This is a genomic window from Pseudoalteromonas sp. P1-30 (assembly GCF_001400005.1).
GTDB lineage: Bacteria > Pseudomonadota > Gammaproteobacteria > Enterobacterales > Alteromonadaceae > Pseudoalteromonas > Pseudoalteromonas atlantica.
The window spans coordinates 865,073-922,743 of the sequence record NZ_LKBC01000002.1; the positions used below are offsets into that span (position 1 = coordinate 865,073).

Annotated in this window: 47 protein-coding genes (2 of these 47 running past the window's edge); 12 read left to right on the forward strand and 35 right to left on the reverse strand. The window is 40.3% G+C overall.

What is annotated here, in order from left to right; translation table 11 throughout:
• The 4 genes from AN395_RS07340 to AN395_RS07355 all read right to left on the reverse strand — a co-directional run.
• A protein-coding gene (locus tag AN395_RS07340) for an ATP-binding protein (protein ID WP_054982551.1) crosses the window boundary here: on the reverse strand, window positions 1–1,042 show its start. It extends 2,015 nt beyond the left edge of the window; only the first 1,042 of its 3,057 coding nucleotides appear in the window; the start codon lies at window positions 1,040–1,042; the stop codon falls past the left edge of the window.
• Window positions 1,043–1,334: 292 nt separating this feature from the next.
• The gene (locus AN395_RS07345) at window positions 1,335–2,543 is read right to left on the reverse strand and encodes an ABC transporter permease (protein ID WP_054982552.1); all 1,209 of its coding nucleotides are present in this window, start codon (window positions 2,541–2,543) and stop codon (window positions 1,335–1,337) included.
• Window positions 2,536–3,324: an ABC transporter ATP-binding protein gene (locus AN395_RS07350; RefSeq protein WP_024033559.1), complete on the reverse strand. Its 789-nt coding sequence runs from the start codon at window positions 3,322–3,324 to the stop codon at window positions 2,536–2,538. The genes AN395_RS07345 and AN395_RS07350 overlap by 8 nt, the downstream gene beginning before the upstream one ends.
• On the reverse strand, window positions 3,321–4,133 hold the full coding sequence (locus tag AN395_RS07355; RefSeq protein WP_054982553.1) for a DUF3025 domain-containing protein: 813 nt from the start codon (window positions 4,131–4,133) through the stop codon (window positions 3,321–3,323). The genes AN395_RS07350 and AN395_RS07355 overlap by 4 nt, the downstream gene beginning before the upstream one ends.
• Window positions 4,134–4,246: 113 nt before the next feature.
• Between AN395_RS07355 and AN395_RS07360 the strand changes: the two genes are divergently transcribed.
• Window positions 4,247–5,872, forward strand: a complete 1,626-nt coding sequence (locus tag AN395_RS07360; RefSeq protein WP_054982554.1) for a M28 family metallopeptidase — start codon at window positions 4,247–4,249, stop codon at window positions 5,870–5,872.
• A 140-nt stretch (window positions 5,873–6,012) separates the two neighbouring features.
• The gene (locus tag AN395_RS07365; protein WP_054982555.1) at window positions 6,013–7,182 is read left to right on the forward strand and encodes a putative manganese transporter; all 1,170 of its coding nucleotides are present in this window, start codon (window positions 6,013–6,015) and stop codon (window positions 7,180–7,182) included.
• A gap of 69 nt (window positions 7,183–7,251) precedes the next feature.
• Here AN395_RS07365 and AN395_RS07370 read toward each other — a convergent pair whose 3' ends face one another.
• From AN395_RS07370 to seqA, 7 genes are all read right to left on the reverse strand, one after another.
• The gene (locus tag AN395_RS07370; RefSeq protein ID WP_054982556.1) at window positions 7,252–7,617 is read right to left on the reverse strand and encodes a DUF805 domain-containing protein; all 366 of its coding nucleotides are present in this window, start codon (window positions 7,615–7,617) and stop codon (window positions 7,252–7,254) included.
• A 140-nt stretch (window positions 7,618–7,757) separates the two neighbouring features.
• The gene (locus AN395_RS07375; RefSeq protein WP_054982557.1) at window positions 7,758–9,356 is read right to left on the reverse strand and encodes a dihydrolipoyllysine-residue acetyltransferase; all 1,599 of its coding nucleotides are present in this window, start codon (window positions 9,354–9,356) and stop codon (window positions 7,758–7,760) included.
• Between the two features lie 8 nt (window positions 9,357–9,364).
• Window positions 9,365–10,342, reverse strand: coding sequence for an alpha-ketoacid dehydrogenase subunit beta (locus AN395_RS07380; RefSeq protein ID WP_024033553.1), 978 nt, complete (start codon window positions 10,340–10,342; stop codon window positions 9,365–9,367).
• A complete protein-coding gene (locus AN395_RS07385) occupies window positions 10,342–11,556 on the reverse strand; it encodes a thiamine pyrophosphate-dependent dehydrogenase E1 component subunit alpha (protein ID WP_054982558.1) in 1,215 nt (404 codons plus the stop codon). The genes AN395_RS07380 and AN395_RS07385 overlap by 1 nt, the downstream gene beginning before the upstream one ends.
• A gap of 265 nt (window positions 11,557–11,821) precedes the next feature.
• Window positions 11,822–12,874 carry a succinylglutamate desuccinylase gene (gene astE, locus AN395_RS07390; protein ID WP_054982559.1) on the reverse strand — a complete coding sequence of 351 codons (1,053 nt, stop codon included), beginning with the start codon at window positions 12,872–12,874 and terminating at the stop codon, window positions 11,822–11,824.
• A 79-nt stretch (window positions 12,875–12,953) separates the two neighbouring features.
• The gene (gene pgm / locus AN395_RS07395; RefSeq protein WP_004586669.1) at window positions 12,954–14,591 is read right to left on the reverse strand and encodes a phosphoglucomutase (alpha-D-glucose-1,6-bisphosphate-dependent); all 1,638 of its coding nucleotides are present in this window, start codon (window positions 14,589–14,591) and stop codon (window positions 12,954–12,956) included.
• A gap of 10 nt (window positions 14,592–14,601) precedes the next feature.
• Window positions 14,602–15,177, reverse strand: a complete 576-nt coding sequence (gene seqA, locus AN395_RS07400; protein WP_024033550.1) for a replication initiation negative regulator SeqA — start codon at window positions 15,175–15,177, stop codon at window positions 14,602–14,604.
• Between the two features lie 344 nt (window positions 15,178–15,521).
• Here seqA and AN395_RS07405 point away from each other — a divergent pair, with 344 nt between their 5' ends.
• From AN395_RS07405 to fur, 5 genes are all read left to right on the forward strand, one after another.
• The gene (locus AN395_RS07405) at window positions 15,522–16,289 is read left to right on the forward strand and encodes an alpha/beta fold hydrolase (protein WP_054982560.1); all 768 of its coding nucleotides are present in this window, start codon (window positions 15,522–15,524) and stop codon (window positions 16,287–16,289) included.
• A 95-nt stretch (window positions 16,290–16,384) separates the two neighbouring features.
• Window positions 16,385–16,606, forward strand: coding sequence for a DUF2788 domain-containing protein (locus AN395_RS07410; RefSeq protein WP_004586672.1), 222 nt, complete (start codon window positions 16,385–16,387; stop codon window positions 16,604–16,606).
• A gap of 2 nt (window positions 16,607–16,608) precedes the next feature.
• The gene (ybfE, locus tag AN395_RS07415; protein WP_004586673.1) at window positions 16,609–16,887 is read left to right on the forward strand and encodes a LexA regulated protein; all 279 of its coding nucleotides are present in this window, start codon (window positions 16,609–16,611) and stop codon (window positions 16,885–16,887) included.
• Window positions 16,888–16,901: 14 nt separating this feature from the next.
• Window positions 16,902–17,429 carry a flavodoxin FldA gene (gene fldA, locus AN395_RS07420; protein WP_004586674.1) on the forward strand — a complete coding sequence of 176 codons (528 nt, stop codon included), beginning with the start codon at window positions 16,902–16,904 and terminating at the stop codon, window positions 17,427–17,429.
• 187 nt (window positions 17,430–17,616) lie between these two features.
• A complete protein-coding gene (gene fur / locus AN395_RS07425; protein WP_004586675.1) occupies window positions 17,617–18,060 on the forward strand; it encodes a ferric iron uptake transcriptional regulator in 444 nt (147 codons plus the stop codon).
• 125 nt (window positions 18,061–18,185) lie between these two features.
• Here fur and glnS read toward each other — a convergent pair whose 3' ends face one another.
• The gene (gene glnS / locus AN395_RS07430) at window positions 18,186–19,850 is read right to left on the reverse strand and encodes a glutamine--tRNA ligase (protein WP_054982561.1); all 1,665 of its coding nucleotides are present in this window, start codon (window positions 19,848–19,850) and stop codon (window positions 18,186–18,188) included.
• Between the two features lie 208 nt (window positions 19,851–20,058).
• Between glnS and AN395_RS07435 the strand changes: the two genes are divergently transcribed.
• Window positions 20,059–21,129 carry a DUF3083 family protein gene (locus tag AN395_RS07435; protein ID WP_054982562.1) on the forward strand — a complete coding sequence of 357 codons (1,071 nt, stop codon included), beginning with the start codon at window positions 20,059–20,061 and terminating at the stop codon, window positions 21,127–21,129.
• 62 nt (window positions 21,130–21,191) lie between these two features.
• Here the strand turns inward: AN395_RS07435 and sucD are convergent, their stop codons facing one another.
• The 8 genes from sucD to sdhC form a co-directional block, all read right to left on the reverse strand.
• A complete protein-coding gene (sucD, locus tag AN395_RS07440; RefSeq protein WP_004586678.1) occupies window positions 21,192–22,064 on the reverse strand; it encodes a succinate--CoA ligase subunit alpha in 873 nt (290 codons plus the stop codon).
• Window positions 22,064–23,230 carry an ADP-forming succinate--CoA ligase subunit beta gene (gene sucC, locus AN395_RS07445; RefSeq protein WP_004586679.1) on the reverse strand — a complete coding sequence of 389 codons (1,167 nt, stop codon included), beginning with the start codon at window positions 23,228–23,230 and terminating at the stop codon, window positions 22,064–22,066. Before sucC ends, sucD begins: the two co-directional genes overlap by 1 nt.
• 177 nt (window positions 23,231–23,407) lie before the next feature.
• Window positions 23,408–24,931, reverse strand: a complete 1,524-nt coding sequence (odhB, locus tag AN395_RS07450; RefSeq protein WP_054982563.1) for a 2-oxoglutarate dehydrogenase complex dihydrolipoyllysine-residue succinyltransferase — start codon at window positions 24,929–24,931, stop codon at window positions 23,408–23,410.
• Between the two features lie 3 nt (window positions 24,932–24,934).
• Window positions 24,935–27,754, reverse strand: a complete 2,820-nt coding sequence (locus AN395_RS07455) for a 2-oxoglutarate dehydrogenase E1 component (RefSeq protein WP_004586681.1) — start codon at window positions 27,752–27,754, stop codon at window positions 24,935–24,937.
• Between the two features lie 89 nt (window positions 27,755–27,843).
• Window positions 27,844–28,560 carry a succinate dehydrogenase iron-sulfur subunit gene (locus AN395_RS07460; RefSeq protein WP_004586682.1) on the reverse strand — a complete coding sequence of 239 codons (717 nt, stop codon included), beginning with the start codon at window positions 28,558–28,560 and terminating at the stop codon, window positions 27,844–27,846.
• Window positions 28,561–28,570: 10 nt separating this feature from the next.
• On the reverse strand, window positions 28,571–30,343 hold the full coding sequence (gene sdhA / locus AN395_RS07465) for a succinate dehydrogenase flavoprotein subunit (protein WP_004586683.1): 1,773 nt from the start codon (window positions 30,341–30,343) through the stop codon (window positions 28,571–28,573).
• Window positions 30,344–30,691 carry a succinate dehydrogenase, hydrophobic membrane anchor protein gene (gene sdhD / locus AN395_RS07470; protein ID WP_004586684.1) on the reverse strand — a complete coding sequence of 116 codons (348 nt, stop codon included), beginning with the start codon at window positions 30,689–30,691 and terminating at the stop codon, window positions 30,344–30,346. It lies immediately after the preceding gene.
• Entirely contained in the window at window positions 30,682–31,059 is a 378-nt protein-coding gene (gene sdhC / locus AN395_RS07475; protein ID WP_084554498.1) for a succinate dehydrogenase, cytochrome b556 subunit, read from the reverse strand. The genes sdhD and sdhC overlap by 10 nt, the downstream gene beginning before the upstream one ends.
• A gap of 416 nt (window positions 31,060–31,475) precedes the next feature.
• Between sdhC and AN395_RS07480 the strand changes: the two genes are divergently transcribed.
• The 3 genes from AN395_RS07480 to AN395_RS07490 all read left to right on the forward strand — a co-directional run bounded on the left by AN395_RS07480 (window position 31,476) and on the right by AN395_RS07490 (window position 34,529).
• On the forward strand, window positions 31,476–32,762 hold the full coding sequence (locus AN395_RS07480; RefSeq protein WP_004586686.1) for a citrate synthase: 1,287 nt from the start codon (window positions 31,476–31,478) through the stop codon (window positions 32,760–32,762).
• Between the two features lie 110 nt (window positions 32,763–32,872).
• Window positions 32,873–34,099 (forward strand): aminotransferase class V-fold PLP-dependent enzyme, encoded by a 1,227-nt coding sequence (locus tag AN395_RS07485; protein WP_054982564.1) that lies wholly within the window; start codon window positions 32,873–32,875, stop codon window positions 34,097–34,099.
• A gap of 13 nt (window positions 34,100–34,112) precedes the next feature.
• Complete coding sequence (locus AN395_RS07490) at window positions 34,113–34,529, forward strand: SufE family protein (protein ID WP_004586688.1); 417 nt, start codon at window positions 34,113–34,115, stop codon at window positions 34,527–34,529.
• A 1-nt stretch (window position 34,530) separates the two neighbouring features.
• Here AN395_RS07490 and tcdA read toward each other — a convergent pair whose 3' ends face one another.
• The 7 genes from tcdA to AN395_RS07525 are packed head-to-tail and all read right to left on the reverse strand — an operon-like array spanning window position 34,531 to window position 41,992.
• A complete protein-coding gene (tcdA, locus tag AN395_RS07495; RefSeq protein WP_054982565.1) occupies window positions 34,531–35,334 on the reverse strand; it encodes a tRNA cyclic N6-threonylcarbamoyladenosine(37) synthase TcdA in 804 nt (267 codons plus the stop codon).
• Complete coding sequence (locus tag AN395_RS07500; protein ID WP_054982566.1) at window positions 35,335–36,006, reverse strand: TIGR01621 family pseudouridine synthase; 672 nt, start codon at window positions 36,004–36,006, stop codon at window positions 35,335–35,337.
• Window positions 36,007–36,008: 2 nt separating this feature from the next.
• Window positions 36,009–36,770, reverse strand: a complete 762-nt coding sequence (gene kdsB, locus AN395_RS07505; protein ID WP_054982567.1) for a 3-deoxy-manno-octulosonate cytidylyltransferase — start codon at window positions 36,768–36,770, stop codon at window positions 36,009–36,011.
• Window positions 36,758–36,955 carry a Trm112 family protein gene (locus AN395_RS07510; RefSeq protein ID WP_004586692.1) on the reverse strand — a complete coding sequence of 66 codons (198 nt, stop codon included), beginning with the start codon at window positions 36,953–36,955 and terminating at the stop codon, window positions 36,758–36,760. Before AN395_RS07510 ends, kdsB begins: the two co-directional genes overlap by 13 nt.
• Window positions 36,945–37,925 carry a tetraacyldisaccharide 4'-kinase gene (gene lpxK / locus AN395_RS07515; RefSeq protein ID WP_054982568.1) on the reverse strand — a complete coding sequence of 327 codons (981 nt, stop codon included), beginning with the start codon at window positions 37,923–37,925 and terminating at the stop codon, window positions 36,945–36,947. Before lpxK ends, AN395_RS07510 begins: the two co-directional genes overlap by 11 nt.
• Window positions 37,922–39,667, reverse strand: a complete 1,746-nt coding sequence (gene msbA / locus AN395_RS07520) for a lipid A export permease/ATP-binding protein MsbA (protein WP_004586694.1) — start codon at window positions 39,665–39,667, stop codon at window positions 37,922–37,924. Before msbA ends, lpxK begins: the two co-directional genes overlap by 4 nt.
• Window positions 39,668–39,727: 60 nt before the next feature.
• Window positions 39,728–41,992, reverse strand: a complete 2,265-nt coding sequence (locus AN395_RS07525; protein WP_054982569.1) for a DNA internalization-related competence protein ComEC/Rec2 — start codon at window positions 41,990–41,992, stop codon at window positions 39,728–39,730.
• On the opposite strand from AN395_RS07525, the gene AN395_RS07530 reads away from it, so the two are divergent.
• Window positions 41,972–42,484 (forward strand): DUF2062 domain-containing protein, encoded by a 513-nt coding sequence (locus AN395_RS07530; protein WP_054982683.1) that lies wholly within the window; start codon window positions 41,972–41,974, stop codon window positions 42,482–42,484. The genes AN395_RS07525 and AN395_RS07530 overlap by 21 nt on opposite strands.
• A 134-nt stretch (window positions 42,485–42,618) precedes the next feature.
• Here AN395_RS07530 and AN395_RS07535 read toward each other — a convergent pair whose 3' ends face one another.
• The 8 genes from AN395_RS07535 to AN395_RS07570 all read right to left on the reverse strand — a co-directional run.
• Window positions 42,619–44,355 carry a DUF3466 family protein gene (locus AN395_RS07535; RefSeq protein ID WP_004586697.1) on the reverse strand — a complete coding sequence of 579 codons (1,737 nt, stop codon included), beginning with the start codon at window positions 44,353–44,355 and terminating at the stop codon, window positions 42,619–42,621.
• Between the two features lie 11 nt (window positions 44,356–44,366).
• Window positions 44,367–46,277 carry an ABC transporter ATP-binding protein gene (locus AN395_RS07540; protein ID WP_029772627.1) on the reverse strand — a complete coding sequence of 637 codons (1,911 nt, stop codon included), beginning with the start codon at window positions 46,275–46,277 and terminating at the stop codon, window positions 44,367–44,369.
• A 16-nt stretch (window positions 46,278–46,293) separates the two neighbouring features.
• Complete coding sequence (locus tag AN395_RS07545; RefSeq protein ID WP_054982570.1) at window positions 46,294–46,527, reverse strand: glutaredoxin family protein; 234 nt, start codon at window positions 46,525–46,527, stop codon at window positions 46,294–46,296.
• A complete protein-coding gene (rlmKL, locus tag AN395_RS07550; RefSeq protein ID WP_054982571.1) occupies window positions 46,520–48,637 on the reverse strand; it encodes a bifunctional 23S rRNA (guanine(2069)-N(7))-methyltransferase RlmK/23S rRNA (guanine(2445)-N(2))-methyltransferase RlmL in 2,118 nt (705 codons plus the stop codon). The genes AN395_RS07545 and rlmKL overlap by 8 nt, the downstream gene beginning before the upstream one ends.
• An 89-nt stretch (window positions 48,638–48,726) precedes the next feature.
• Window positions 48,727–49,257 carry a cell division protein ZapC gene (locus AN395_RS07555; RefSeq protein WP_024033533.1) on the reverse strand — a complete coding sequence of 177 codons (531 nt, stop codon included), beginning with the start codon at window positions 49,255–49,257 and terminating at the stop codon, window positions 48,727–48,729.
• A gap of 130 nt (window positions 49,258–49,387) precedes the next feature.
• The gene (gene pyrD, locus AN395_RS07560) at window positions 49,388–50,398 is read right to left on the reverse strand and encodes a quinone-dependent dihydroorotate dehydrogenase (protein ID WP_054982572.1); all 1,011 of its coding nucleotides are present in this window, start codon (window positions 50,396–50,398) and stop codon (window positions 49,388–49,390) included.
• Between the two features lie 117 nt (window positions 50,399–50,515).
• Entirely contained in the window at window positions 50,516–55,357 is a 4,842-nt protein-coding gene (locus AN395_RS07565; protein ID WP_054982573.1) for an NAD-glutamate dehydrogenase, read from the reverse strand.
• A 213-nt stretch (window positions 55,358–55,570) separates the two neighbouring features.
• A protein-coding gene (locus tag AN395_RS07570; protein ID WP_054982574.1) for an RND family transporter crosses the window boundary here: on the reverse strand, window positions 55,571–57,671 show its 3' portion. 221 nt of this gene lie beyond the right edge of the window; only the last 2,101 of its 2,322 coding nucleotides appear in the window; the start codon falls outside the window, past its right edge — the gene reads right to left on this strand; its stop codon occupies window positions 55,571–55,573.

Sequence of the window (57,671 nt, forward strand, 5' to 3'; positions counted from 1 at the left end):
ACAGCGTAATAATTATAAATATGGTAAAAAATGTGGCGGTAATGGCAATAAAACTTTCGCGCCTTTTTGCAACGCGTTCCAACAAGGTTTCAGAATCAATAGAAACGGCCATCTCTAACGGCAGCATGGCAATATCGCCTTCAAAACTTACTCGTTTATTTAAAAAGTACTGTTTTGGCGCATCACCTATTAACAATGTTTCGTGAGAGTTCATGTTTTGTGTGGGGCTAAATTCATCGCTCCAGGTTTTGGCTTGGTTAAATTCAAAGCCAAACCGTAAATCTGGGTTTGGGTGGTATAAAAATTCGCTTTCATTATTAAGCAAATAAATATTAATCCCAGGTGGAAGTTCAAACGTTAAACTTTCAAATAACTTATCTGCGGAGTAGTTTGTCACTAAAATTGCAAACACTTGCTTTAAATGATCAAAAACAGGCTTAGCTACGCGGTATGTACTCACAAAGGGTTTTTGTATTTCACCGTTTTCGCGGTTGTAGTTAATAGGCGATATATACACGCTTTTTTCATCAAGCATGCTGGCTTTGAGTACGTAGTCTCGCCCGCCTTTTTTTTGCAGTTGTGCGCCCTCTAGCCTAATTATGTCACCTAAAAAGCGGTCTACACGTACTATCTCTTGGCCATTTTCAGCAAGCATAATGTAACGTGCTTGCAAAATAGAATCGTCGGTTTGCATAAACCCGCTAAAAATATCAGCAAGGCGGTCTTGCCATACAGCAATTGGGGTTTGTAATAGAGGGTCAATTAATTGGTTGTCGGTCGCTCTAGATATACCTTGAATAGGTGGAGTGGCGTTTAAAAAGCGAATAGCGGTAATACTGTCGTTTAAATGATTTTTTAAAGACGCGGCTTTTGTTTCAAGCTCACGATTGAGTTCACTACGAGCATCGTTATATATCTCTGCGCGTACTTTTTTTTCAAACACATACACCGAAGGCAATGCAATAACTAAAAAAACAATAATGGCAACCAGTAATAATTTATTACCTTTAGCTGCTGTTATAAATACATTCCTTTTTAGCATTGAACCCTCACTCCTCACTATTTTCTAGGTTAGATTATAGAGGATTATTTGATAAAAAATAGAAGTAAAAATAATTAGTTACTTAAAAAAGTGTAATTAAAGTTTGAACAAATACTCTAAACCAATCACTTAGTATTACTATTAAAAAGCAGTGTTAATTTAAGATGAATACCATTCTAAAAAACATACAAATCAATATAGACAGCAAATAAAAAAAATATAAGCGATAACAGTTAATGGGTAGTAAAGTTAACGAGCAAGGCAATACCCTGCCCGTTTATAAAACCTTAAACTATCTAAACAATACGTCTTCGCGGTGAAACCACTTAACACAAAAGGCAAGTAACGCCCCAGCTATAATAGCTGTTGCTAAAAATATTAAGCCTACAAGGGTGTAATCTACCGTGCCTTTAACAATTTCTTTAATTGCGAGCGCTACATTAGTAACAGGAATAAAAGCAGTTTTAGCTGTTAGCTCTACATTAGGCATAATGGATACAATGATGGGAAAAAACACCCCCATACTCAATGGTGCCATGTAGTTTTGGGCTTCTTTAAATGTACGAGCATAAATAGATATTGCTAACGCCAATGCTGAGAATATCGCGGCAATAGGTAGTAACAATACAAAAATCATTAATAAATCACTTACCGCTAATGTGCTAAATGCTGTTTTAATTACTTCTAGGTCTGCAAATGCAAGGGCTACGGCTATCCACCCGCCCATACTGAGTACAGTTATAGTTGTTGATGCAATTGAGGTTGTCAGTAAGGTTATAAATTTGCCTAGTACCAGCTCGGTACGCGTAATAGGTGTAAGCAATAAGGTTTCTAATGTACCGCGCTCTTTTTCACCTGCACCTAAATCTATTGCTGGGTACGTAGCGCCCATAAGAACTATAGGAATCAGTAGGTAGGGCAAAAAGCCACCTAGTTTTTCACCTAAGTTTTCACGTTTATCGGCGGTATCTACCTTTACTACTTCAATAGGGGTTAAAAGTGCTAAATGAGCTTCTTTTTCAATACCAAAACTTATTAATTTTTCTGTTTGTAATGCATCGCTATACTCTTTGGCGAGCTCTTTTACACGCTGAAATAAAAAGTTGATAGATTTAGCATCATTAAATACCACTTCCCACTTACTTTGCTGGGCATCATTTAAGGCTTGTTTAGCGTTAGTGGGTAAATATATACCCATGTCTATATCACCTGCGATTACCCCTTCTTTTAGCTCTTCAATGCTATTAAAGGTTTTAGCACCTTTATAAAGTTCAAAGCTTTTATGATAAAACACTTTTTCGGTAAACTCTGGCGCGTAGTCGCCATTAATAATGGCGTAGGTATGTACCTTTTGTTCAGCATCGAGTGCCGCTTGAGAGCTAATAAACGCCATAACGGCAAATAATAAGGGAAACACCGCAACGGGTAGAGCGACTACAAACAACAAGGTTTTTTTATCGCGTAGGAGTTCTGTTAATTCCTTTTTAAAAACTTCAAACATCGTGTTTCTCCGTTAATATGTTCATAAACGCTTGGTTTAGCTCTTCACTATTACCTGCCTGTTTGAATTCAGCAAGCGTGCCATCAAAGCAGCTTACGCCTTCATTAATTACCGCAACACGGTCACATAAAAGGGCTACTTCATCTAAATGGTGCGTAGAAAAAATAACAGGCGTGCCTTGCGCCTTTAAGCCTTTTATAAAGTTTATAACTGTTTGTGTGGTCATGATATCAAGGCCTGTGGTTGGCTCATCGAGTACCACCACTTCTGGGTGATGTACCACAGCACGGGCAATATTGGCTTTTTGCTTCATGCCGGTAGATAGGTTTTCTGCACGTTTATCAATAAATTTATGCATGTCGAGCAAAGTAAAAAGTTCTTCACAACGAGCCGCTATTTGCTCTTTGTTCATTCCATGAAGCTTTGCAAAGTATTCAATATTTTCTTTAACGGTCAGACGACCATACAAACCAGTTGAACCGGATAAAAAACCAATAGACTTGCGCCCTACTAACGGCTTTTTAATTATGTCGTTGCCGGCAATAGTTATTGTGCCTTCATCGGGCTTAAGTGCCGTTGAGAGCATACGCAATGTAGTAGTTTTACCTGCGCCATTAGGGCCAAGTAACCCTAACACTTCGCCTTTTGCACATTGAAAGCTGACATCTCTTACAGAATGAAAAAAATCTTTATCTTCACGCGGGTCTATATCATCAACTTTATTTTTTTTATGATCCTTGGTTAACTTAAACTTTTTTTTAAGCCCTGCGACTTCTATCATTTTCGTATCCTTCGTTTAGCTCTAAAGTAATCGGTATTATCATAGAACGATTCATTCTCATTTGCGTCATGCCATCCTGGTACACCTAATAATGGCAATGGAGAAAGCTGTTTGTTATCGGCTAAGCAATGCTCTATTTTTATCTTCTCATAAAGTACTTGGTCTAGGTACTGATATTGAGTAACTAAATCTTTACAAAATATTTCATCCGGTACATTTACAAATAACGCTTTACCCGTTAAACCAATATAGGGTTTTGTAAGCATTTCATAATTAGCGTGGCCAAACATAAAAGGTTGTATTGTTTTGCCCCACTCTTCTCGGTGAGTTATAAATGCCGTTTTCCATTGGTGGTCTGTTAAAAGCGTTTGCCACTTAGTATCACTAATGGCAAGCACCACGCCGCACTCGTCAAATAATGTGAGTGCATTACGATGTTTAGTACGTTGCTTTAAGCCATGTTGCGCTATTTCTTGTACGTGGCGCTGATTAATAAGCGCCTTGGTTTTTGGAAACAAACACCAAATAAAGCCACCAAATAAGTCGTGCCAATTTTTACTACGTGTAGGCACTACGCCAGTTTCAAAAATGACTTGCTCATAATAGCGCTCGCCAAAATCAACGTTTGCATCGTCTTCAAACGTTATTGGCAGGTTATTAGCATTAATGGCATTCAAATACACAGTGAACCAATCGGGGGTTGGCCAATCAGTTTGTTTATCAATATTAAACAGTGTTCGTAAGTGCTCAAACGCACCGCTTTTCAAACTACTAACTTGCCATTGCTCGGGCGGAGTAAAGCGCTTCATTTATACCTTTAACAATTTATGCTGTTAATTTGCGGGCAGTTTACCGCAAAAACTGGTTCTAATTAATAGAAGTTAATATACTAATCACATCTTAGAACAAGAATAGAGCTACTATGAAACGATATTTCTCTCTCACACTGATTGCTGGCGCTGTGTTAGCTGGCTGTGCAACAACAAGTATTACACCTACCGATGTAACAAATGGTTACAACAGTATTAAAGCAGATGAACTTGCAGCGCACATTAAAGTGCTTGCCTCTGATGAATTTGGCGGTAGAGCGCCTTCATCTGAAGGTGAAAAACTAACCCTAGATTACTTAACTACTCAATTTAAAGCATTAGGGTTTGAACCTGGTAATGGTGATAGCTTTTTACAAGAAGTGCCGCTTGTTTCATTAGAAGCTGATTCAAATATGGTATTAAGTATTGGTGGTAAAGATTATCAATACAAAAAAGATATGGTTATGGGCAGTAGCCGCATTAGCGCACAAGAAGGGATTGAAAATTCAGAGCTTGTCTTCGTAGGTTACGGTGTAAATGCCCCTGAATATAACTGGAACGATTACGAAGGCCTAGACGTAAAAGGCAAAACTGTTGTAATGCTTGTTAACGATCCGGGGTTTGCTACAAAAGATCCTGCGTTATTTACCGGCGATGCAATGACCTACTACGGCCGTTGGACTTATAAATATGAAGAAGCGAGTCGTCAAGGTGCAGCCGGTGCTATTATCATTCACGAAACCGCCCCTGCGTCATACCCGTGGTCAGTTGTTGAAAACTCATGGAGCGGTGAGCAGTTTGGTTTTCAAAAAGAGAACAACAATATGGACCGCGTTGCGGTTGAAGGCTGGGTGACCACTGATGTAGCAAAAGAGTTATTTGCTAAAGCGGGTTTGGATTTTGAGACTGCAAAAGCCAATGCAGCTAAAGGTTCGTATAACGTTGACATGGGCGATTTAACTGCATCGGTTAATGTTAAAAATACAATTAAAAAATCGGTGTCGTATAACTTTATTGCCACGTTGCCGGGTAGCGAAAAAGCGGATGAACATGTTATTTATTCAGCGCATTGGGATCACCTAGGTACAGATACAACCCGTAAGGGCGACCAAATTTATAATGGGGCACACGATAACGCCACAGGCACTGCGGGGCTAATTGAGGTTGCAGAGGCATTTACTAAGCTGCCAAAGCACCCTACTCGCTCAATGACATTTTTAGCTGTTACGGCTGAAGAGCAAGGCTTACTTGGGTCTAAATACTACGCTGCTAACCCAGTTATTGCTGCCGATAAAACAGTCGCCAATATAAACATGGATAGCCTAAACTTATTAGGTAAAGTAAAAGACATGAACGTAGTAGGTTTAGGTAAGTCGCAAATGGACGACCTACTAGCCAAAGCAGCAAAAGAGCAAGGTAGAACAATAGCGGGCGACCCTAAACCATCTTCAGGTGGTTATTACCGCTCTGATCATTTTGCATTTGCAAACATGGGTATTCCGGCTATGTATGCAGGCGGCGGTACTGTTGCCGCTGATGAGGATACAGCAAATTATCGTAAACGTATGAGCTTAGTGCTACGTGGTTGCTACCATCAACCCTGTGACAGATACCGCGATGAGTGGGATTTATCGGGTGCGGTGCAAGACTTACAATTGTTTTATAAAGTAGGCTTTGATATTTCTGAGCAAGCACAATGGCCTGCATGGTACGAAAACTCAGAGTTTCAACGCAAATAATGTATTTTGCCTGAGCGTAGGTTATTTACCATCGAAAAACTCAAACTGAGCTATCGATTTAAATAGATGCAAATGATATTGATTATCATTTGCAAAATGTATACATTGTGTCCTAGTTAAAATAAAACTGGGGCACACTTATGATTTTACTCTCTCAAATAGGATTTATTACGCCAGCTTCCAAACGGTTTGTTAGCCAAAATAAACGCTTACTCCTACCACTTTTTTTATTGGTATGTTTAGCTGTTCCTAGTCTTCGCGAAATAACCATTACTGCTCTCAGTGATGCGTTTTTCCAGGTTAGTGTATTTGTAGCGGCTACGTTACTTATTTACTACTACGCAATAGAACATATCCCTCAATTAGAAATGAGCTACTTAAGCGCTAAATCTAAGTCGCTTGAAGTACTGTTTGCATCCGTTCTTGGCGCTTTACCCGGCTGTGGTGGTGCAATTATTGTGGTTACTCAATACACTAAAGGCCAAGCAAGCTTTGGGGCTATTGTTGCTGTACTTACCGCCACGATGGGAGATGCTGCTTTTTTACTGCTTGCTACGCGCCCTACTGAAGGCTTAACAATAATGGCTATAGGTTTAGTGGTAGGCACGCTGTGTGGATTAATAGTTAATGCAATTCACAAACCTGATTTTTTACGTCCCAGCGCACAAGAGCAAAAACACCAAGTAAAAGTTTTGCCCACTAAAATAATAAAAATTAGCAAACCTGTGTGGATGTTTGCCATTATTCCAAGTTTAATCATTGCGTTTTTAATTGCATTTAATGTGGACTTTAACCAATTTGGTCAATATACCAGCACCGGTATTAGCTTATTTGGTGCAGCAATGGCACTGTTTACGGTTATTATCTGGGCCTACTCTTCTAAAGGCGAAAGCTATAAAGAAGTAACCTCTGAAGACGATGAATGTAATCCGCCTTCAAAGCTTATAAAAGTATTACAAGATACCCATTTTGTTACTGCATGGGTGGTGGCATCGTTCATGCTGTTTGAAATATTAGTCAGTGTGGTAGGCCTTGATTTAAAAACCTGGTTTATGCACTACGCCTATTTAGCACCGTTAATTGCAGTCGTCATTGGTTTTTTACCTGGCTGTGGGCCACAAATAATTGTAACCACGCTTTATATACAGGGCATTATTCCTTTTAGTGCATTAGCTGCTAATGCGATTTCAAATGATGGCGATGCGTTGTTTCCTGCCATTGCAATGGCGCCAAAAGCGGCTGTAATTGCTACCTTGTATACCTCTATACCTGCTTTAGTTGTGGGTTACGGGCTTTACTTTTTAAGTTAACAGTTTAAAAAATCATAAGTACAAAAAAGCTCAGCAATTGCTGAGCTTTTTTTAATGTTAGCGTATTATTTATACAGAAACAGGTTCAGCCGCTAACTCTTTTGGATTTGGGCCATAATCGTTCTCACCTTCATGTGAGTCTTGCGCAAGGAATACAATTATAACAATCCAACCAATGATTGGCACTAACCAAAGTAGCTGCCACCAGCCAGAACGGCCAGTATCGTGTAAACGGCGTGCGCCAGCGCTCAATTGAGGAATTAACAGTGCCAAGCTATAGATAGTACCAATTACAGCTACACCCATAAGCTCATCAACAACACCTAGTACTATGCTGATTAATAAATTTATTAAGTAAAACATCCAAAATGCTTTACGGCGATTACGTCCTGAAAAATCTGCGTAGCTACGCAGCGCGTTCATATAATGCTCCATTACAATTCCTTAGTGTTAGTTTTTATATTCCCTAGCGGGTTAATTTTATTACCTTTTAGTAACATTTGTATCTTAATTAAAAACACCGCGCTTTAAAACAAAAAACCAGCAAATTGCTGGCTTTTTTATAAGTTTAATTTTTAAATCATAGCCATCATCATTGCCGATGGGTTTTCTAAATATGATTTCCACAAGTTATTAAAGCGCGCAATTGTACCGCCATCAATAACACGGTGATCGCCAGACCAACTCACTTGCATAATAGCTTTACTCACAACTTGCCCGCTTTCATCAAAGCGCGGTAAGTGTTGTAACTTCCCTAATGCTACAATAGCAACTTCTGGCTTATTAATAATCGGGGTCGCAATAGTGCCGCCAATTGCCCCAATATTTGAAATGCTAATGGTGCCCCCTTTTAAGTCATCTGGCGCTACTCGTCCCTCGCGTGCTGCATCAGTTAGGCTTGTTAAACTGCTTGCAACTTCAACAATACTCTTAGATTGGCACGATTTAATATTAGGCACTAGCAAACCCACTTTTGAATCCACTGCTACCCCAATATTATGATCGTCAAAGTAGGTAAGCTCAGTGCAATCATCATTTACTTTAGAATTAAGCACTGGGTACTCTTTCATCGCAAGCGATAACGCTTTGATAAAAAATGGCATCATAGTGAGCTTTACACCTTGCGCTTTATACTGCTCTTTTAAACTCGCTCGCAGGGCAATTAATTGCGTTAAGTCTATCTCGTCACTAAAGGTAAAGTGAGGGATTGTAGAGACCGAGGCCATCATTTGCTTTGCCATAGCCGCTTTAATGCCTTTAATTGGCTCTGCTCGCATACCACCGTTTTGTGTTTGTGGCGATTGTGGCTCTTTATTTTGAGTAACGCTGTTTTTAGTAGTAGCACTACTAAGTGGTGATGTATCTATTGTGTTAGGTACCTCACCTTTAATAAATTCTTCTATGTCTTGTTTATAAATGCGGCCATTTTTACCGCTGCCCGGTACGCACGTTAAATCAACATCAAGCTCTCGCGCTTTGCGCCTTACAGCTGGAGAGGCAACCGCTTTTTTATTAACAACTTTATTTGCTGTTGTTTGCTGCGTTGCTACAGATTTATCTGCCGCTTTACTTTGTGCTTTTACAACGGCGTCGTTTACATCTACATTGGGTTTAGCTGTACTGCCGGCTATGCTCATTTGAAATAACGGGCTATGTACCTGAGCAATTTCACCTTTTTGATAGTAAAGCTTTTGCACTGTACCTGTGTATTTAGCCGGAATTTGTACCAGTGCTTTGTCGGTCATTACATCACACACAGCCTGATCTTCTTGTATTTCATCGCCTTCGGCCACTAGCCAATCAACTATCTCACACTCAACAATCCCCTCACCAATATCTGGAAGAATAAAATCTTCTAAATGCTCTGACGATGCGTTGTCGCTTTGTGTATTTTGCACTTGCTCTGTGTGTGTTTCATCGCTTTGGTTTTGCTCATCGGCTACATTCATAGCAAACAAGGGGGCATGAACCTGCGCAATCTCCCCTTTTTGATAATACAATTTAGTGATTACGCCATCGTGCACAGCCGGAATTTGCACCAGGGCTTTATCGGTCATCACGTCACAAATGGGTTGATCTTCTTTTACTGTGTCACCCTCTTGTATTAGCCATTCAACCACTTCGCACTCAACAATGCCTTCACCAATATCGGGTAATATAAAATCTTTAGCCATGGTATCCCCTAAAAATCCATTGATTGTTTAATTGCGGCCATTACTTTTAGCGCATCAGGCACATATTCTTTTTCAAGTGCTAATGGGTAAGGTGTATCTAACCCACATACTCGCATAATAGGTGACTCAAGGTGTAAAAAGCACTCTTGCTGAATAGTCGCCGCAATTTCGGCACCAAAGCCATTGGTAATAGGCGCTTCGTGGCTTATCACTAAACGTCCTGTTTTAGTAACCGACTTAGCAATTGTCTCAACATCCCAAGGTAATATGCTTCTAAGGTCAATCACCTCACAACTAATGCCTTGTTCATTGGCTTGTTTTGCTGCGTTTTCAACAATTTCCATTTGCGCGCCCCACGCAAGTACAGTGATATCTGTACCTTCTTGTACTACTTCGGCTTTACCCAGCTCAATGCTGTAATCATCCTCTGGTACTTCGCCGGTAGAAGCGCGGTATAAACGTTTAGGCTCGAAGAAAATAACGGGGTTATCGTCTTTAATACTTGCTCTTAGTAACCCTTTTGCTTGGTAAGGGTTACGCGGTACCACTATTTTTAGCCCTGGCGTATGGGCAAAATATGCCTCTGGCGATTGTGAGTGATATAAGCCCCCCGCAATACCGCCACCATACGGTGTGCGAATCGTTAAATTGCCCACGTTAAATTCATTACCACTGCGGTATCTAAACTTGGCAGACTCATTAACTATTTGGTCAAATGCCGGAAAAATATAATCAGCAAATTGTATTTCAGCAAGTGCAGGCGCGCCAAACGCGGCTAAGCCATTGGCAAAACCTAAAATACCTTGCTCTGTAAGCGGTGTGTTAAATACGCGGTGTTTACCGTACTTCTCTTGCAAACCTGAGGTCGCTCTAAAAACACCACCAAAATAGCCAACATCTTCACCAAAAATACACGCCTGAGGGTGCTCATTCATGGTGATATCGAGCGCAGAATTAATTGCGTGTAGCATGTTCATTTTAGCCATTACTTAATTCTCCCTGCTGTGATTGGGTACGCATCTGGGTGCTGCTTTATATGTGCTTTTAAATCGTTATATTGGCGCTCAAGTGAAGGAATTGGCGTATCGTAAACATCTGATATGAGCTCTTCAAGCGCTGGCTTTTGCACTTTTTCAGCACGTTTAAGGGCGGCTAAAATATCTTCACGAATAGTGTCTTTCGCTTTAGCATCGTCCTCTTCGTTTAACCACTCTTGTTTGATCAACCATTTTTTAAATTTATCAATTGGGCAAATTTTATGCGTGGCCTCTTCATCTTTTGAGCGATAACCACTTGGATCATCTGAGGTTGAGTGAGCGCCTAATCTGTACGCTATTGACTCAATTAATACCGGCTCGCCCTGCGTTGCTGCAATTTCGCGGGCCTTTTGTGTTGCTGCAAACACGGCTAATGCATCTGAGCCATCAACACGTATGGTTTTAATGCCATACCCTACGCCTCGCGACGCTATACCATCGCCTTTAAATTGCTCATCTGCAGGTGTTGATATTGCATACCCGTTATTACGTGCAAAAAATATAACAGGGGCTTTGTGTACCGCAGCCATATTTAAACCCGCATGAAAGTCACCTTCAGATGCCGCGCCTTCACCAAAGTAACAAATCGTCACATTATCTATGGTGCTTGCAAGCTCGCCAGTTTTTGCGTCAATGTGTTTGACTTTTTGCCCGTAGGCATACCCTGTAGCTTGAGGAATTTGCGTACCGAGGGGCGATGATATGGTCATATAATTTAATTCTTTTGAACCATAATGAATCGGCATTTGGCGGCCTTTTCCTAAATCTAACTCATTAGAAAACATTTGATTCATAAATTGGTCAAGCGTAAATCCGCGGTAATGCAAAGCGGCTTGCTCGCGGTATTGCGCCATAATCATATCATCTTGATCAAGTGCAGCAGCAGAAGCAGTAACAGCGGCTTCTTCACCTAAACATTGCATATAAAAGCTTACGCGGCCTTGGCGCTGCGCGCCTTGCATCCGCTCATCGAGTAGGCGAATAAAACGCATTGTTTCGTATAGTTTAATCGCTGTGAGTTTAGAAATAGTCGGTGCGGTAGCACTAGGATGAATGTCGCCGTCCTCAGTTAAAATACTAAGGGTTGGAATAGTTAGCGCATGACCGTCTATAAACTCGAGGTCGTGGTTAATATTCAGCGATACGTTATTTGGATTACTCATAACCTACCTTCTCTTGTTGTCTGTGATACAGCGCCCCTTTTAAGTTTTTATTATGGGTGAGGCTTGCGAATAAACTTTGCAGCATCTGCGCTGTATTTAATTAAAGCTGCCACCACCTTACGTTAACGTAAGATGTTATTCAACAAGTGTAAGACGAAACAAAAGTAAAATACGATTAAAAAGATGGAAAGTTAACTGTACGCATTTATTAAACTAATAAAAACATACAGTTAAATATTCAAGGCGAGTGGTCTGATGAGTTTTATTAGACGAAATTACTATCTACTTGCATAGGAATAACGGTAAGCAGTGCCCTTTGCCCAAGCGCAACGTGCGCATTTGGAAAAATAATAGCTTCCCCTTCCACATCGGCATAATAAGGGGTATCGCCGTCTGTTGCTAGCAACTCACCTTTAGCAAACCCTGTGAAATTTTCTGCATCATCAGAAAACGGAAAGCTAAAGTCCTGCTGCGTTCTATTAATTGTGCGATGCACGGCAAACAGCTCAAAATCACTTGCATTAAATTGAGGGTATTGGACTTCTTTTTGGCTAATTAATGCAGTTAGCGTTTGCTTGGTTTTTGCAAAGCGAGCCATGTCGTTTTCACCAAACGGTTTAACTTGACCCAGTTCAACGGTAAATGAATCAGCGCCATGAACAAACGAAGAATAGTAACTGAATGTGGTTGCCGGTGATTTCATCATTAATACGGTATTTACACCGCAGCTAAGTAAAAATTGTAACTGCGATTTTTTCCATGGTTTACCATGAAGATAAGGATACACAGCGAATTTTTCATTTTTTGAGCCACGTATAGCAGTATGTAAATCATAATGATAACGTGCACTGCCTTGCTCGCCCCGTGCAAAAAAGTCAGTTACATACTCTTCTAGTTTTGCTGCGCGTTTGCGCTCATCATTCATTGGCACACCCTCAACAGTGTGGTGGCCATTAAACAAACGGTTTAGGTTTTCTTCTACAAAGCGCAGGCCAATATTTATTGATTTTGGATTACCAAATATAAAGAGCACACGCTGATTTAATGCAAGCTCACCTTTTATTATGGTTTTTATTAGCTCGTCACATATTTCTATAGGTGCGGTTTCGTTACCGTGTACAGCGCTTGAAAGCACAACATCTTTTGTTGTTGTACCCTGAGGTTGAAATTCAATAACGCCTGTATCGTGAACGGTTACGCGCGTGCCATTTTCTAAAGCAAATTCACTTGCCTCTAAATGCCATTCATTGTCGCGACTGAGTGTTAAAAAATCGCCGCTATTTATTAGTTCATTTAAATAATCTGGTTTGGCTAACATGATAAGCCCTTTTATAGTGTGAGAGATACAAACAAAAACGGCTGAATAAATCAGCCGTTTCTAAATACTGTAAACCGTGTTAGCTGATCACAGAATCAACTAATTGCTTCGCTTCTTTTTCTAGTAGTGCTAAATGTTCTTCACCTTTGAAAGACTCAAGATAAATTTTATAAATATCTTCAGTACCAGAAGGACGTGCTGCAAACCAGCCGTTTTCAGTCACTACTTTTAAGCCGCCAATGGCCGCATCATTGCCAGGAGCATGAGTCAGTTTTTGTAAAATAGGTTCACCAGCTAATGTATCGGCTTTAACATCGCTTGCACTAAGTGCTTTTAAACGTGATTTTTGCGCACTGCTAGCAGGGGCATCTAAACGCTTATATAGTGGAGAGCCAAATTCTTGCTCTAGCTCTTTATAAAGCGCTGATGGTGTTTTACCTGTTACTGCGAGTATTTCAGCTGCAAGTAACCCCATAATAAAGCCGTCTTTGTCGGTACACCATACGCTGCCATCAAATCGTAAAAACGCAGCACCAGCACTTTCTTCGCCACCAAAGGCAAGCTTGCCTTTGTTTAAGCCATCGACAAACCATTTAAAGCCAACCGGCACTTCTTTAACTTTACGCTCATTACGAGCTACTACACGGTCAATCATTGAGCTAGAAACCAGCGTTTTGCCAATTTCTACACTGCTGTCCCAGTCGCGGTGTTTTAATAAATAATCAATCGCTACCGCTAAAAAGTGATTAGGATTCATTAATCCATCTGGGGTAACTATACCGTGGCGGTCGTAATCGGGGTCGTTGCCAATAGCAATATCAAAGTCGTCTTTTAATTTAATTAAATTAGCCATTGAGTAAGGTGATGAGCAATCCATACGGATTTTGCCATCTTTATCAAGTGGCATAAATGCAAAACGCGGATCAACACTGTCGTTTACTACGGTTAAATCTAAATTATATTTTTGCGCTATTAATGGCCAAAAGTTAATACCAGAGCCACCTAGCGGGTCAATACCTACTTTAATACCCGCATCGCTAACGGCTTTTAAATTAACGATATTTTCTAAGTCGTTAATGTATGGCGTCATTAGGTCTTCGTATTTAATAAACCCTGAACGCGATGCTTTAGCAAATGGAAACAGCTCAACTTCTACTAAATCTTCTAATAGTAATTGATTTGCTCTGTCTTCAATCCATTTAGTTACGTCGGTGTCTGCTGGGCCACCGTTAGGTGGATTGTATTTAAAGCCACCGTCTTCTGGCGGGTTATGTGAAGGCGTTACCACAATACCGTCGGCTAATTCGTTAGGATTTAATTTGTTATGGCACACAATAGCATGGCTAATGACAGGGGTTGGCGTGTAATCGTGATTTTGCTGGGTAATTACTTGCACCTCATTAGCCACTAATACTTCTATGGCAGAGTTAAAAGCAGCTTCACTTAATGCATGCGTATCTTTACCTAAAAAAAGCGGACCAAAAATGTCGTTTTGCTTTCTGTAGTCACAAATAGCTTGTGTAATGGCTAAAATATGAGATTCGTTAAACTTAACATCGTAAGAGCAACCACGGTGACCCGACGTACCAAAAGCAACACAATGCTCTGGGTTTTGCTCTAAGTCTGGTTCATTTAAGTAATAAGCCGATACCAGTTTTGGTACGTTAACTAAAGTTGAATGTGGCGCAGTTTTCCCAGCACCTGAATGAATAGCCATGTTTATTTCCTTACAAGTAATCGCGAATTTCTTCTGCTTGCTCTGCTGAATAACCTAAGCACAGCGCAACCTCGTGTAGCATCATTTTTTTACGTGTCGTGTTTGAATTTGTCATTACCCAGTACTCACTGTCGGTAATGTTTTTAGGGTTCATACTACTGCCGCTATTAACTAAGTCTTCTTTGCTGGTTGCAAAGTAAACGCGGTCGCGCCCTTTTATATCAAGCACAGCACTAAACTCTTTTTTATGCGTTCTATAAAAAGCACTTAAAATAAATAAAAACCTGCCTACCACCCCTTTTTGCATTGCTAGTTCTTCTTTATTTAGAATATTAAATACATTAGCGTTTGTTTGCTTCACGGGTGTGACAACCTCTTGCTCTTGGCTGTCGTTAGTAGCTGGCGTGTCGTCAAGTGGGGCTTGAGTAGCTGTTTGGTTGTTTTGATTGTTCTTAGCAACGGGAGTGTTGTCATCACCGTTTAGATTTAATAAACGACGTAAAATAGTGGATGCGCTTTCGCCAATACTTTGTGTATTGCTAGCAATATACTGATATAACTCGTCGTCTATGTCGATTTGTTTCATGTTGTTCCTGTCATTACGGGCCACATTTTTTCTTTCCCCGTGATTATACCCAAACCAAATATAAATGCGAGTTACAACAAGCACTCGCACAAACATAACCTATAAACGCGCTAATAAAGGTGTGTTGATTATTTGCTTATAAACCCAATGTAGTAATTAACAGCTTTTAAAAGTACTACCCATATTATTATCTCCATTAGGCTGGTAACACAAAAGAGCCCATAACTGGCGTAAAAATAAACGGTGTTACCCCATAAAAGGCGCGTGCAGAGCAGTTAACCGTTATATCTTTTGCTTTTTAGGGCAATGCTCGGCAAACTAAGCCAAAATTTTAGGAGGCGGTCATGCTATTAAACTATAAACAATACGGTGAAGGTCCGGATGTAGTGATCATTCATGGTTTATTTGGCTCTTTAGAAAACCTAAATGTTATTGCAAAACCATTGAGCGAGCACTTTAGGGTAACGAATGTAGATTTGCGTAACCATGGCGCTTCACCGCACAGTAATGAAATGAACTACCCTGCAATGGCCGCAGATATTGTTGAGCTAATGAACGCGTTAAATATTAACAATGCGCACCTGATTGGCCATTCAATGGGCGGTAAAGTGGCGATGGAAGTGGCGCTAATGCATAGCCAAAAAGTAAATAAGCTGGTGGTACTTGATATTGCCCCTGTGAGTTACCCTGCCCGCCACACACAAATTATTAATGCACTAAAAAAAGTGGCAACTAGCCAGGTTACTGATAGAAAACAAGCTGATGCTATTATGAGCGAGTACATTAATGAGCTAGGTGTTAGGCAGTTTTTACTAAAAAGCTTAGCTAAAAACGACGATGGACAGTTCAAATGGCGATTTAATTTAGATGTACTTGATGAAAAATATTCGACAATCACAGCCAATGTTAATGAAAACAATTCTTGTTTGTGCGATACTTTGTTTATCAAAGGTAACGATTCTGATTACATACTGCCAGAATACCGCGATGAAATAACAAAGCGCTTTAAAAATACACGAGCAAAAATTATACACGGTGCAGGACATTGGCTTCATGCACAAAAACCCGCTGCAGTTAATAAAGCAATAAATGACTTTTTAACAGGGCTTTAATGCAATTTTAATCATGTGTTTTTGGTTATCCGTACTAAATTAATGCATATTTATATGCTATAGTACGCGCCGTTTAATTTAAAGGTTATACGTTGATGGTCAGTCAGTTTATTAACGAATTTGATACCCTAGGGTTGTACTTTGGCTTAGCCGGTATTTTTGTATTCATCGGCCTGGCAATTAAAGACGTACTTAATAGTGGTAACGTACCTAAGTTTGGTCGCTACATTGTGTGGGGCGTCCTCTTTTTAGGGTGTTCTGGCTTTATTGCGAAAGGACTTATACAAGTTTTTTGGCAAGGTGCAGGTGTAGGTTAGGCATGGCGAAGTCAGAAACAGATAGAACAACCCCCGATTTATTTGAATACGAAAAGCGCCCAGGCAGGCCTAAAACGAACCCTTTACCAAGGGATATGCAGTTAAAGGTTAATAAACGTAATCAAATAAAACGAGATAAAGCACGCGGTTTAAAGCGTGTAGAATTTAAAGTTTCATCACAGTTATATCAGGCACTGAGTGATATGGCAGATGCACAAAATATTAGCCGTAGTGCGCTGATTGAAACAATTTTACAAGAAAGATTGGCTATTGATAGATAAAAGGTTTGAAGTCCATGGCAAGTGTAGGCATTTTTTTCGGAAGTGACACAGGTAATACAGAACACGTAGCAAAAATGATCCAAAAAGAATTGGGTAAAAAGCTTGTGGCTGTACACGACATTGCAAAAAGCTCTAAAGAAGAGATTGCAGAGTTCGATTTAATCTTATTCGGTATTCCTACTTGGTACTACGGTGAAGCACAATGTGATTGGGATGACTTTTTCCCTGAGCTTGAAGAAGTAGACTTTGAAGGTAAGCTAGTGGCTATTTTTGGTTGTGGCGACCAAGAAGACTACGCAGAATACTTTTTAGACGCTATGGGTATGATCAACGATATCGTTACCGAGCGCGGTGCTATTGTGGTTGGCCATTGGTCGAGTGAAGGCTACGACTTTGAAGCATCTAAAGGTATGGCTGATGACACGCACTTTGTAGGCTTAGGTATTGATGAAGACCGCCAACCTGAATTAACAGAACAACGTGTTAAAGCATGGTGCGCACAAGTATATGATGAAATGTGCTTAAGCGAACTAGCAGACTAATCTCCCCCCTTTTATCGCTAACTGTTTAAATAATTATCAAACAGTTAGCGACTTTAGAATTAATAGCAAAATTGATCAATTGTTCTTTGCACTCAGTGCTTAGGCGCGTTATCCTTGTTATTGCTAATGTGTCGTGTGCATCTGTAAGAGATGTCTAGTATAACCAAACAAATTTGAGACAGATTTAATGACTGATCATAACTTGGAACTTAAAAAAGCCGGTTTAAAAGTAACTTTACCGCGTATTAAAATCTTAGAAATTCTACAATCTCCAGATAACCAACACATCAGCGCTGAAGATGTATACAAAATTCTTTTAGATTTAGGTGAAGAAATTGGTCTTGCTACTGTTTACCGTGTATTAAACCAATTTGATGACGCAGGTATTGTAAGCCGTCACCATTTTGAAGGCGGAAAGTCAGTATTTGAACTTTCTGGCAGCACTCACCACGACCACCTAGTGTGTTTAAAATGTGGCAAAGTTGTTGAATTTGAAGATGACTTAATTGAACGTCGCCAGTTAGAAATAGCCGAAGAAAACGGTATTACACTAACAAATCACTCTTTATACCTATACGGTGAGTGTCAAGACAAAGCAGCGTGTAAAGCATTTAGCGATTCAAATAGCTAATAACGCGCTATAGTAATAAAAAACCTGCTTTTGCAGGTTTTTTTGTGTTTAAAATTAAGCATTTAAACGGTGTTTAATACCAATTTGCAATAATAATATATTATGCAAATTGGTATTTTAAAGCGTTACTGCTTCTCGATTTTAGCCCATGAATCTCTAAGACCAACCGTTTGGTTGAATACTAAATTTTCTGACTTTGTATCACGTGAGAAATAGCCAGTACGCTCAAACTGGAAGCCTTGTGCCGGTTCAGCTTTAGCAAGCGATGCTTCTAGTTTTGCATTTTCTAATACAACTAACGAATCAGGGTTAAGTGTTGATTCGAACTCTTCAGCAGCACCTGGGTTTGGTACATTAAATAAACGGTCATACAATCTAACTTCTGCATTAACCGACTCAGGCGCAGAAACCCAATGAATAACCCCTTTTACTTTACGACCGTCACTTGGGTTTTTACCTAATGTTTCGTTGTCATAAGTACAGTAAATAGTGGTAATTTCACCATTTTCATCTTTTTCTACACGCTGGGCTTTAATTACATAAGCACCACGTAAGCGTACTTCTTTATCAAGTACTAAGCGTTTAAATTTATTATTCGCTTCTTCGCGGAAATCTTCACGCTCAATGAAAAGCTCACGAGTAAACGGTACTTCACGACGCCCCATTTCTTCTTTATTAGGGTGATTAGCTACCGACAATGTTTCTACTTTATCTGCATCAAAGTTTTCTATTACGACTTTAACTGGATCGAGTACTGCCATTGCACGTGGTGCGTTTTCATTTAAGTCTTCACGGATACACGCTTCAAGCATGCCCATTTCGACCATGTTTTCTTGCTTAGTCACACCGATACGTAAACAGAACTCACGTATTGAAGCCGGTGTATAACCACGACGACGTAAACCAGCAATAGTTGGCATACGTGGGTCATCCCACCCTTCTACATAGTTATTTACAACTAAATCGTTTAGCTTACGCTTAGACATAATTGTGTATTCAAGATTTAAGCGCGAAAACTCAATTTGCTGTGGGTGGCATTCAAGGCTGATGTTATCAAGTACCCAGTCGTATAAACGACGGTTATCTTGAAACTCAAGTGTACACAATGAATGGGTTATCCCCTCAAGCGCATCAGAAATACAATGTGTGAAGTCATACATTGGGTAAATGCACCACTTGTCACCTGTTTGATGGTGATGAGCAAAACGAACGCGATAAATAATTGGATCGCGAAGCACCATAAATGAGCTTGCCATATCAATTTTAGCGCGTAGAACACACTCACCTTCTTTGAATTCACCCGCGCGCATTTTTTCAAACAAGGCGAGGTTTTCTTCTACTGAGGTGTCTCTGTATGGGCTATTTTTACCCGGCTCTTTTAACGTACCGCGATACTCGCGTGCTTGATCGGCCGTTAAAAAACAAACGTACGCTAAGCCTTTTTCAATAAGCTCTACTGCATAGCCGTATAGGGTATCAAAATAGTTTGACGAATATTTTATCTCACCACTCCAGTTGAAGCCTAACCACTGCACGTCTTCTTTGATTGAATTAACGTAGTTAATATCTTCTTTTTCTGGGTTTGTATCATCAAAACGTAGGTTACATAAACCATCGTAATCTTTTGCAATGCCAAAATTCAAACAAATTGATTTTGCATGGCCAATATGTAAAAAGCCATTTGGTTCAGGTGGAAAACGTGTATGCGTAGTTGCATGTTTGCCACTTGCTAAATCTTCATCAATTCGAGTTCTTATAAAGTTACTTGGGCGATTCTCAATTTCCGCCATAGGAGTGCGATCCTCTGAATATTCGTGATAACAAAACTAATGCATTATTACAAAAACAAACACTAACATACAGCACTAGATGCGGGTTTATTCTAGTTATTATGGCAATGGTGCATTAGTTTATTACTTAAATTTGTTTTAGCGCAATATTTGAGTCATGAAAGGCATTTATAGTACCTAAACTTAAGCTCCTTAAAAGGATTCAAAGATGGCCAGTTCTACACAACACAGAGTTTATATACCAACAAATGCGCGAGCTAATCACTATTTACTCGCTGAAATTACACCCACTGATGACTTTTACACTAGTTTTAGCGATATCGATAGTTGCTATACCCGCATTGCCAAGCAACTATTTGCAAGCTGTGATGAATACGAGCTACATAATGTACACCTACTCGCTAACGACAAATTACCCGTCGTCAGATTTCATGATGAGTCGTATCAATTAGAAACAGCAAAGCAAATGTTGTTTTTTTACAACCCGCGTTACCACGAAGCGCACAAACTACACTACACCCCTACTTTTAAAAGTAAAAAAATTCGCTTGTTATTTTTAGCTACCGGTGATGATTTGCGCGCAAGCTCGGCACAATTTCACAGCAGGGTGCAAAAAGTGTTAGATAATTTACAAACACAATTATTTATTGAACAACCCCAGTTTAAGCTTCGCGATCATCAGCATTTAACCTATGACTTATTTGCCAAGAGCAAAGGCTGTAACCAAAGTTACGGCTACAAACTTAGAAGTCTATACCCCCGTTATTTAGCTCGCCAATGTAAAATACCCGCCGAGCATGCAGAAATGACCTATGCAACGTTTTCTATACCGGTTTCGCGCGGCATTAAAACGCAATTTCAAAGCTTAATAAACAAAAATAATTACACTGAGTTTTATAACTACTTTGCCCAATCATTTAAAGGGTGCTGCGAGCGATACGAATTATCTCACGGCGCTATGGTTGCTAATGGTACAAGGCCCATAGTGCGTAATAGTCAAATAGATAAAAATGATGGGAATGCAGAATTACAAAAAATAAGTTTTGATGTGAATGGCACAGCCACGCAAATACATATTTTTTTCAATGCTGAAAAGTTAGTTGAGTCACTACATTTTGTGATTGTTGCCACCCATAAAGATAAACATGAAATGGGCTATGGCCGCTTTATGAATCAAGTAGAAAAAACAATACACGCTATGTGCTCAGAGCTGGCAATAAATAAAGAACGACAAGATTTATCAGTACGGTTTTTTCAACATATTAGTTACCCATACTAATTTTTAAGCCAATAACAAAAAGGCTCGCAAATGCGAGCCTTTTTAAAGATTAAGCAAACTGATTACCAGCCTGTTTTCTCTTTAAGTGCTTTACCGATATCAGCAAGTGAACGTACAGTTTGTACGCCAGCAGCTTCTAGTGCAGCAAATTTCTCATCAGCAGTACCTTTACCGCCAGCGATGATTGCGCCAGCGTGACCCATACGCTTACCTTCTGGTGCAGTTACACCAGCAATGTAAGAAACAACAGGCTTAGTTACGTTAGCTTTAATGTACTCTGCAGCTTCTTCTTCTGCAGTACCGCCAATTTCACCAATCATTACGATTGCTTCAGTTTGTGGATCTTTTTCGAACATTTCTAGCACGTCGATAAAGTTAGTACCTGGGATTGGGTCGCCACCAATACCAACACACGTAGACTGACCAAAACCAGCGTCTGTAGTTTGTTTAACTGCTTCGTACGTTAAAGTACCAGAGCGAGAAACAATACCTACTTTACCAGGCTTGTGGATGTGACCAGGCATGATACCAATCTTAGTCTCACCAGGAGTGATAACACCTGGACAGTTAGGACCGATCATACGAACACCAGAGTTATCAAGCTTAACTTTAACGTCAACCATGTCTAGTGTTGGGATACCTTCAGTGATACAAACAATTAGCTCGATGCCCGCATCGATAGCTTCTAAGATTGCATCTTTACAGAACGGTGCTGGTACGTAGATAACTGACGCTGTTGCGCCTGTTTCTTTAACTGCATCGCGTACTGTGTTGAATACTGGAAGACCAAGGTGCGTTTGACCGCCTTTACCTGGGCTTACACCACCAACCATTTGTGTACCGTACTCAAGCGCTTGCTCAGAGTGGAAAGTACCTTGGCCACCAGTGAAACCTTGACAGATAACTTTTGTATCTTTATTGATTAATACAGACATTATTTGCCCTCCGCAGCAGCTACAACTTTCTCAGCAGCGTCTGTTAGTGATTCAGCAGCGATGATATCTAGGCCAGAGTTCTTAAGAACGTCACGACCTAATTCAGCGTTAGTACCTTCTAAACGTACAACTACAGGCACGTTTACACCTACTTCTTTAACTGCGCCAATGATACCTTCAGCAATCATGTCACAACGTACGATACCACCAAAGATGTTAACTAAAACAGCTTTTACGTTATCGTCAGAAAGGATGATTTTGAATGCTTCAGAAACACGCTCTTTAGTCGCGCCGCCACCAACATCTAAGAAGTTAGCTGGCTTGCCGCCGTGTAGGTTTACGATGTCCATAGTACCCATCGCTAGGCCTGCACCGTTAACCATACAACCTACGTTACCATCTAGTGCTACGTAGTTAAGCTCGAAGCTTGCTGCGTGAGCTTCACGTGCATCTTCTTGAGATGGATCGTGCATTTCACGGATTTTTGGTTGACGGTAAAGTGCATTACCATCGATACCGATTTTGCCGTCAAGACAGTGAAGGTTACCTTCGTCTGTGATTACTAACGGGTTGATTTCAAGAAGAGCGAAATCAAAATCGTTGAACATGTTGCCAAGACCCATAAAGATCTTAACGAACTGCTTCATTTGTGTAGGGTTAAGACCCAATTTAAAACCTAACTCACGTGCTTGGTAAGCTTGAGGACCCACTAATGGATCGATCTCTGCTTTGTGGATAAGCTCTGGAGTTTCTTCAGCAACAGTTTCAATTTCAACACCGCCTTCAGTAGACGCCATGAAAACAACTTTGCGAGAAGCACGGTCAACAACTGCACCTAAGTACAATTCGTTAGCGATATCTGTACAGCTTTCTACTAAAATTTTAGCAACAGGCTGACCATTTTCGTCTGTTTGGTAAGTAACTAAGTTTTTACCTAACCAGTTTGCAGCGAATTCTTTTACTTCTTCGATTGTTTTAACTAGCTTAACACCGCCAGCTTTACCACGGCCACCTGCGTGAACCTGAGTTTTAACAACCCACATATCACCGCCAATTTTTTCGGCAGCTGCTGCAGCTTCTTCAGGTGTATCGCAAGCGAAACCTTGAGAAACTGGTAAACCATATTCGGCAAAAAGTTGTTTTGCCTGATACTCATGCAAATTCATGATGCTTTATCCAATTTTTTATACTAAAAGAGCTGAATATTTATGCAAATAAACAGCTATCCCAAATTGCGCACCTAGTATAGATCCCAAGGCTTAACATGAAAACCCCAGTAACACCAAAGGCGCAAAAAAAAAGCTGTGAATTGTCATTCACAGCTTATATTTCATACTACTCGATTAAACATCCAGTAATAAGCGAGTTGGATCTTCAAGTAACTCTTTAATAGTCACTAAGAAACCAACAGATTCTTTACCATCGATTTGGCGGTGATCGTAAGATAGTGCCAAATACATCATAGGAAGAATTTCAACTTTACCATTTACAGCCATAGGACGCTCTTGGATTTTGTGCATACCCAAGATTGATGACTGTGGTAAGTTAATAATAGGCGTAGAAAGTAACGAACCAAATACACCACCGTTAGTAATGGTAAAGTTACCACCTGTCATATCGTCAAGTGTTAGTTTACCGTCACGGCCTTTAAGGGCTAATTCACGAATACCTTTCTCGATTTCAGCAACAGATAGTTTGTCGCAATCTTTAAGTACTGGTGTAACTAAACCACGCGGTGTAGATACAGCGATGCTGATATCAAAGTAATTGTGGTAAACAATATCGTCACCATCAATTGATGCATTTACGTCAGGGAAACGCTTAAGTGCTTCAGTTACTGCTTTCACGTAGAAAGACATAAAGCCTAAACGAATACCGTGACGCTTCTCGAATACTTCTTGGTATTGCTTACGAAGGTCCATGATAGGTTTCATGTTTACTTCGTTAAACGTAGTTAACATTGCTGTTGAGTTTTTCGCTTCTAATAAACGATTAGCAATGGTTTTACGTAAGCGCGTCATTGGTACACGTTTTTGTGTACGGTCACCCATAGGTGCAGCAGGTGCTGAAGCGGCTTCTTTTTTAGCAGCTGGAGCAGGCGTTTTTAAGAAAGTATCAACGTCTTCTTTAGTTACACGGCCGTTTTTACCTGTGCCTTTAATTTTAGACGCATCAAGCCCTTTTTCAGCGATTAAACGACGTACAGACGGCGTTAACACATCTGAGCTATCGTTAGACTCACTTGCAGCAGGCGCTTCTTCTGCTTTAGCTGCAGGTGCCGCTGGAGCGCCGCCCGCTTTAACGTTACCAATAACTTGTTCGCCAAGTACAGTATCGCCTTCTGCGTTTAGTTGCTCGCCCATGATACCGTCTTCTTGAGCTACTACTTCAAGAACAACTTTATCAGTTTCAATATCTACCAAGTTTTGGTCGCGAGTTACCGCTTCACCTGGTTGTACATGCCATGTAGCAATTGTTGCGTCTGCAACTGATTCTGGAAGTACAGGTACTTTAATGTCCACTTCTTTACCTTCTGATGCTGGAGCTGATTGCGCCGCAGGCGCGTCTTCTGATTTTTCAGGTGCGGCTTCTTCTTTAGCCGGAGCACTGTCACTTGCTGGTGCTGCATCAGCATCACCAAGTAAACCGATAACTTGGTCGCCAAGTACCGTTGCACCTTCTTCTTGTGATATTTCAGTAATTACACCGTCATTCTGTGCAACCACTTCTAAAACCACTTTATCTGTTTCAATGTCTACTAAGTTTTGGTCACGGCTTACTTTGTCGCCTACACTTACATGCCATGTAGCAACGGTAGCATCTGCAACCGACTCAGGAAGAACAGGAACTTTAATTTCTGTGCTCATTGCTTATCCTTTCTTTTGTATAGTAAGCGCGTCTGCAACGAGCGCTTGTTGTTCTTTAGTATGTACTGACATGTAACCACACGCTGGAGATGCCGACGCCTTACGCCCTGCGTAAGTCAATTTAGCACCCTGTGGGATTGCATCAATAAAGTGATGTTGCGAACAGTACCAAGCACCTTGGTTTTGTGGCTCTTCTTGACACCAAACAAAATCAGTAACGTGTTGGTAACGTTCCATAATCGTGTCCATTTCTGCATGTGGGAACGGGTATAACTGCTCCACACGTACAATAGCAATATTGTCTTGCTCAAGCTTACGACGCTCTTGTAATAGTTCGTAGTAAACTTTACCACTACAAAATACTACGCGTTCTACTTTCTCAGGGTTAATATCATCGATTTCATCGATCATATTATGGAATACACCTTGTGAAAGTTCTTCAAGTGAAGATACCGCAAGTGGGTGACGAAGTAGTGATTTTGGTGTCATTACAATCAATGGACGACGAAGTGGTCTAACTGATTGACGACGAAGCATAGCGTAAACTTGTGCAGGTGTTGAAGGAACACACACTTGCATGTTGTGATCGGCACAAAGCTGTAAAAAACGCTCTAAACGTGCAGAACTATGCTCTGGACCTTGACCTTCATATCCATGCGGAAGCAAACATGTTAAGCCACATAAACGGCCCCATTTTTGCTCACCAGAGCTTAAGAACTGGTCAAATACGACTTGTGCACCATTTGCGAAGTCACCAAACTGGGCTTCCCAAAGGACTAATGATGTAGGTTCAGCTGTTGCATAACCATATTCAAAAGCAAGTACCGCTTCTTCTGATAAAACAGAATCAAATACTTCAAAAGTACCTTGGTCTTCACTTAAATTTTGAAGAGGTAGGTAAGTTGAACCATCCGACTGGCTATGTACTACAGCATGGCGGTGGAAGAAAGTACCACGCCCTGAGTCTTGGCCAGTTAAACGTATATCTGTGCCTTCAGAAGCAATTGTTGCATAAGCAAGTGTTTCTGCCATACCCCAATCTAGTGGTTTTTCGCCACTTGCCATAAGCTTACGGTCATCGTAAATCTTTTTAACACGAGACTGTGCTTTATATTGCTCAGGGAACTGCGCAACTTGTTCGCCAAGTGCTTTTAGCTTATCTACAGGTACGCTTGCGTCGTACTCAACATTCCACTCATGGCCAACATATTTTGCCCAATCAGATGAGTGCGAAGTTTCTGGCTGAATTTCTTCAACAACACAGTTACCTTCATCTAAGCCGTTACGGTATTCATCAGCTAATGCTTTAATTTCACTCTCAGTGAATGAGCCTTCAGACATAAGTTGATCAGCGTAAATTAAACGCGGAACCGCATGCTTTTTAATTTTTTGGTACATAAGAGGCTGTGTTGCATTAGGCTCATCAGCTTCGTTATGACCATGGCGGCGATAACATACTAAATCGATTACTACGTCACGTTTAAACTGGTTTCTAAAATCAAGTGCAAGTTGTGTAACAAATGCAACGGCTTCAGGGTCATCAGAGTTAACGTGGAAGATTGGTGACTGAACCATTTTAGCAATGTCAGTACAGTAATCTGTAGAACGTACGTCGTCTTGTTTTGAGGTTGTAAAACCAACTTGGTTATTTACAACAATGCGGATACTACCACCACATGAGAAGGCATTTGTTTGCGACAAGTTAAATGTTTCTTGTACAACACCTTGGCCTGTAATCGCAGAGTCACCGTGGATAGTAATAGGTAATGCTTTGCTACCTGAACTGTCACCTAAACGGTCTAAACGCGCTCTTACCGATCCCATAACCACAGGGTTAACAATTTCTAGGTGAGAAGGGTTAAACGCAAGTGCCATATGAACATTGCCACCTTTTGTCGCAAAGTCAGATGAATAACCCATATGGTATTTAACGTCACCAGAGCTTAACGTGTCTTTATGTTTACCAGCAAACTCATCGAATAACTCAGATGGGTTTTTACCTAACACATTAACTAGTACGTTTAAGCGACCACGGTGAGCCATACCAATAACTGCTTCTTTCTGCCCGCTTTCGCCGGCACGGTGAATAAGTTCTTTAAGCATAGGAACTAACGCATCGCCACCTTCAAGTGAGAAACGCTTAGCACCAGGGAACTTTGCACCTAAATATTTTTCAAGACCATCTGCTGCGGTTAATCCTTTAAGGATACGCAGTTTTTCTTCTTTAGAAAAAGTAGGTCGTGATTGAACAGATTCTAAACGCTGTTGTAACCAACGTTTTTCTTCTGTTGATGTGATGTGCATATACTCAGCACCAATAGAACCACAATAGGTGGTTTTAAGTGCCTGGTATAGTTCACCTAAAGGCATAGTATCGCGGCCTACGGCAAACGATCCTACGTTAAATTCGCGGTCAAAATCAGCTTTAGATAAGTCGTGGTATTCTAGCTCTAAATCTCGAACACGCTCTCGTTGCCAAATGCCTAATGGATCTAGGTTAGCATTTTGGTGTCCTCGAAAGCGGAAAGCATTAATAAGTTGTAGTACTTTAACCTGTTTAAGGTCACCGCCACTACCCTCTGCTACCACTACCTCTCTATGCTTGTTTTTAGCAAGCGCCGCAAACTGTGAACGAACTTCTGAATGCTTTACTTCAACATCCACACCATCTACTTTTGGTAATTGTTCGAACACTTCTCGCCATTCTTCTGGCACAGAAGTCGCATCATCTAAATACGCTTCATAAAGCTCTTCTACATAAGCAACGTTGCCGCCGTTTAAATGTGAAGATTCTAGCCATGCCTTCATCACACCTTCGTGCATTTATAAGCCCTTTTCTTTAGCGCAGAAATTAATAGTTGTCATAACAAGATGGCTAATAAAAATATTAGCCATCTTACGTTACTAAGTGATTAAACCGCGCGGTTTAATAACATAGATTTAATTTGTCCAATTGCTTTGGTCGGGTTAAGACCTTTAGGACAAACGCTAACACAGTTCATGATACTGTGGCAACGGAACACACTGAACGCATCGTCTAAGTCTGCTAAACGTTCTTCAGTTGCCGTATCGCGGCTATCTGCCAAGAAACGGTAAGCATGAAGAAGGCCTGCTGGACCAATGAACTTGTCTGGATTCCACCAGAACGAAGGACACGATGTAGAACAACATGCACATAAAATACACTCGTAAAGTCCATCTAATTTATCACGTTCTTCAATAGATTGAAGACGCTCACCAGCCGCTGGCTGATCGTTAATTAGGTATGGTTTAACTTTTTCGTACTGAGTGTAGAACTGACTCATGTCAATAACAAGGTCACGTACCACAGGTAAGCCAGGTAAAGGACGAATTACAATAGTACCTTTGCCGCCTTTTTGCAGCGTAGATAATGGTGTAATACATGCTAAACCATTTTTACCATTCATGTTAACGCCATCAGAGCCACACACGCCTTCACGACATGAGCGACGGAATGATAATGTTGGATCTTGCTCTTTTAATAATAAAAGTGCATCCAATACCATCATGTCCTGACCTTCCTCTGTTTGCAAAGTATATTCTTGCATACGAGGTGCGTTATCAACATCCGGATTGTAACGATAAACTGAAAATTGTACTTGTGCCATCGTCTCGCTCCTAGTAGGTACGTGCTTTAGGTGGGAACGCTTCACGCGTCTTAGGCGCGTAGTTTACGTCACGCTTGCTCATTTCATCCGTTACCGGATTGAATACTGAGTGACATAACCAGTTTTCGTCATCACGATCTGGGTAGTCAAAGCGAGAGTGTGCACCACGGCTTTCAGTACGGAAGTTTGCAGCTACTGCAGTTGAGTAAGCTGTTTCCATTAAGTTGTCTAGTTCAAGACATTCGATACGCTGCGTGTTGAAGTCTGATGATTTATCATCAAGACGTGCATGCTGCAGACGTTCACGAATTTCTTTAAGCTCTTTAAGACCTGTCGCCATAGACTCACCTTCACGGAATACCGAGAAGTTAAGCTGCATACATTGTTGTAGGTCTTTTTTGATTTGAACTGGGTCTTCACCTTGGCCAGCTGTTGAATTTTCCCAACGGTTAAAGCGTGCAAGAGACGCGTCAATATCAGATGCTGTCGGTGCTTTAGTAATTTCAACTTCGTTTAGGTATTTACCTAAGAAGTTACCCGCAGCACGGCCAAATACAACTAAATCAAGTAATGAGTTACCACCTAGGCGGTTTGCACCATGTACAGATACACAGGCAATTTCACCTACGGCAAATAAGCCTTCTACTACTTTTTCGTTGCCGTTAGCATCGATTTGTAGCGCTTGACCATTTACGTTAGTTGGAACACCACCCATCATGTAGTGACAAGTTGGTATTACTGGAATTGGCTCTTTAGCAGGGTCAACGTGTGCGAAAGTTTTAGCAAGGTCACATACGCCTGGTAGACGTAAGTTAAGCGTTTCTTCACCTAAGTGGTCAAGTTTCAGCTTAAGGTGTGGACCCCAAGGACCATCACAGCCTCGGCCTTCACGGATTTCAGTCATCATTGAACGTGCTACAACGTCACGAGACGCTAAGTCTTTAGCGTTTGGTGCATAACGTTCCATAAAGCGTTCGCCATCTTTATTTAAAAGATAACCACCTTCACCACGACAACCTTCCGTTACAAGTGTACCAGCGCCTGCAATACCTGTTGGGTGGAATTGCCACATTTCCATATCTTGCATAGCAACGCCTGCACGGGCTGCCATACCAACACCATCACCCGTATTAATGTGAGCATTGGTTGTTGATGCGAAAATACGACCAGCACCGCCGGTTGCAAGTACAACAGCTTTTGATTTGAAGAAAGTGATTTCACCTGTTTCAATCTCAATTGCTGTACAGCCTACTACATCGCCATTGTCGTTTTTAACTAAATCTAGTGCATACCACTCAGAGAATACATTAGTTTGGTTTTTAACGTTTTGTTGGTATAGAAGGTGTAATAAAGCGTGACCAGTACGGTCAGCTGCTGCTGCAGTACGTGCAGCTTGTTCACCACCAAAGTTTTTCGATTGACCACCGAAAGGACGTTGGTAAACACGGCCATTTTCAAAACGAGAAAATGGTAAACCCATGTTTTCTAATTCAGTAATAGCTTCTGGGCCTGTTTGACACATGTATTCGATAGCGTCTTGGTCACCGATAAAATCGGAACCTTTAACGGTATCGTACATATGCCATTCCCAGTTGTCTTCGTGTGAATTACCTAGCGCTACTGTAATACCACCCTGTGCAGATACAGTGTGTGAGCGTGTTGGGAATACTTTAGATATTAATGCACACGTTTTGCCAGATTCGGTAATGGCAAGAGCGGCGCGCATACCAGCACCACCTGCACCAATTACTACGGCGTCAAATTCACGAACAGAATATTTCACTTAAACACCCCATAAAACGATTAGACCAATAGCTACGTAAGCAACGGCCATCAGGTTTAATACAAAGCCTAAAACAGCGCGTAGTTTAGCGTTTTTAACGTAATCCGTTAAAACTTGCCAAAGGCCAATGCGGGTATGAACCATCATGCATACAAGAGTAATAAGTGTAAAACCCTTCATTGCTAGATTAGAGAATAGGCCTGTCCAGGCTTCGAAAGTGACTTCTGGCGTTGCTAAAAAATAGCCGATAATAAAAATCGCGTATGCGGTGATTACTAGTGCCGTGGTACGTAAAGATACGAAATCTTGTACACCATCACGTTTAAGAGTTGCTTGATTTAAGACCATATCCACACCCCTGCCAGTACGGCAAATACAACGCCAAGTGCCATTGCAATTTTAGCGCTAAGGTTACCTGATTCAAGTTCTTCCCAGTGGCCCATATCCATAATGATGTGACGGATACCACCAATAAGGTGATAACCCAATACAGAAAGTGTGCCCCAAGCTATGAATTTGGCAATGAATCCGCTAAACAGACCCTTGACGAATTCAAAACCTTCAGCTGAAGAAAGAGACTCAGACCAAGCCCAAATGACAAACGTTAAAGCAAAAAATAATGCAACACCGGTGACGCGGTGAAAGATTGATGCTTTAGCCGTTGCCGGCATAGATATAGTTGTTAGATCTAGATTTACAGGTCTTTGCTTTTTCACAGTTACTTGCCCATCTTGCTCACATTGGAGCTCATCTACTTGTTTTTCTAAAACCCACCAAAATTTCTGGTGGAACTATCAAAGTAAACGTGTCAATACAGCAAAAGTTCACAAATCTGCAAAAATTACGCTGTAAAAATATGTTTACCTAAATACAAAGCGGTTTAAAACCTCCGATAGTATATATACCCAAAGGTTGTTTTACAATTCTTGTTTAGTTAGAGACGTTTGCGAATTAGCCGATAGTATAATATTTAATTAATACCGAATATTTATTATACATATATGCATAATGTTTATAAAAATTGACTTTAACCCCCTCTTTCACGTTAAAATGCGAAGATGTGCTTAAAACAAGATTTCAGAACTTTAAAAATCTAAAAATCAGAATAGATATCTTAATAGGAGATACATAGATGGCAGATAAAAAAGCCACAGTCCATATTGATGGACTAGATCCAATCGAACTTCCAATTTATCAAGGCACTGCTGGCCAAGATGTGATCGACGTACGTACGTTAGGTTCACACGGTCACTTTACTTATGACCCAGGTTTCATGTCGACTGGCTCTTGTGAATCTGCAATCACCTACATTGATGGTGGTAAAGGTGTATTACTTCACCGTGGTTACCCAATTGAGCAATTAGCTGAAGACTCTAACTACATCGAGCTTTGTTACTTACTATTAAACGGTGAGTTACCAACTAAAGAGCAATACGATGCATTTGCAAAAGAAATCACGCATAACACCATGCTTGATGAGAAAATTGCTAACTTTTTCCAAGGTTTCCGCTTCGACGCTCACCCAATGGCAATGCTATGTGGTGTAGTAGGCGCATTATCTTCTTTTTACCACGAAGATCTTGATATTACTGATGCAAGCCAACGTAAAACAAGCGCTATTAAACTTGTGGCTAAATTACCGACTATTGCAGCTATGGCGTACAAAACAAACATTGGTCAACCGTTTGTTTACCCACGTAACGATTTAAGCTACGCAGAAAACTTCTTACACATGATGTTCTCTGTACCGGCTGAAGAATACAAAGTTAACCCTGTGACAGCTAAAGCAATGGATAAAATCTTCATGCTTCATGCTGATCATGAGCAAAACGCATCAACGTCAACAGTACGTTTAGCAGGTTCTTCAGGCGCTAACCCATATGCATGTATTGCAGCGGGTATCGCATCTCTTTGGGGCCCTGCTCACGGCGGTGCTAACGAAGCATGTTTAAACATGTTAGAAGAGATTGGTTCTGTTGATCGTATTGATGAGTACGTAGCAAAAGCAAAAGATAAGTCTGATCCGTTCCGTCTTATGGGCTTTGGTCACCGTGTTTACAAAAACTTCGACCCACGCGCTACAGTAATGCGTCAAACGTGTCACGAAGTATTGGAAGAGCTTAACATTCAAGATCCGCTTCTTGATATTGCAATGAAGCTTGAACAAATTGCCCTTGAAGACCCATACTTTGTAGAGAAGAAACTTTACCCTAACGTTGATTTCTACTCAGGTATTATCTTAAAAGCGATTGGTATTCCAACAAGCATGTTCACTGTAATTTTTGCAATGGCACGTACTGTTGGTTGGATCACTCACTGGGATGAGATGCTATCTCAACCTGGTCATAAGATCAGCCGCCCTCGTCAAATGTATACTGGTTACACGCAACGTGACTTCGTATCAACTGACAAGCGCTAAGCTTAGTTAGGTAAAAAAGGCCGCTTTTGCGGCCTTTTTTGTGTGCTTTGCTTGTCAATTTTATGAAACCGATTACAATTCCTGCCTAAATTTATAGATGTTGAATAGCCATGCCTTCTCAAGAGTTTGATATAACAAAAATCCGTAACGACTTCCCTACGTTAAACCAAACCCTTAATGGCAACCCTTTAGTATATTTAGACTCTGGCGCAACGTCGCAAAAGCCACAAAGCGTTATTGATGCAACCACTCGTTTTTATAATTTAGGCAACGCAAACGTTCACAGAGGCCGGCACACCTTAAGCGAGCGCGCTACAGAACAATATGAAGAAGCAAGATTAAAAACAGCTGATTACTTTAACGTAAATGCTAAAGAAATCGTCTGGACAAAAGGCGCGACAGAAGCGCTAAATTTACTTGCTCATGGCCTACAAAGGCAAATTACTGGTGAAGATACGGTTTTAATTACACCCCTTGAGCACCACGCTAATATTGTACCTTGGCAAGTATTAACGCAAAATACCGGGGCTACGCTATCTGCACTCCCCCTTGAGCAAAACGCGACGTTTAATTTAGCTCGCTGTATAGACATGATCACACATACTAAAGCAAAGGTAATGTGTATCAGCCAAGCGTCTAACACATTAGGTAATATTACCAATTTAGCCCCATTAATAGCTGCAGCGAAAGCAGTCGGCACGTTAGTTGTTGTTGATGGCGCACAAGGAGCCATGCATTTACGCCCTAATTTAAAGCAGCTTGGATGCGATTTTTATGTATTCTCAGCGCATAAAATGCTTGGCCCTACGGGTGTAGGGGGCTTATATGGTCGCTATGAATTACTTAATGCGCTTACCCCGTATCAAACGGGTGGTGAGATGATAGATACTGTAACCCTTGAAAAAACCACCTACAGAGACGCTCCTGCTAAATTTGAGACCGGCACCCCAAATATAGCCGGCGTCATTGGTTTCAGTGCAGCAATTGATTATTTATCAGCCCTAAACATAGAACAGTTACAGCGCCATGAGCAGGCTATTTTTAATTATGCAGCCACACAGTTGAGTAAAATTGACGGTATTACTATTTATAGCGACCTGAACAATAATATTGGCACCCTTAGTTTTAATTATAAAAGTGAACACCCCTACGATTTGGCAACTTTGCTTGACGGATTTGGTATTGCAGTACGCAGTGGACACCATTGTACGCAACCATTAATGCACCATTTAGGGGTAAAAGGCACTGTTCGAGCAAGCTTTGCATTTTATAATACCCATCAAGATGTTGATAATTTCATCAATGCTTTGAAAGAATCGATTGAATTATTAGACTAATTTAGGATAACTCATGACAAATACGTTTAAAAACGTAGTAAAACCTATACAGCAGGCTCAATCTTGGCAGCAAAAATATCGCGAAATAATGCTTCTGGGCAAAACACTTCCCGCTTTAGCGGATGTACTTAAAACCGATGACGCGCTTGTGCCAGGGTGTGAGAGCAAAGTGTGGATGTTTATGGAGTTTGACGATAGCGAGAATCGTTTAGTGGTTATTGGCGACTCAGACACCCGTATTGTAAAAGGCTTATTAGCGATAATTTTAGCGCTTTATAATGGCTTAACACCTGAAGAAGTCGTGAATATTAATGCGTATGACGAATTTGAAAAGTTAGGCTTAATTAAACACCTTAGTGCATCTCGAGGGAACGGAATAAAAGCCATGGTCGAGGCAATTCAAAGCATGGCAACTAACAAGCTCAATTAAACTATTGAGCTTGTTGTAAACGCTGTTTTTTATCTAAATATTTACGTACCGCTTTAGCCGCTACAAAAAAGCCAAAACTTCCGGTGATCATAGTTACCGAGCCAAACCCGTTATTACAATCCATATTCATTGTACCATCAGCATTTTGTTTAGCATGGCATACACTGCCATCACTGCCTGGGTAAACAAGTTGCTCAGTTGAGTACACACAATCAATATTAAATTTGCGTTTAGGGTTGTTACTAAAATTATATTGTTTGCGTAAAATATAACGCACTTTAGCAAGTAGCGGATCTTGCGTGGTTTTAGCCACATCACCAAATGTTATTTGGCTAGGATCAGTTTGCCCACCCGCCCCACCAGTAGTAATAATAGGCATTTTATTGCGCTTACAATGAGCAATAAGCGCTGCTTTTTCTTTAACTGCATCAATACAGTCAATAACGTAATCAAAACCTTGAATATGCTCACGAATATTTTCAAGAGTAATAAAGTCATCTATCACAGTTACTTTACACTCTGGGTTTATCAGTTCGCAGCGACTTTTCATTGCATCTACTTTGGCTTGGCCAATACTGCCGCTAAGTGCATGAATTTGCCTATTTACGTTCGTCGCGCAAATATCATCTAAATCAATTAAAGTGACTTTACCCACGCCTGTACGTGCTAAAGCTTCGGCGGCCCAACTTCCTACACCGCCTATCCCCACTACACAAAAATGGGCATGTTGTAGCCAGTCAAATTGTTGGTTACCGTATAGGCGTTTGATCCCGCCAAAACGAATATCTGTTACTTTTTCGCTCATTTACCAATCCAGTTGCCACGGCGATTGCCATGCTTGAAATTCTTGATGATTAATTAATTGCTGGTACTCATCACCCGTAGTAGGTAGCAAAGAGCAATTAATTTGCTCCCCATGCCATAAAAAACTTAACGCATAGGCATGAAGATACGCCCGCTCAGCTGCGGTGCCACTATAAAGTGTATCGCCTAAAATTGGCGCCCCTAAACTTTTTAATGCCACTCTAAGTTGGTGGGTTTTACCCGAATACGGCTTTAAAATATACGCCCTAAACCCCGGCTTATAACTAAAAGAATAAAAGCGGGTAATAGCCGGGTTTTTCAGGGTCGGTAAAAGCTTAAACATGCCCCTGCGAGACTTAGCCATATCACCTTTTATCCACCCTTGCTTTTTTTTAGGTTTAGCATTGCTGATTGCTAAATAAAACTTGTTTATTGCATGCTCAGTGAAAAGAGACGTAAATTTAGCAGCGGCTTCTTTATTGCGACTAAGAATAATAAGGCCAGATGTCACTTTATCAAGGCGGTGAACAGCAAATAATTTTTCGCCGGTTTGCTGCTCAGCTAGTACCACAAACCCTTTTTCACCTTCTGAGTGAAAATTAAGCCCCGCAGGTTTTTCAAATATATAAAAATCAGCGTGGCTAAACACTATGGGTAATTCACTTTTAACCATTATTAGGCTTGCTTAGCTTTTAGGTAGGCAATCACTTTTTCTAAATCCTCGGCCGTATCAACCCCTGCATGTGGTGTTATTTTGGCCTGCTCAATTTTGATAGCGTAACCATGGTACAACACTCTAAGTTGCTCTAGCGACTCAAGTACTTCAAGCGGCGATACACTTAGCTCAATATACTGCTTAATGAAGCCCGCACGATAAGCATATATACCCACATGGCGCTGAAAAGGCGTTATATCTAACACACTGTCGCTATTTAACATTGCGCTTCTGTCAAACGGAATACTGGCACGTGAAAAGTACAACGCATTTTTATTAATATCACTAACAACCTTCACGGCATTAGGATTAAACACTTCGTCTTGCTCTTCAATGGCTACACTTAATGTTGCCATTGGCGCGCTTGAATTATTTAGTAAAGTGGCAACTTGCGATACGTTTTCGCTGGCAAGTAATGGCTCATCGCCTTGTACATTGACCACCAGGGTTTCTGCGTCTAGCTTAAGAAGGTCAACAACCTCTGCTAAACGTTCGGTACCCGATTGATGATCTTCTCGCGTCATCAGCACATCGTTTGTGAACAATTTAACAGCATCAAAAACTTTTTGATGATCGGTTGCAATAACCACTTTACTTGCACCTGACAAACACGCTTTTTCATACACGTGTTGAATCATAGGTTTACCGCATATGTCAGCTAATGGTTTGCCAGGCAAACGGGTAGACGCGTAACGTGCAGGTATAACAACTACGAATTCCACTTATCAACCTCATCTTGAGATAGCTCACGCGCTTCATTTTCTAAAAGTACCGGTATATCGTCGCGTACTGGGTATGCAAGTTTAGCTGCAGTACTAATAAGTTCTGCATTTTCTTTATCAAAACGAAGCTTTCCTTTACACACAGGACAAGCAATTATTTCAAGTAATTTTGTATCAAAGGCCATTGAGGATCCCTTTTTGTTTTAATAATAAATCTAATTTATGTATTACAGCGTCTGTAGGTTTTGCATTTACGGGTAGGTAGTACCAAGTATCTTTTGCAAAGTCTCTACATTTTACTGCATCTTTTTCTGTCATTAATATGTTGTCATCATTAAATTGAGTAAAATCAGCCATGCTATAAGCATAGTGATCTCTATAATGATGAGTCGAAAGCAGCTGAATATTTTGCTCCTTTAATGAATTTTCAAAACGTTGTGGGTTACCAATGGCACTTACCGCATGGCCTTTTTCAATGGTTTTATTCACAGGGGTATTGTTAGCAACGTGTTTAAGTACACCAGTTTGCAAAACGTAGCTAAGGGATGCATCTCCCCCGTTTTCAATCACTAAATCAACGCTATTTAATCTGTTTGTGGTTTCGCGTAATGGCCCTGCAGGCATAACAAAGCCATTACCAAATCGCCTTTGGCTATCAACAATGCAGCACTCTATATCGCGCGCCATTTTATAATGCTGCATACCATCATCTGAGATTATGACATCCACACAAAATTGCTGCTCTAATAATGTAATGTTGGCTTTTCTATCGGGTCCAACAACAAGCGGACATTTTAAACGATTAAATAAAAGTATTGGCTCATCACCGGCTTGTGCACTTGTTACGCCGCGCTCTACCACCAGCGGGTAGCTGTTGGCTTTACCGCCGTAGCCTCGGCTGATAATGCCCACTTTTAGGCCTTGCTCTGACAAGTATTCGTAAAGCCATAACACAAATGGCGTTTTGCCATTTCCACCTACACTTATATTGCCCACCACAATCACTTTAGATTTAGCTTTAAAAGGCGTGGCAAAGCCAACCTTAAAAAACCATTTCCTAATACTTGAAATTAACCAAAAAAGCGCAGCTAATGGCAGTAAAAGTAACGTTATAAAACTAAATGGTTTATACCAGCTTTGCTCTATTTTACTCACCCGTGCTCACCAAACTGCATTTTACATAGAGCTGAATAAGTACCATCTTTAGCTAATAAACTCTGATGATCGCCACTTTCAATCACCCGACCACCATCAATAACGTATATTTTGTCGCTGTTCTCAATGGTTGAAAGACGATGGGCAATAACTATAGACGTTTTGTCTTGCATTAGGGTATCGAGTGCTTGCTGAATTAGCTTTTCAGACTCTGTGTCTAAGGCTGAAGTTGCTTCATCTAAAATTAAAATAGGTGCATCTTTTAATATAGCGCGAGCAATTGCTATACGTTGACGTTGACCACCAGAGAGCATCACCCCGTTTTCACCGACCATGGTATTGAGTTGCTCAGGTAGGTCTTTAACAAATTCCCACACGTGAGCTTGTTTAACCACCTCTTCTAGTTGCTGCGGTGTTATTTCGCGGCTTATGCCATAGCAAATATTATTGGCAATTGTGTCGTTAAATAACACAACTTGCTGAGATACTAAGGCAAACTGGCGGCGTAAATCAGCCAGTTTATATTTCTCAAGCGCAACGCCATCTAATAAAATTTCACTTGGTGCTTCTAAATCATAATAACGCGGTAATAAATTAGAAATAGTCGATTTACCCGAGCCTGAACGCCCTACAAGCGCGATGCTTTCACCGGCTTTTATACTTATTGATAGGTTATTTAAAACAGCTTCATCTTTAGTTGGGTATTTAAAGGTCACGTTTTTAACCTCAATTTCGCCCTTCACCTTATCTACGGTGTAAGTACCTTTGTCTTTTTCAATTTCTTCATCTAAAACTAAAAAAATACTTTGCGCTGCCGAAATACCGCGCTGCATATCACTGTTCACGTTTGCTAATTGTTTAAGCGGACGTAAAAGCATCATCATAGAAGAGATGAGTACCATAAAATCGCCAGAGCTGATCGTATCTATCATTGAAGGCATAGATACAACCCACAAAATAACAGCCATTGCACTTGCTGCAAGCACTTGAATTACCGACACGCTTAACGCTTTAGTGGCATCCATTTTAATACGTTGCTGGCGATTATGATTATTGATTTTTGAAAACTGGTCGATTTCTTGTTTTTGCCCACCAAAGCCATGAATAACTTTGTGTCCACTTAACATTTGCTCAGAGCTACGGGTGACCTGCCCCATTGCAGACTGTATATTTTTTGAAATATGGCGAAAGCGTTTAGACACAAACGTTACAATAATTGCCACTAATGGAATGATCACTAAAAAAATAAGCGAAAGCTGCCAGCTGGTATAAAACATAAGGGCAAGTAAAAAAACGACAAAAGCGCCTTCTCTTACAACAATTAACAGTGCTTTGGTGATTGCTTGCTGAACTTGTTCTGTATCAAAAGTAATTTTTGAAATTAAATCACCTGTTGAGTTTTTATCATGAAACGAAACAGGCAAATGTAATATGTGTTCAAATAACTGCTGGCGTAACGAACGAACTACTTGCGAGCCTACATAGCTTAGGCAATACGAAGACATAAAATTAAACAGGCCACGCCCTATTACCAGCGCAATTACAACAAATGGGGCATAAGCTAGCACTTCGCTATTACGTTGGTTTAGGCCTTCATCAATAAAGGGTTTCATTAATTGAATAAATAAAGCATCCATACCCGAATAGCCGATCATTCCAATAATAGCGACGAAGGCAACGCTTTTATAATCACCAACGTAAGAAATCAACCGTTTATAAATTTGTGTAGTACTTTGACTCATATTACTCTCGTTATACAATTACAGCCCTTATTGTATCCTTCAAACCGTTAAAACTAAACGTCAATCTTCTATAAACCAATAACTTTCGTGTTTGCGCGCCGTTGTCACTTTAAAGCTATCTTGATAAATACTTACCGTAATTTGCCCATCACGTGCCGTAACATATTGTTTAGCATTTATAGCTTTGTAGCGCGAAACCACTTTTTCACTGGGAAATTGCCATTGGCCTTGAAAAGCTGTTGAGTGAATAACCGTATGCGGATTTACATGGTTGATAAATTCCATGCTTGAAGACGTATCGCTGCCATGATGAGGGCTTAAAATCACATCGGCCTGTAATGAGTGAGTTTTAATAAGGCTCAGCTCACGTGCTTTAGAAATATCACCCGTTAATAACATAGTAAGTTGGGGTGATTTGATTAAAAGCACACACGAATTATCGTTTTCGTTATTAAATGTGCTATCAGCAAAGCTGCTAATGCGCAATCCATTAAAGTTATAATCTAAAGACATACACTGTGTGGTTGTGCCGTGTGGGTGAAAACGCTTAAAACTTTCACCAAATCCTGCATTAATAAAATGTGCTGCGCCCCCTGCATGGTCGTTGTCTTGATGGCTTATTATTGCATCACTGACGGTTAAATTATGTGTTTTCAAATAGGGAATTAACACACTGTATGTACGGCTAAAACGGTTAAAATAACTCGGGCCAAAATCGTAAACCAGCGCTTGATTGTCTTTTTCGAGTAACGTCATTAATCCGTGCCCAACATCAAACACATGCAATTGCCAAAGAGGTTTTGGTAAATACAGATAATCTATTAATGTAACGCATAGAGGAATGAGTGCTAAACGTTTAAAGGGGCTAAACCAGGCGATTAATATGTATAGATAAGCTGCGACTAAGTACAATTTACGCGGTTTAGCTATATCTAACCATCTGTAATGCCAAGGGATTTCATCCATATACTTAAACAATGTTATAAGTACACTATCGAATAATAAAATGACGGGCGCTATATCTACCACAGCACTTATTATCGTAAATAGCAGCAAAAGCGGCATTATCGCCACGCTTAATAATGGAATTGCCAATAAATTAATAACCAACCCAGCAATACTTACCCCACTAAAATAAATAAGGGTAATGGGCAAAAGCCCAATAAATAAAGCAAGCTGAATAATACACAGCGCCATAAACACGCCAAGCCAATTATATTTAGTTTTAGGAAGGTGTTTTATAACAAGGAAAATAATTGCAACCGCAATAAAAGAAAAATATAAACCTGGGTTTAAAACATTAAAAGGATTGATGAGTAATACAGCGACTAAAGCATATAAAATGCTTCGCCAGCGCAGTGGCTGTTTGGCAATAAAGTAAAGACCTAATACGCAACTTAACATAATAAATGCGCGAGTCGCTGAGAGTAAAAATTCACTTAAATACACATAGATAAATGCCGCTAACCACCCGATAAAACAATAAACAATAGTTAAATTAATAGACTGCAATACTTTAATTTTAAGGATGTATGCTGTGTACTTACTCAGTAAATAAAAACAGCTGAATATAAGCCCTATGTGCAACCCTGAAATAGCTAATAAATGGCTGAGCCCTAAACTTTGCATTGTTTGTTTATTTTCAAACGACATCAGTGTTTTATCACCACTAAGCAATGCATAATAAAGCCATTTAAGCGCTGTGTTTTGATAGGTGTGTTTTAAAAATACCCTGTATTTATAAATTATTGAAGGTGAAGCCGCGTTAGTAATGCGCAATTGCTTATTAAGTACTTTGCCTTTAAATAATATGCGTTGTTTAAAGGCATGCACATTATTATCAAACACACCGATATTTTTAATTGTTCTGAATTTTTTCAGCGCTATTGTTGCCTCAAAAGTATCGCCCTGCTTAATATGCTGTGCAGAATCGACACTTAACATGGCTTTAGGTGCTTTAAATTTGTGTATTTCATCCCCATTTAACTTTAATAACGTTGCTTTTATATACTGTGGTTGCTTTGCAGAGATAACCTCATCAACAAGAATTGTGGCAGGGTAAGCATAGTTATTTTCATCATTTGGCAATGTATAGCTATAAAACAGGTAAAAGTGCACAACAATGCAGCAAATAGCTAAAATAAACCCTAACAAAACATTCAAAAACGGCTTAAAATAGGCGCTCGCAATAAGGACAGATATTGTGATGACTGTAAATTCATGGGTTTGATAATAAAATACGGTTGAAATACAACCTATTACAAATCCAAGACTAATCCACACTGAAGTAAATGGTTGCTTGAAATGCCTAAGAAAACGATCCAACGATTTTTACCTGATCCTAATAAAATTAGGCATCATAAAACACTTAGAATATTCGGCCGCCTCTTACAAGACGCCAACCTATGGCATTTAAACAGACGCTCTGCAAGGGGTGCATTTGCGGTGGGTTTATTTTTTGCGTTCATCCCTGTTCCTTTTCAAATGGTTTTAGCCGCTGCGGCAGCTATTGTATTTAGAGTTAACTTACCTATTTCTGTGGCATTGGTGTGGCTTACCAACCCATTGACTATGCCGCCAATATTTTACGGGTCATACCTTGTAGGTACGCTTGTTTTAAATCAACCAGAGCAGCATTTTGCATTTGAAGCCAGTTGGGCATGGTTCTTAGAAAGCCTTTCTACCATCGGACCTGCATTTTTAATTGGCTCACTGGTATGCGCTTCTGTTGCCGCAATTATTGCTTATTTAGGTATTGATATTATTTGGCGACGCTCTGTGCGCAGAGCCTGGTTAGCGCGAAATACTAATACGTAATAAAGCCAACGATTAAAGTGCTCAAGAATGACTTAATGAAGCAAATTGAGATAACTAATTAACGCCAAGCACTTTATTATAGACGAAAAAAAACCAACTTTTATAAGTTGGTTTTTTTATGAAAAGCATAAAGCTTAAAATCTAAATACTCTGCGTAAGCCCACTAGCGGCAATAATAACAGTGTGTACCAAGGGAAGCTTGCTGAGCTTCTTTCATAGAGCTCTTCTTCTATGGGTGTACAGTCTTCTACTTCACCATCAATGGGTGTTAGTTTTACTGCAACAGCAACACTCTCGTACTCAATATTACCTTCGATATCGGTTTCTACATTACCAAAGGTATCACGCTTTTCAACGGTTTTGGTAGCTACACCAAAAATTTCATTGTCTTCATTAATGACTTTCGCTTCAGCCATTGTGTAGGCGTAGTCTGTTTCACCATCTGTTTCGTAACAAGGTAGTAAATCGTTTAAGTTGGTAATTTTATCGTCACCAATTTTATATATAAACGCTTCTTTACGACGGCTGTTTTCAGATGTACCCACCTCGCCTTCACCAACAACATAACCTTGGTTATTAATATCATTACCATAAGCGCTTGAGCTATTAAAGTAACCGGTAGGGAAAACGGTATTGCCAGTACTTATATCATGATAGAAAAACTGATCACGGATCGTGGTTTCAATACGCTTTGATGCATAACCAACAATTACATCGTTGTCATTGACAGCAAGCGCTTTACCAGAAAGCCAATCATCTTCTTGGTCTATAAAATTAAACACGTCACCATTTTTAAAATAAACAGGCATTGTTAAAATAGTGTCGTCATTTTTATAGTAACGAGCATTTGAAGAGCCCACCACTGTGCCATTATTATTTAGCGCAAGAGCAGTACTTGTAAAAGCAAAGTCATCATCTTCTTCTGGCGTTAAGGCAAGGCCAAGTATTTCAGTAGAAGTGATATTGAATGCTTCATCAAGCTCCCATTTTACCGCGCGCTCATCAAATACGCCGGTGGTTACACTTGAATTTAATAATTCCACACAGGTATTGGTTGGCTCGTCTTCGTTATCACAGTTATCTTCAATATTATCAAGTCTGTCTTCAGGAATACCTGTTGAAACATAACCAACGACAGTGTATCCGTCATTTGTTTTAACAATATCATTAGCTCGGCTAGTACCGCCGTAATCGTCAAAGTCTGGAACTAACTCAACCTTTTGCGTTCCATCTTCAGAAATAACTATTCCGCGCTCAATAAAGTCATGGGTAAACCATGTTTCTTCTTCATCTTCATCATCTGGCGTAAATAAAACTTTATCATATGGAGCTGCACTCCAACCAACGCTCACGCCATCTTCGCTTACCGCATTATAAAAGTTACTAACCGAACGCGTTAAACCATCGTAATCTACCGACTCTTCATCAAACAGTATTTGCTCAGTAACAATGCCATCGTCAAACTTAATACCAACTACCGAGCTTAACTTTTGGTACTCGTAATCCGTTGGTCTGCCAGCTAAAAAGCTAACCATAAATGAATGCGCATCGGCGTTATTAAAAACTGCATCGTTATTTTCTATATCATCAAGTGTAAAAGTAATTTCTTTATCACTTAGCTCAAAGTTGTACTCTTCACTATCGTACGCATTTTCAATAACGCTTTCGGTAAAGTCGATATAGCTAATATCGATTGGTAAATTATACAATCCGTTGGCAGTACCAATAATGTGCCCGCTTTCGCTTACGTCAGTCACGTAAGAATGTTTAGCGCCGTCAAGAGTACCTAGTTCTGTTAATTCATAGGTTGCACTTAATGCAGATGTACTCAATGTCGCTAAAATACTGGCAGCGAGTAATTTATATTTCATTTTAATCCTTACTACTGATTCTGTAATTCTTCAAGTTCTTCCCAGCGCTCAAACGCGGCTTCAAGGTCAGACTCAAGTTTTGCTAAATGGTTCAATGCATTAGTGGTTACGTCACTATCTTGTTTGAAAAAGTCAGGATCGCTCACTACAGCTTGCTGCGCTTCTACAGCGGCTTCAAGTTGTTCCATTTTATTGGGTAGTTGCTCTAATTCAAGTTTTAATTTGTAAGAAAGCTTAGTGCTTTTGTTTTCAGGCTTTGTAGCGGCTACAGGCGCAGGTTTAACGTCTTTTTTTGGTGCTTGTTGCTGTTTTTCCTGCTCGGCTAAATAGCTTAAATAAGCTTGGTAATCGGTGTAACCCCCTACCATATCTGTTATTTTTCCATCACCTTCAAACGCCCATACACTACTACACGTATTATCAATAAATTCACGGTCATGGCTTACTATAAGCACAGTACCCTGATACTGATTAATAATTTCTTCGAGTAACTCTAATGTTTCAATATCCAAGTCATTGGTTGGCTCATCGAGTACTAAAATATTTGAGGGTTTCAAAAATAGTTTTGCAAGTAAAAGCCTGTTTTTCTCACCACCAGAGAGTGCTTTTACAGGTGTACGCGCACGTGCCGGTGGAAACAAAAAGTCTTGCAGGTAACCAAGTACATGACGAGAACGCCCGCCCATCATTACCTCTTGTTTACCCTCGGCAACGTTATCTTGAACAGTGGCCTCTTCATCAAGCTTTTGCCTGTATTGGTCAAAGTAAGCAAATTCTAAATTAACGCCTTGTTTAACATGACCGCTATCGGCTTCTAAATCACCAAACAGCAGTTTAAGTAAGGTAGTTTTACCAATACCATTTGGGCCTACTAAGCCAATGCGGTCACCGCGCATAACAAGGGTAGAAAAATCATTAGCAATCACTTTATCTTTAAATGCATGACTAAGGTGTTTTGCCTCAAACACTAACTTGCCCGATCTGTCAGCCGTTTCAATATTAAAATCGGTTTTACCTACTTGCTCTACACGGGCTTTGCGCTCAACACGTAGCTGTTTAAGTTCACGTACACGGCCTTCGTTACGAGTACGACGGGCTTTAACACCTTGGCGTATCCAGGCTTCTTCCTCTGCTAAACGCTTATCAAAGAGTGCATTTTGTGATTCTTCTACTTTTAAGTCATGCGCTTTTTGTTCAAGGTAGGTCGCGTAATCGCCAGGGTAAGAGATAAGTTTACCGCGGTCTAAATCTAAAATACGCGTTGCAACAGCACGGATAAACGCACGGTCATGCGATATAAATACAATACCGCCTTTAAATTCTTTTAAAAACTGCTCTAGCCATTTAACACTGTCTACGTCTAAATGGTTTGTTGGTTCATCAAGTAACAATAAGTCAGGCTCACTCACAAGTGCACGTGCTAAGGCAACTTTACGCAACCAACCACCTGAGAGCGATTCTAATTTAGCATCTGGGCTAAGCTCTAAACGCGTGAGTACTAATTGAATACGCGAATCAAAACGCCAACCGTCACACGCTTCTAAATCGTTAGATAAACGCTCAAGCTTATTTAGCAGTTTGTCGGTGCAGTCGGTTTGTAGCTGTGTGCTCACATGATGATAATCAATCAGCAAGTTAGCAATATCAGGCATGCCCTGTGCTACATAATCGAATACTGAGCCATTTGCTCCTTTAGGAGGATCTTGCTCTAAGCGAGATATTTTGATCCCGCCAAGCTGGTTAATTTCACCATCATCTAAAATAACTTGGCCATCTAGTACTTTTAAAAGTGTAGATTTACCCGCCCCATTTCGCCCTACAATACAGACGCGCTCACCGCTTTCTATCACTGCATCAGCATCATCAAGTAATGGGTGCGTACCATAAGCTAACTGCGCTTTTTGTATTCTAATTAAATCCATAAATACTGCTCTTTTATTATTGCGCTAAAAATTCATGCACTGTTTGTGCATCAAACGGCCAATACAAATGGTGGCCGCTTTTGCTCTCAAATACGGGAATACTTAACTGAAAACGCGCTATTAGCTGCTCATCAGTGAGTATATCAATTAATTTAAGCTCACTATTTTTATCCAAAACCGATAATAAAACCTGCTCGGCTTGCTCACATAAATGACAGCCATCGGTGTGGTATAAAACATAATTAGCCATGGGTAATTAACCAACTGTTGTGTATTTTTTTATTACGTTTGAAATCAGGTGATAACGTTTTTTCTGAAATATTTTCAGCTTTTAACCCTAAACCCATCAAACCTACTTCATCCATTACAAAACCACGTTTGTTATTAGAAAAAATTAATGTACCCGACGGACTCAAGATTTTTTTAACCCAAGTAAGTAATTTTATATGATCGGTTTGCACATCAAACGCGTCTTTCATTCGTTTAGAATTAGAAAACGTAGGCGGGTCTAAAAAGATTAAATCGTATTGCCCTTGTGCGTATTCTAGCCATTTTAAACAATCAGCTTGCTCAAAACGGTAGCGAGTATTGCTAATATCATTTAGCGCAAAGTTATCTTGGCCCCACTTAAGGTAGGTTTTTGATAAATCAACGGTGGTAATTGCTTTTGCACCACCTAATGCCGCGTGCACAGAGGCTGTACCGGTGTAGGCAAATAAGTTTAAAAAGCGTTTGTCTTTTGCATTTTGCTGAATATAACGACGTGCTAAACGATGATCTAAAAACAGCCCAGTATCGAGGTAATCAAACAAGTTTACTTTAAACTTAGCGCCAAACTCTTCCACCACCATAGTGCGGTTTTGTTTAGCCATTGGGGTGTACTGCTCTTCCCCTTTTTGTTTTTTACGCACTTTAACGGCAATGTTTTCAGGCGCTATGTTTAGCTGCTGTGCAGTTAAGCTAATCACATCTTGAAGACGCTTTTCAGAAGTTTTTTCGTCAATTTCTTTAGGTGCTGCGTATTCAAAAATAACAGCAGAGTCGCCGTAAATATCAACCGCTACGTTGTACTCAGGAATATCAGCATCGTATACGCGATAAGCTTGTACTTCGTTTTGTTTAAGCCAATTTTTCAGGCCTTGTTTGTTCTTTTTCAAACGATTTGCAAACGACATTGAGCCTTCAAAATTAAGAGCCGGTTTGTCATCGCTTGTCAGGCTTACCTGTTTATCATCTAACTGGTATAAATTTAGTTCTACATCTAATGGGCCGTTTTTAAATTTATAACGCTTTTGTTTAACCAGTTTTAACAGCTTAAATAGGCTTTCATCCATGCCTAGTAACGCAAGCTTCCAATGATTAAAGTGCTTTTTAAAACCCACGCCCATGCTGCGGTGTAAATTTACCAGCTCAGCCATAGAGCCAATACGTTCGCCGTACGGTAAGTTAGAAATAACCACCCCGGGTAATTTAGCAACAGAGGTAAGCTTAGTTGCATCACTTTGCTTAAACTTAATAACATTACCCAGCTCTGCACGCTCGGCATTGGCAATGGCTTTATCAAGAACTTGCGCATCGTAATCGTGGCCAATTAACCACAATTTAGGATCGGTAATTTGCTCAATTAATTCTTCGCGAAGTTGTTTAAATTTTGCCGCTCTAAAACTAGGTAAACGCTCAAAAGCAAACCCTTCTCTAAATAAACCAGGTGCTTCGTTACGCGCCATGCCCGCCGCTTCTATTAAAATAGTGCCGGCACCACAACATGGGTCAAATAAAGGCTGATTTACATTTTCAAGCCAACCACTGCGTTTAATAATCGCGGCCGCTAAGTGCTCTTTAATTGGGGCTTTACCTTGACCTTGGCGATAACCGCGCTCAGATAAACGAGGACCCGAGTAATCAATATACAAAGCCACACCATGGCGATTTAAACGCGCCACAACACGCACATTGGCATCTTGCTTATCTACATTTGGGCGCTGTTCGTATAAATCGTTAAAGTAGTCAACAATCGCATCTTTAATTACCAAGCCTGAAAACTGGGTATTTTTTAAAGAGTCGTTGGTACCATTAAAATCAACGGCAAATGTTTGGGTAGGGCCAAACCATTCTTGCCATGGCTGAAAACGAGCAAATTTATACAGGCTATCTTTATCATTAACGCCTTCTTTTTCTTCAATAAGCATCAGCACACGTGTTGCGTAACGAGTTGATAGACAAACCTTTTGCGCCAATGTTGAATCTGCCTCAAAGCGAACAGAACCCACAGTTTGTTTAGACACGACGGCGCCTAATTCTGTTAGTTCATCAACAAGTAAATTTTCGATTCCGATAGAAGTAAGTGCGATAAATTGCAAAGTAATAACCCTTAATAGCTAATTGCGCAGGATTATAACATAGGTTGGCTGACAAACACTTGATAAACGCAGCTCGATTTGTAAATTTGCTAAGCTGATTTAGTGTGATATTGCTCAAGTAATAGCGGGTGAACACGATTGTTTAAAACGCGGATAACTTCAAACTGTTCAAGGGACAAATTATCATCAAGTTTGAATGTTTCGTTAAGGTTTAGGCAAATTGAAGCATCAGGGCAATGTTCAACAATTAAAAACTCACCGGTTTGCGCTTTTGAGGTAAGTTTAACGATGGCTTCTGTACTTGGCTGGGTGCCAGTGTACTCTTCAAAAAACCAACTTTTAGCCAGTACCGGTTTTAAATGAAATTTTACAGCGGTGGCATTGAGCGCAATTTGGCAAATTTGTGCAGGCTTATACAGCTCAAAACCATCTAAGTAGTTATATACCTGTTCATAAAAAGCAGCATCTTCTAAGCTAAAACGCGGGTTTTCAAATACACAGTCGGTGAGTTGTCTTAATTTATACGGTGTGCATAGTTGCATATCGTCATTTAAATCAAGTAGTAAGCGGTTTTTATTTGCACATGCAATCCACTGCCATTGTTTTGTTGCTTGTAACATTTGCCTCCTCCTTGTTTAAAAATTTATTTTTAATTAAGACATTAATATTAGATTATAACGGCTTTTGACCATTTTTAAAACATTTGTTTAGAACATTTATTGAACGATCAAAAGCTTACATAACTGATACTTATAAGGAATCAACGATCGATTTTACCAATTGTGGCCCTTTGTAGATGAACCCAGTATAAACCTGCACTAAATTTGCGCCTGCATTTAGCTTTTCTTGAGCTGATTGCGCATCATCAATACCGCCTACACCAATAATTGGTAATTTACCTTGTGTTAAACGTTTAAGTTCGCTAACAACGTGTGTAGAGCGCTCTCTTACAGGGCTGCCAGATAAACCACCCGCCTCATCGGCGTATTGCTGACCCATTACTGCACTACGTTCAAGCGTAGTATTTGTTGCAATTACGCCATCAATTTGATTAGTTAATAGTGACTCGCTAACCTGCTCAATTTGGATTTGATCAAGATCTGGCGCTATTTTAACCAGCATAGGTACTTGCTTATTATGCTTGGCAATTAAATCGAGCTGTTCATTCTTTAAACTTTGCAGTAAATCATCTAACGCGGCACCATATTGTAAATCGCGCAGCCCTGGTGTATTTGGAGATGAAATATTGACCGTAATATACGAAGCATGCTCGAACACTTTACGCATACAATGGATATAGTCGTCTTTACCTTGCTCATTTGGGGTATCTTTATTTTTACCAATATTAATACCTAAAATACCGGTGTACTTGGCATTTTTTACGTTATTAACTAAATTATCGACCCCTTTATTATTAAAGCCCATTCGGTTAATAATGGCATTTGACTGCGGTAATCTAAAAATGCGCGGCTTATCATTACCTGCTTGGGGGCGCGGGGTAACTGTGCCAACTTCTACAAAACCAAAGCCCATTTGGCTAAAGGCATCAATACACTCAGCGTTTTTATCTAAACCTGCAGCCAAACCCACAGGGTTTTTAAACTCAAGGCCTAAAAAATTAACTGGTTTGTTTTGTAGTTGTTGTGACCAAGCTGTGTTTAAAGGGGTGTGTGCAAAACGGCGTAAATTATTAAGCGCAAACTCATGTGCCCATTCAGCATCTCGGGTGAACATAAAACGGCGGGCTAAATCGTAAAACATGAATTGTTCCTCTTTAAATTACAGACAAAAAAATACCTCAGACTAGGCTGAGGTATTGTATAACAATTTTAACAATTAACTGATTATTTACTGAATAAATAACCAATTAAAGCTAAATTATTTTCCTGATGTATCACAGTTATGGCTTAACAACATTAATTCGCGCAGTGCAACTGAGAACTTAGCAAAGTCGTGACTTTGCGAGGTTTTAAATTCAGCTAACATTTGCTTCCAACGCTGTAGCAGCAGATCTTGGCTTGCCATCCACTGATCGATTTGATTATCAACATCGTTTTCGTCACCTTCAAAGCTGTTTAGCACAACATGAGAAAGCGTACGTTGTTGCCAATCAAGCTCTTCACGGTACGACGCACGGGCAAGTGCTTGCCAATGGTTAGAAACAGGCTGGTTAGTAATTTGATCTAAGAACCAGTGTAAGCCCATACGCGAGCCAAGTTTAAAGTAGGTATTAGATACCATCGCCACACTGCGGCCTGAATTATGCGCTATTTCAGCAATATCCATTACAGAGAACAGGCTAGAAAGGTCAATAATACGCTTAGCAATTTGCTTAGGTACACCTTTTTCAACTAGCTCATTTGCTTTGCCAGTCAAACATTCGTGTTCTTTGTCTTGCATGTACGTATTTAAGTTTTCGCTTAAATCTTTAAACGTTGGCGCAAAGAACTCGATAGCTTGTTCAATTGTTTGTGCTTTATTACGATGACGTAAGAACCAGCGTGTTGCACGGCGAACAGTACGACGTAATTGGTAAAGCATTTCGGTTTGAACTGCTGCTGGGATTTTATTATCTAGCGCGCTGATTGATGACCAGGTTTCACGCATTTCAAAAATCTCACTCGCAATTGAGTAGCACATTGCGATTTCAGCTTCGTTAGCACCGGTCTCTTCGTTCATGCGTACCATGAAGTTTAAGCCCATGTCATTAACGATATTGTTCGCCAGTTTTGTTGCAATGATTTCTTTGCGCAGTGGGTGATTATCCATCGCGTCGTTAAATTTTTCACGCAGTGGACGCGGGAAAGACTTAACTAGTAGCTGACGGTAGTAAGGGTTTTCAGTAATTTCATCTGTTACTAACGACTCTTTAAGCACCATTTTAGCGTACGAAACTAATACTGAAAGCTCTGGACGTGTTAGGTCTTTACCTGCTGCAGCGCGCTCTGCCAACTCTTCATCAGTTGGTAAAAACTCGATTGCACGGTTTAGCTTGCCTTCTTTTTCAAGGGCATGAATAAAGCGGATCTTCTCTTTAAGTGTTGATGCACCTTTAGACTGTGTAATCGACAATGTATGTGTTTGACGGTAACAATCTTTAAGTACAAGCTCAGACACTTCGTCGGTCATAGAGTAAAGTAACTCATCACGTTGTTTACGTGTTAAATCCCCTTCTGAAACTAAGCCGTTAAGTAAAATTTTAATATTTACTTCGTTATCTGAACACGCAACACCGCCTACGTTATCAATAAAGTCGGTATTTACACGCCCGCCTTTGGCTGCAAACTCGATACGCCCTAATTGGGTTGCACCTAAGTTACCGCCCTCACCTAAAATTTTAGCGCCAAGGTCTTTACCGTTTATGCGCAGCGCATCGTTTGCACGATCCCCTACATCAGCGTCTGTTTCGTGGCTGTTTTTAATGTAAGTACCAATACCACCGTTCCACAGTAAATCAAATTCCATCATTAATGAGGCTTTGATTAACTCATTCGGTGTCATGCTTGCTTTTTTAGTGCCAAGCATTTTTTTCATTTCTGGGCTTAAAGAAATCGATTTAGCTGCGCGCGAGAAAATTCCACCACCCGCTGAAATCAGATCTTTATTGTAATCTTCCCATGATGAACGAGGCAGGTTAAACAAGCGCTCACGCTCTGGGTAAGAGGTCGCTGCATCTGGTGTAGGGTCTACAAATATGTGCATATGATTAAACGCGACTTGTAAGCGAATGTGCTTAGACAATAACATGCCGTTACCAAATACGTCGCCGGCCATATCACCAATAGCAACCACAGTGAAGTCGGTAGTTTGACAGTCAATATCCATTTCACGGAAATGACGTTTAACAGACTCCCATGCACCTTTTGCTGTTATGCCCATTTTCTTATGGTCATAACCTACTGAACCACCTGATGCAAACGCATCACCTAGCCAGAAGTTGTATTCGTTAGCAATACCGTTAGCAATATCAGAGAAGGTAGCTGTACCTTTATCTGCTGCAACTACTAAGTATGGGTCGTCTTCATCGTGACGCGTTACATTAGCTGGCGGTACAATTTCACCACGCTCAATGTTATCGGTAATGTCTAATAAACCACGGATGAAAATTTTGTAACACTCTTGACCTTCTTTAATAAAGGCTTCGCGTTCACTCGGTAGCTGCTTACATACAAAACCACCTTTAGAACCTACCGGAACAATTACAGTGTTTTTAACTTGTTGCGCTTTTACTAAGCCCAGTACCTCAGTACGGAAATCTTCACGACGGTCTGACCAACGAAGGCCACCACGAGCAACTTTACCACCACGTAAATGCACACCTTCTACACGCGGAGAGTATACAAAAATCTCAAATGCTGGCAGCGGAAGCGGCATATCAGGAATTAAGCTAGGCTGTACCTTAAACGACACGTAAGATTTAAACTGACCTGTTTCATCTTTTTGGAAGTAGTTAGTACGCAGTGTTGCGACAATCATATCTACGTATAAACGTATAATACGGTCATCATCAAGGTTCGCTACGTTTTCAAGCTCTAAGTAAATTTGTGCACTTAATTTCTCAAGTGTTTTAGGGCTTGCAGGGCTTTTTACTGAGAATTTTTTAGCAAATAAGTTAACTATTTGCGCAGCAATATGCGGGTAGTTTGCAAACGTGCTTTCAATGTAGGTCTGTGAGAAAGTAACCCCAATTTGGCGCATGTATTTTGCATAGGCACGTAATATAGAAGCTTCACGACCTGTTAAACCACCCATTAATACTAAGCGGTTAAAGCCGTCGTTTTCAAGGCGGTTGCCCCATACATTAGTTAATGCAGCGCGAAAACGAGCAGAAATCTTATCAAAGTCGGCCATTCCTTTGCTGTCAATCAGCATAGAGAAGTCCATGATCCAATTGATACGACCATCACTTGTTTTAACAGAATATGGCGTTTCACCTACAACGCGTAAACCAAAGTTTTCTAGCATTGGCATAACATCAGATAAGTGAATTGGCTCATCTTTATGGAACAAGCTTAGGCGTACAATATTGCTGTTAGCTTCTTCTTGCGGACGGTAGAACAGCATTTCTAGCTTGTTCTCGTCGTTTAACAATTCTAGTTTTTCAATATCTACAACCGCAGCACTCGGTAGTACTTCATCTTTGTACGAGCGTGCAAACGCGTTGCAATATTTACGATTTAGCTCATTACCGCGGGCTTCCCCTGCTGACTCTAACAGTGCAGATTGTAATTTATCTTCCCATGTACGAGCAGCTTCTACTAGGTTGTTTTCGATGTCTTTCACGTTATATTCGATATTGTTATCGGTCACACGAACGGTGTAATGTGTACGCGCCAGTGTTGACTCAGAGAAATAGGTAGTAAATTCGACTTTTTCGTCAGAATTAAAGGCGTTAGCTAAAATGTCTTGTGTTTCTCGGCGCAGCGCTGTGTTATATCGCTCACGCGGAACGTACACCATACAAGAGAAGAAACGTCCGTAGGCGTCTTTACGAACAAACAAGCGACACATGTCACGCTCTTGAATTTGTAAAACACCCATTGCTACTTCGAGTAACTCGCTCTCGCGAGCTTGAACTAATTCATCACGTGGGTACGTTTCTAAAATATTAAGTACCGCTTTGTATGCATGGGTGCCTTTAGCAAAGTCACACATATCCATGATGCGGTTAATTTTAGTTTTTAGAACAGGCACATCTGCTGCGCTGTTGTTGTAAAAGCTTGATGAAAATAGGCCGATAAAACGGTCTTCACCAACCACATTGCCTTCATCATCAAAGCGTTTAATACCAACGTAATCTATGTAGGCTGGGCGATGAACACGCGATACAGAGTTCGTTTTTGTTAATACTAATAAGTTACTGCTGAGGGCTTCTTGGCGAGCAAATTCTGGTAATTCAGATAATAAACGTGTGTGCTCATCGGTTGAATTTTTCATCAGGCCGAGACTGGTGTCCATTTTACCTTTTAACTGGTAATCACCTTGTACAGGGGTAAGCTCGTACTCGCGATAGCCCATTAAAGTAAAGTTATCTTTAGCCAGCCAATCTAAAAACTCTACGGCTTCAGATACTTCGTTTTTATTTTTATTGTGCTTACGTTTTGGTACTTCTTTAGTAACAGAGACTAATTTTTCGCGAATTGGCTGCCAATCATCTACCGCAATAGAAACATCAACCAATACTGATTCGAGCTCTTTTTTGAAAGAAGCAATAACAGATGCATCGGTTTGGCGGTCAATCTCAATAAAGAACACTGTTTTAGTAGAGGTTGATTCTTGCTCTGCTTTTAAATTTGATAAACCAGAAATTTTAGCGTTATCGTCACGCTGAATTTTTAGTGGGCAGTGAAGTAATAAGTGAGAAGCTATATTTTCACGGGTCATAGCCATACGAACAGAATCGACTAAAAATGGCATATCTTTAGCAATAATTTCTACAATTGTATGTGATGACTGCCAGCCATCTTTTGCTACTTCAGGGTTGAAAACGCGAATTACTGCGTCGTCCGTGGTGTTTTTTTCTAGTGCATTCCAAAGGCTGAGTGCAGCACCGTATAGGTCACTATCATTGCGATTTGCCAAATCCTCTTTAGACATATTGCTGTACAAGGCTTTGGCGAATTTCTCAACGAGTAACACATTATCAGCGTGAACTTTTTTCTGGATAAGCTTACAGACATTATCTAGGATAACCGAGGCTTGGCCTTCATTTCGTGTCATTGTATGTTCCTTAATCTATTACTGCTTTTAGTTAAGCAGAATATTTGTACAGCCATTTATTAGCGTGGAGTCAGTTAAATTCTAACCCTTTTAGCGCTAATAAACAGCCTTTTCGATGAAAACATTTTAAGCATTTCAGCTATTTGGTCATCTATTCACAAAATATAGATATAAATGACCATTACAGGTCATTTAGGAGCACAATTATTCACTTTATTTTTTCTGGTCGGTCCACAGCAGACTACCAATTGCAGGTAATAGCAGTACCGCACCTAACATATTTACTAAAAACATGAAGGTAAGCAGTATTCCCATATCTACTTGAAACTTAAGATCAGAGAATATCCACGTACTAACACCTATCGCAAGGGTAATACCGGTAAACAATACAGCACTGCCACGCTCAACAAGGGCATTACGGTACGCCACGCTCAGCGGTACGTTTTGCTTAAGTTGGCCCATCATCGAAGAAAGTATATAAATACCGTAATCCACACCAATACCTACACCTAAGGCTATAACAGGTAAAGTAGATACCGTTAAGCCAATTTCTAATTGCACCATCAGTGCCTGTGCAAGAGTTGATACAATATACAGAGGTAATACCACTGCAATTGTCGCTTTTACGCTCTTAAAGCTTAACAAACACAAAATAATAACTGCGCCGTAAACGTAAAGCATCATCGGAATTTGCGCCGCAGAAACAGACTCGTTTGTTGCCGCCATCACCCCTACAGGCCCAGACGCTAACCTAAAGGCTAACTTGTCTGTGCCTTCTTCTTGTGCAAATTGCTTAACACGTTGAATAACGGTATCGATTGTATTTGCTTTGTGATCATCTAAAAATATAATCACCGGCATGACTGAGCAATCACCATTAAGTAACCCTGTGCTTGTTTCTACACGGGCTGTTGATTGCACTAAGCTGGCTGAATTACGCGGTAAGCTTTGCCATTTTAAGTTACCTTCGTTGTAACCTGCGTTAACCGACTGCGCCACAGAGCTTAAACTAACCGCCGATTGCACGCCTGGCACGTTTTCTACCTTGTACTGAAAACGGCTAATGCGCGCCATCACATCGTGCTCTGTACACGCCGCTGGGTAAGCCTCAACAATCACTTTTAAAATATCCGACGAAATAGTGTATTTGTCCGATATTAAAAAAGTATCTTGATTGTAGCGAGCATCTTGATGCAGCGAAGGCGCACCTGCATGTAAATCACCAATTCGCATTTTATCTGCTTGCCAGTAACCTAAGGCAAATAACACCAGGGTAAAACCAATAATCATTTTTGCGGTTTTAGGCTCTGTGGCTTTTACTAATAAATCGCGTATCGCATCTAGCATATTTGGCTTTTGCGCATCGCCTGATTGAATATGCACAGTGTTGGCAAAATTCATATACGAGGCCCACACTGGCAATAAAATTAAATTAGTAAATATAATAACCGCAACACCTAAACTTGCTGTGATTGCAAGTTCACGAATAATACCTATATCAATAGTCAGCAGGGTTAAAAAGCCCACCGTGTCTGAAAGCAGCGCAATACCACCAGGTACAAGTAATGCTCTAAAGCTTGATTGACAACAAATGCGGGTACTTTTGCCCTCACCTACTTTTTTACCAATGGCGTTGATCATCTGCACGCCGTGGCTTACACCAATCGCAAATACTAAAAACGGCACCAATATAGACATAGGGTCGAGTCCAAAACCTAAACTTGACAATAAACCCATTTGCCAGATTACGGCAATAATTGAACACGCTATAGGTAAAATGGTGAGCTTTAAACTGCCACAAAATAGCCAAACCATAATAAAGGTAAAACCAATGGCAATAGCAAAAAATAGCACAACGCCTTTTGCCCCTTGAGCAATATCGCCGGCCATTTTGGCAAATCCAATAATATGAATACTGACTTTATCTGTACTTAAAGGCTCTCTTACTTGCGTTTCTAACTTATCTGCAAATGCGAGTGTATCTAGCTTTTGCTGAGTTTGCGGGTCGGTTTCGAGTAGTTGCGCGGTCACCATGGCACATGAGTAATCGCTGGCAATCATTCGCCCTACTACTTTTGCTTTTTCAATGTTTTCTTTAACTACCGCTAAACCTTTTTGGTCAGCTTTAAAGTTTGCAGGAATGATTGGGCCGCCAGCAAAACCATCTTCAACCACTTCGACAAAACGCGCACTGGGCGCAAAAATAGAGTTAACTAATGGGCGGTTTACACCAGGAATAAAATACAGTTGATCGTGTACTGCTTTTAATTGGGTGAAAAATTCGGGGTTAAAAATGTTGCCACTGTCATCACAC

Excerpts from the sequence above, each read along its gene's own strand:
- AN395_RS07540 (WP_029772627.1), bottom strand. The coding sequence starts at position 46,277 with ATGGATTTAATTAGAATACAAAAAGCGCAGTTAGCTTATGGTACGCAC.
- AN395_RS07365 (WP_054982555.1), top strand. The coding sequence starts at position 6,013 with ATGATTTTACTCTCTCAAATAGGATTTATTACGCCAGCTTCCAAACGG.
- astE (WP_054982559.1), bottom strand. The coding sequence starts at position 12,874 with ATGTTAGCCAAACCAGATTATTTAAATGAACTAATAAATAGCGGCGAT.
- sdhD (WP_004586684.1), bottom strand. The coding sequence starts at position 30,691 with ATGGTCTTAAATCAAGCAACTCTTAAACGTGATGGTGTACAAGATTTC.
- AN395_RS07455 (WP_004586681.1), bottom strand. The coding sequence starts at position 27,754 with ATGCACGAAGGTGTGATGAAGGCATGGCTAGAATCTTCACATTTAAAC.
- AN395_RS07410 (WP_004586672.1), top strand. The coding sequence starts at position 16,385 with ATGGTCAGTCAGTTTATTAACGAATTTGATACCCTAGGGTTGTACTTT.
- AN395_RS07405 (WP_054982560.1), top strand. The coding sequence starts at position 15,522 with ATGCTATTAAACTATAAACAATACGGTGAAGGTCCGGATGTAGTGATC.
- AN395_RS07345 (WP_054982552.1), bottom strand. The coding sequence starts at position 2,543 with ATGTTTGAAGTTTTTAAAAAGGAATTAACAGAACTCCTACGCGATAAA.
- odhB (WP_054982563.1), bottom strand. The coding sequence starts at position 24,931 with ATGAGCACAGAAATTAAAGTTCCTGTTCTTCCTGAGTCGGTTGCAGAT.
- AN395_RS07460 (WP_004586682.1), bottom strand. The coding sequence starts at position 28,560 with ATGGCACAAGTACAATTTTCAGTTTATCGTTACAATCCGGATGTTGAT.
- AN395_RS07485 (WP_054982564.1), top strand. The coding sequence starts at position 32,873 with ATGCCTTCTCAAGAGTTTGATATAACAAAAATCCGTAACGACTTCCCT.
- pyrD (WP_054982572.1), bottom strand. The coding sequence starts at position 50,398 with ATGTTTTACGATTTAGCCCGCCGTTTTATGTTCACCCGAGATGCTGAA.
- AN395_RS07510 (WP_004586692.1), bottom strand. The coding sequence starts at position 36,955 with ATGGCCTTTGATACAAAATTACTTGAAATAATTGCTTGTCCTGTGTGT.
- AN395_RS07375 (WP_054982557.1), bottom strand. The coding sequence starts at position 9,356 with ATGGCTAAAGATTTTATATTACCCGATATTGGTGAAGGCATTGTTGAG.
- msbA (WP_004586694.1), bottom strand. The coding sequence starts at position 39,667 with ATGAGTCAAAGTACTACACAAATTTATAAACGGTTGATTTCTTACGTT.
- AN395_RS07480 (WP_004586686.1), top strand. The coding sequence starts at position 31,476 with ATGGCAGATAAAAAAGCCACAGTCCATATTGATGGACTAGATCCAATC.
- AN395_RS07535 (WP_004586697.1), bottom strand. The coding sequence starts at position 44,355 with ATGAAATATAAATTACTCGCTGCCAGTATTTTAGCGACATTGAGTACA.
- tcdA (WP_054982565.1), bottom strand. The coding sequence starts at position 35,334 with ATGAGCGAAAAAGTAACAGATATTCGTTTTGGCGGGATCAAACGCCTA.
- AN395_RS07350 (WP_024033559.1), bottom strand. The coding sequence starts at position 3,324 with ATGATAGAAGTCGCAGGGCTTAAAAAAAAGTTTAAGTTAACCAAGGAT.
- AN395_RS07355 (WP_054982553.1), bottom strand. The coding sequence starts at position 4,133 with ATGAAGCGCTTTACTCCGCCCGAGCAATGGCAAGTTAGTAGTTTGAAA.
- AN395_RS07385 (WP_054982558.1), bottom strand. The coding sequence starts at position 11,556 with ATGAGTAATCCAAATAACGTATCGCTGAATATTAACCACGACCTCGAG.
- AN395_RS07370 (WP_054982556.1), bottom strand. The coding sequence starts at position 7,617 with ATGGAGCATTATATGAACGCGCTGCGTAGCTACGCAGATTTTTCAGGA.
- AN395_RS07360 (WP_054982554.1), top strand. The coding sequence starts at position 4,247 with ATGAAACGATATTTCTCTCTCACACTGATTGCTGGCGCTGTGTTAGCT.
- ybfE (WP_004586673.1), top strand. The coding sequence starts at position 16,609 with ATGGCGAAGTCAGAAACAGATAGAACAACCCCCGATTTATTTGAATAC.
- AN395_RS07565 (WP_054982573.1), bottom strand. The coding sequence starts at position 55,357 with ATGACACGAAATGAAGGCCAAGCCTCGGTTATCCTAGATAATGTCTGT.
- AN395_RS07380 (WP_024033553.1), bottom strand. The coding sequence starts at position 10,342 with ATGGCTAAAATGAACATGCTACACGCAATTAATTCTGCGCTCGATATC.
- fldA (WP_004586674.1), top strand. The coding sequence starts at position 16,902 with ATGGCAAGTGTAGGCATTTTTTTCGGAAGTGACACAGGTAATACAGAA.
- AN395_RS07490 (WP_004586688.1), top strand. The coding sequence starts at position 34,113 with ATGACAAATACGTTTAAAAACGTAGTAAAACCTATACAGCAGGCTCAA.
- pgm (WP_004586669.1), bottom strand. The coding sequence starts at position 14,591 with ATGGCTATTCATTCAGGTGCTGGGAAAACTGCGCCACATTCAACTTTA.
- fur (WP_004586675.1), top strand. The coding sequence starts at position 17,617 with ATGACTGATCATAACTTGGAACTTAAAAAAGCCGGTTTAAAAGTAACT.
- sucD (WP_004586678.1), bottom strand. The coding sequence starts at position 22,064 with ATGTCTGTATTAATCAATAAAGATACAAAAGTTATCTGTCAAGGTTTC.
- AN395_RS07530 (WP_054982683.1), top strand. The coding sequence starts at position 41,972 with ATGCCTAAGAAAACGATCCAACGATTTTTACCTGATCCTAATAAAATT.
- sucC (WP_004586679.1), bottom strand. The coding sequence starts at position 23,230 with ATGAATTTGCATGAGTATCAGGCAAAACAACTTTTTGCCGAATATGGT.
- seqA (WP_024033550.1), bottom strand. The coding sequence starts at position 15,177 with ATGAAACAAATCGACATAGACGACGAGTTATATCAGTATATTGCTAGC.
- glnS (WP_054982561.1), bottom strand. The coding sequence starts at position 19,850 with ATGGCGGAAATTGAGAATCGCCCAAGTAACTTTATAAGAACTCGAATT.
- AN395_RS07500 (WP_054982566.1), bottom strand. The coding sequence starts at position 36,006 with ATGGTTAAAAGTGAATTACCCATAGTGTTTAGCCACGCTGATTTTTAT.
- AN395_RS07545 (WP_054982570.1), bottom strand. The coding sequence starts at position 46,527 with ATGGCTAATTATGTTTTATACCACACCGATGGCTGTCATTTATGTGAG.
- AN395_RS07555 (WP_024033533.1), bottom strand. The coding sequence starts at position 49,257 with ATGTTACAAGCAACAAAACAATGGCAGTGGATTGCATGTGCAAATAAA.
- AN395_RS07435 (WP_054982562.1), top strand. The coding sequence starts at position 20,059 with ATGGCCAGTTCTACACAACACAGAGTTTATATACCAACAAATGCGCGA.